Consider the following 46,993-nt stretch of genomic DNA (forward strand, 5'->3'; position numbering starts at 1 on the left):
TACGCCGAGGTGCTCAAGAAATCCGTCGCCGGTCCGAGCACCCTTCAATAGCGTTGCACTTGGAACTTGAGACCGCCGAGGCTCCCTTTCGACAAGAGTGGTGGCGTGGTGGCCATACAGCGCCGCCTGCTGACTTCTAGCGCATACATAGGGCTGTCACCCCAGGCAAAGGCACTGCTCCACCTGATGCACGTCCATTGGAGCGCCAACCACCCCGTAGGCTACGGTGTCCGCGAGGCTGAACAGAAGATTCCCTGTTCTCGGCGCCTTGCTATGCGTGCCTTCAAGGAGCTTCAGAAAGCCGGATTCATCGTCATGGTGGAAGAAAGTCTGTTCTGCTCGCGCACTCAATCGAAAACGCGGACTTGGCGCTTGACCTGGATGCCGTGCTGGAGGAACCGCCCGCCGAGCAACGAGTGGGAAGTTCAGCACCATGCCTAAAATTTCTACGGGTGCATATTCGCTACCTGTGACCACCCTACAGGTAGCGTTTTTGCACCATAGAGAAGTTTTCAGTGTCACGCAGGTAGCGTTTTAGATACCCGTAGAGCTGTTTTCCATCTTCTACAGGTACCGATTCTGCACCACTCCTACATTAGCCACCCACTACCGCCATCTACACCAACCTCCACAGAGAAAGGAGACACGAACATCAGCTCATGCTTCCCACCGCTTACAGAATGGAGCAGGCCACTCGAGGGCCCTGTAAAGTGCTTTCCGTGGAGCACTTCAGATCGAAGCTGAAGGCAACAAGGCATGGTCTAAGGTTTGTGTTCCCGTTGGCCACCTCGTCATCCATTTTTCTCGTGATGAGAACCGCAGTGATGATGATGGCGAGCCCAATTATCCAGAACTCCATAGTCATAATGCCCTCCTTGGCTAACTCTTAGTGTATGTCGATAATCGTAGACGACTCTTAGACCCCCTCCACCTCGATACCATGCCGGGCGAGCCATCCCTTGCGCTGCTCATAGTCAGGCATGGATCGCTCCATCAGGCGCCAGAAGGCGGGAGTGTGGTGGGGCTCCATCAGATGGACCAGCTCGTGGACGACGACGTACTCGGCGATATGGCGCGGTAGCAGGATGGTCTTCCAGTGGAAGTAGACTCGGTTGCCTTTGCCACAGGAGCCCCAGCGATAGCCGAGGTCCTGCACGGTGACGCCAGCGGGCTCGACCTGCAGGCGTCTGGCGTGCTCCTTCACCTTGGTGGTGAGCCAGTCACTGGCGCGGTCGGTATACCAGCGGATGAAGTGTGCTCTGGCATCGGTTAGTGCGTCTTCGCGAAGCTGGAAGCGGCCGGCGACCAGCTTGAGTGGGGCCTCCTGATCATCTGATGCGATCCGCTTGAGTCGGTAGCTGCGCCCTAGGTAGAGGAATCCCTCGCCGTTGACGAACTCCTTGCGCGGCAGTCGCCGTTGGCTCTCGGCCTTCTGCGCTAGCTTCTGGTAGATCCAGTAGCGTTTCTCGGCCACGAAATCGTGCAGTAGCTGCTCATCAGTGCCCTTCGGGGCGGCGATGATCAGTTCCCCGTCACGGTCCACGGTAATCTCCAGCGTCTTGCGCCGGGCGCTCTCACGGACTTCGAGAGTCAAGTCGTCCACCACTAGCCGGTTCATGCGTTCACCAGCCTCTCGTGGTTGCTGCGGGCCAGGTCGAAGAGACGATGCGCGAGGGCTTCAACCTCGGGAATCGGCACCAGGTTTTTGGTGAACAGCTCTTCGAATAGCCGCCCCTTCAGCGCCTCCTGGTCGGCGACATGAGAGGGCTTCCAGAAGTCGGGAATGGCGATCTCCTGTTGGACAAGGCCGACCACCTCCTCGGTCGCCTCTAGCAGTTTCTTGGCGGTATCAGCATCCACCTGATCGGCCTCCAGGCCGCTGCTGGCCACCAGCTCGCGCCAGAAGGGCTCAGCGTGGGCCGGCATGTCGGGGATCGCCTCGCCCCCCACGTTGGCGCCGTCTCGCAGCTGCTGGATTAGCTCTCTGAGCGCTTCGACCTGTTCATCCCACTGGCCATCGAGCTTCTGGAGCAGTTCTTCCAGGCGCTCACTAAGACGACTGTACTTCACCGGGTCTTCGTCCAGGTGCTTTCGTACATGGGAGCGGATGGCATGCTCCATTTCGGAGGCCTTGGCCCGTTCGCCCACCTGGCGGTCCATGTGCTCATCGAAGTCGGCATCGGTGAGCTGTATCGGCGGGATGCGCGGGTCGATCCCCAGCGAAATTACATAGTCGTCGATGAGCTTTCGCACCTTGCTGCCGGTGTCCTTGCCCAGGTTGAGGGGATCCTTATAGCGATTGCGGGCCAGGGCGTGGATGTAGGCGAGCTGCTTGGCGTCGTTGACGAATTCCAGCCCCTCCGGGCGGGGCAGTACATCATCCAGGGTCTGGTTGAATTCCTTGAGCTTGACCACGAACTCGGCTCGCAGTCGCTCGTCGGCCAGCACCTTCACCGCCTCTTCGCTGTCGGCCAGGCTGTCTATCCCCTGGCTACGCAGCACGTCGATGACCCGCAAATGGCGGTCACGCAGCAGTGGAATCTCGTCCTTGAGGCTTCGTAGCGCGCCGTCGATGTCTTCCTCGCTGTAAGCGGCCAGCGCCTCCTTGAGGTGGTTGGCCACGCCGAAGTAGTCCACCACCATGCCGTGCGTCTTGCCGTGTCCGGTGCGGTTCACGCGCGCGATGGCCTGCAGTAGCTCTGCCTCGCGGATCGAGCGATCCAGGTACATCACGCCCTCGATGGGGGCATCGAAGCCGGTGAGCAGCATCGACTTGACGATGAGAAAGGCCAGCGGGTCGGCCTTCTGCGGATCTTCATGAGTGAGCGGCTTCTTGAAGCGCTTGATATGGCTCTCGACGGCACCGCGATCACTCCACTTGGCCCAGGCAGAATCATCATTATTGCCGCTGCTGAACACCACGGCGAACTCCAGCTGCTGCAGCACATCGCGATAGCGCCAGGCCTGAATGGCGGCCTTGACCCGCGGCGGGCGCGTCAGCAGCTGGGTATCATCGAGCGCCTTGTCTTCGGGAGAAAGCGCCTCGGCTTCCGCGAGCAGCGCCGTCTTGGCTGACTCGAGGGCCTCGAAGTAACGGATGGCCGCTCGGCGGCTATAGGCCACCAGCTGCGCCTTGTAGCCATTGGGCAGGATGTGGGTGACGTAGTGGTGGAGGATGTCCTGCGCCTTCTCCTTGATGAGCTGCGGGGCTTCGAATATCTGCCCCTTGGTGGCGTACTTCTTCCTGATGGCCTCCAGCTCGTCCTTGGTGTGCTCGCGGAACAGGTCCTCGAAGAGGCCATCGAGGCTGGCGCCCTCCTTAATGGCTCCCTTGGCGGTGCGGCCTTCATAGAGGATCGGCACCGTGGCACCATCCTGCTCCGCTTCCTTAATGGTGTAGCGGTCGATGTACTCGCCGAAGATGTCGTGGGTGCGTTTCTTGTCACCCATGATGATGGGCGTGCCGGTGAAACCGATGCGGGCGGCGTTGGGTAGGGCGCGGAGCATGTTGGCGTGCAGGTCGCCAGCCTGGGTGCGATGCGCTTCGTCCACCAGGATCAGGATGTCCTCACTGGTGTTGAGCACCTCGAAAGGCGCACTCAGGCTCGGCTTCTTCGGCGTCTTGTCCTGGCGATCAGGCTCGGCTGCATCGCGCCGGCCGCTGTCCAGTTCATGCTCCTTGCCGTGATACTCGTCTGTCGTTGTCTCTTCGCGCTTGCCGGCGGGTTCGTCGGTATCTGGGTCGCGGTATTTCTGGATAGTGCCAAAGACCAGGCCAGGACCTTCCCGCGCCAGCAGCTTCTTCAGGCTTGCGGTGTGGCTCGCCTTCTCGACGCTTTCGCCGGTCAATTCTGCGGTGGCCGACAGCTGGGCCTGGAGGTCCTTGCGGTCGGTGATGACCACTACCTTGAAGCGACGCAGTTCGGGATCGGTACGCAGCTTGCGTACCAGGAATACCATGGAGAGGCTCTTGCCGCTGCCCTGAGTATGCCAGACGATGCCGCCACGACGATCGGCCTCGCCGTCCTCGTGGCGCGTCTTGCCGGTTTTCAGCCGTTCGATGGCGCGTGTCACGCCGCGAAACTGCGGGTAGCGGCAGACCAGCTTGATGTCCTGGCCGCCAGGGTTCATGAACAGGGTGTAGTGACGCACGATGTCGAGCAGGTTGGCCTGGGTGAGCATGCCGGCCACCAGGCGTTGCTGTGCCGAGAGATCCGCCACGCCCAGATCGATGGCCAGCTCGGCTTCCCTTCTCGGGGCCACGGTCTTCCAGCTCAGGTAGTGGGAGAAGCCGGCACCGATGGTGCCGACGCGGGCCTCATCGAAGTTGCTGGCCACCAGGAACTGGCTGGTCGCGAATAGAGCCGGGGCGCCCTCATGCTCTTCCACCTCGAAATCCAGATGGCGCTGGTCATGGTAGCGACGCAGCTGATCCACCGCCTCGGGTATGCCCTCGGGCACGGTGCGGCTCTTGCACTCCACCACCACCAGCGGGATGCCGTTGACGAATAACACCAGGTCAGGGATCACATGGCCCTTGGCCGAGTCGTGGCCCGGTGGGCACTTCACCTTGAACTGGTTGACCACCGTGAAGGTGTTGTTGGTCGGCGTGTCCCAATCGATGAACCGCAGTGTCTGGCCGCGGCCCCCGTCCCAGCCCTCCAGGCCTTCGACGGTCAGGCCACCGATCAGCAGCTCGGTGGCCAGCTTGTTGGCCTCCATGACCTTGCTGGCCGGCAGGCGCGTGATGGCTGATACCGCCTGATCCAGGCGCTTTTCGTCCAGCCAGGGCTCGCCATGGTGTAGGTTGATGTCGCGGAGCCGCTCGCGCAGGATCGGCTCCATCACGACCTGAGCGAAGCTCTCGCGATGAGTCACCGCCGGGTCATCCAGTGAACCGGTGATGTACTCCCAACCCTGACCAACCAGCTGGTCGATGAAGGGCTTCTCGACGTCCGTGTACTCGGGACCTGCCATACCGTGATTCCCTAATTACCTGATCATGGCCTTCAGCCGGGGCCGGAAAGCGTTTACGAAGTGGTTGAGCTGCTGTGCCAGCCAGTTCCGGCAGTCGTCATCCGTCGCAAACTCACTGAGTCGAGCGTAGCTGGCGAACCCTGGGCGGTCGGGGTCGTGTTGCTGGCGCTCGTTAGTGCCGTGAGGCAACTCTCCGAGAATTTGCTCCCGCTCTTCATTGAGGGCATCGAGTACCTGCGGGATTTCCGATTTCTTGCCGGTAAGAAAAACGCCACAGCCCCCTTCGCCCATAGAGCGGAAGGCCGTGATCCAGATGCCGGGGTAGGGCAGTGGCACGCGGATGTGGTTGCGGTGCCGGTAGAGCGGTGATTCCTGCTCCGGGTCATCGAAGCTGATGCGGGCGAGGGGTTCCCACCAGGCACGCTCGTTGGCTACCGCGACGGACTCGCCACCACGCTCAGTTTCGCCTTCGTCGCTGATGTCGCGCAGCGAGCCGCTGTCACCTGATTGAACATGAACGAATGTGCGCTCGATGGTCTCCGTCTTGGCAACGACACGAGGCTGTACCACCAGGCCTTGCTCACCAAACTCGTAGAGCGCCACCTCTACCAGCCCAAAGCTGAAGCCGAGGGCAGCATTGCGAGTGACCAGCTCGGCCATGCCACTGAGGCCTTCGCGGATACCGTCGCCGGCGATTAGCAGGAGGAAGCGCCCTTCACGTAGGGCTCTGGCCGTGGCGTCCACGAAGGCGGCTTCATCCAGGTCCGGTTGTAGCTCGCGGGCGGCCTCGAACGGCACATTGCCTTTGAGTCCGGTTGCTGAGGCGACCTGCCGTTGCAGGTCGGCGTAGCTCCAGCGTGAAACGGCTCGGGCATAGTCGAGAATCTGGGCAATCACCTTGCGCCGGGCTTCCGGATTTCGCCAAAGCTTGCATTCCACTAGCGTCAGCCGCCCCGTAGGACTGATGAAGGCCGCATCCACCGGCCCGGCTTCGGTCTGTAGCTCGGTGCAGAGGGGGACCAGGGGCGCGAAGGAGGGATCGACTTCTTCGATCGGCAGCAGGTCGGGGTGCCCGGCGAGAAGATCGCGAAGCCAGGCCTCGTTGCGCCCATCGGTGAAACCCAGCGGCGCCCGCCGAGCGGTGGTGAAGGCGCCGTTCTCGTCCTGTTTGAGAAAGATATTTCCGTAGGTTGGCATCGGCTCTTCCGCGTCTGTTACTGACTAGACAGCTCTTTGGCTTTTTCAGCCAACTCAGCCTGATGAGCCACCATGTCCTCGATCAGTGTCCGACGTACCTCGTCGTCCAGCAGGCCTACGGCAGCAGTATTGAATGAGTCAAAATTGATGATCTTCTCGGCATCGCCTGCCTTCGGGTTGAAGTAGTAACAGGCCAGCCAGTCGGCATCTTTATCAGCAACAGCATTGCCTGTGCCCCATTTCTCTCGGAAGGTGTCTCTCAAGCTCTGGGCTGCGATAACAGCGCCAGACTCATCTTCCACCCTGAGGCCATAATGAACGGCATGGTAGAGGTTGGTGTACAGGTAGATCGCTTTTCCATCGAGCTGGCAGACGGGGAACTTGAGCCTAATATGCTTGTTACTGCGGTTTTTGGAGTAGTAGTCCTTTGACATGGACGCGATAGTGGAGGCGTTGTAGACGGTCGGTGTGACGCCAAATTCATCCGTCAGGGCGTCGCTCAGCTCTTTCCAGAACACTTCCTGAACCGAGGCCTTGGCCTTGGGCAGGGACTTCTCGACCTCCAGGGCTTCCTGGAAACGCTCCATGTCACCTTTCAACTCGCCAGCTACCAAATCGTTCATCGTTCCTCCCTTCCCTGTCAGGTTACGAATCAGTTGTAGATACTGCTGGATGGCATGCGCCAGTTCCGGCTTGTGCTGGCTTTGATCGATGCATTTCTGCAGCCAGCCTGTGATGTGATGCGCGAACGACAGGCAGACCACGTCGTCTTCGCTCAATTCCTTGAGGCTCATGGTCGATGGCCGCTTTCCACCCAGGGTCAGGTACGCCAGGGTGACGGTCTTCTGGCCCTCCGCACGACGTTGCAGCTCGTGATAATAGTCATGCAGCTGGGCCTTCTGGTCTGCCGCATCGACCTTGAGCTCGACCCCGATAATGTCGGTCGGTGACTCGATCACCATATCGACTCGGCGCTTTTCCTCTGTGGGCAGCTCACGGCGCACCCGAAAGTGTTGCCCGCCTTGGCTTGAGATGCCCAGCACCCCATCGAGGAACAGGTCCAGGAAAGCGCTTCCTTCGCCGTGACGGCCTCGTGGGTTCAGTAGCTCATGCAGAAAGCGTGAGTGGGTTTCGGCTTCGTCACGATGCACCTTGAGAATGGAGAAGATATTGAAGCGCTCTCCCTTCTGGTTCGCTCGTTCGCGAGCCTGGCCGACCACGTCCATGAGGTCATCGCTTATCAGCGTGTCATCAAGCATCTGTTTCTCCCTTTATCCAGGCGTGTGAACGCCTTGCAAGCTCCGTTGCACTGGTCTGCAAGACTGACTCCAGATCTATCGAGTCCAAGTGTTGCTGCGCATGATCGTGAGTAATGATGGTGGCCCCGGTGGCCTCCAGTTCCTTCAAGGCAGACAAGGCCTCTTCTCGTCGTTCAGATTCGAGCCGAAAGGGCAGGGTCACGGCGATGAGCGGCTCCAGCCCTCGCTGGATGGCCTCATTGGCCACGATGCTCAAGGCGCCTGTGCCCGCGCCACCGCCCAACCCTGCCATCAGCACGACCTTCCCGCTGTCAGGAAGACGCGCCCTGATGTCTGAAAGCGACTCCTCGGCGGCCAGGCGTCCCCGAGCCGGTGACGATGCACCCTTGCCGCCGCAGCACTGTGGGCCAATAACCAGCTGCTGACCTGGTGGCAGTGAGGCCAGAGGCTCCTGATCGGTATTGATGGCCAGGAAAACACCGCCCACTAGCCTCTGTGCTTGCCAGGCTAGCTGAAGGCCTGCGCCACCGATCCCGATGACTGTACATTCACTCATCCTTGACTCCCTCTAGGCGTGTAGGGGGCAGCACCACCTTCAGCCGAGTCGCTGTGGTTAGGTGCCGCCCACAAGCAAGCGCTGGCAACACTCAGGCCGTCTGGGCCTCGCTCTCGGCAGTGTCTGGTGCCTCATCATCCGCACCCGCCAATGACTTCTTGCCCATGGCCTTTTCGATGATCTCGAGCAGGCGGCTCTTGCGCTGCTGGTAGAAGGTATTGAAGTCATCGGCGCGCAGGGCGTCTGAGGGGATGCGGTGACCTTCGAGGATGGTGTTCATCGCGTCGTCGCCAAGCTGAACCTGCTTGTGATCCTGAAGGCGGGCCAGGTACTCAGACGGCGCATCACCCCCGATCATGCGGTTGGTGCGGGCGGAGATCGGTGTCTTGTTGATGATGGCGTCGTAGACGCGATAGGACAGCCCCTGAGCCTCGCACCAGGCACGCGGGAAGATGTGGTGAATATCGAGCGCGACGCCTTGTTGGTCGAGCGCCTGAATGTCGCCCTTCCAGAAGAAGTCGTTGGCCCCTTCGCGCAGGATCAGCACGTTGATGCCCTTGTAGGCGGCGCTGTTGCGGCTGCGCAGGGTCTCGAGACGCGAGGGGTCGAAGGAGGCATCGATCACGGTGCGCGGCAGCTCGGTGTCGTGCTTGAACCAGCGCATCAGCTCTTCCAGGTCCAGGGCGATGCGGGTCTCCACGGCGCCGCCGTAGAGTTCACCCAGCACACCGCTCCAGAACCAACGAGTGAGCTTGGCGTGGATGCGCGGCTCGCGCCAGCGATCGCCCAGCAGGGTCATTACCGCGGCCAGTGGCACCAGCTGGGTGGCGTAGGGCATCTCGCGGCGGCTGTAGAAGCATTCCCCCTTCAGGAAGTAGGCCGCCTCGATGAAGCCCTTCTCCACGGCGTCGGCCCAGCGCTGGTATGCCTCGAGAGGCAGATCGAGCACCGAGGCTCGCTTGGCGCTGACCGGCCGTACCTGTTTGCCAGTCTTGCCGGCTGCGAGATCCTCCTGCTTGCGTTCATGGGTATGCAGCAGGGTGATGGCCTGGAGCAAGTCAGTGCTCTCCACATCCGCCAGCAGCTCGTGGTTCTCGAAGCGGGCCTTGCGCGAGGGCACCTTGCGGATGTCGGAGCCGAACCAGTCGTCGCGCAGGTTGTAGCCCTCGGCGGCGTAGCTTGCAGTGATCAGCTCGAACACCGAGAGCTGGACGCCGCCGGTATTGACCTTCTCGAACACCAGGCAGACCGCTTCCTTGGAGGTCTCCTTCTTCAGCTCGATCACCGGCAGCTGATAGGCGGAGAAGGCGCCGAGGATCTTCTTCTGGAAGTCCAGGAACTCCCCCATGGCGCCCTGGTTGTAACGGAACAGATCCTGCAGCCAATCGGAGGGATCGAGGATCTTGTCGCAGGGGAAGAGCAGCTGCTCGCATTCGAGCTGGCGGGTGGAGAGGTCGAGATCCACTTCACGGCCGAAGTTCTTGTGAGTCTGGCGGTTCTCGTCCACCGCCACCACGGCATCCTCCAGGTGGTCTTCGCCTTCCAGTGCCATGCGAATATCGAAGTAGTAGTGGCGCCGGATCTTCTTGCCCTTGGCGGTGCGGGTATCCACCGGGGCATCCAGACCGACCGCCTGGGTCAGGCTGGTGAGGCGTTGCTGGCCGTCGAGGATCAGGTGGTCCGGGTCCTTGGTCACGGTGTTCGGGTCGATGCCCTCTACCGGGCGCGTCTGGAAGCGCACCTCTCCGCCGGTTTCCATCAGCATCACCGCCCCCACGGGGAAGGAGCGGGCGATGCTGACCAGCAGGCTCTTGACGTGATCGTCGTCCCAGACCCAGCCGCGCTGGAAGTCGGGCAGCTGGATCTTGCCGGTGGTGATGTCCTTGAGCAGCTCGGGGAGCGAGCGCTTGGTGCTGTCGAAGGTGGTCATGGCAGTTCCCTTTGCGATGTGATCCTGGTGTTGTGATGTTGTTGTAAGTGCCCCGGTCTATGCCGGGGTAGTGGCCTGGGCCTGGTCGAGCAGCGGGGTGACGCGGACGCGGCCGGTCAGGAGGTCGTCCATTAGGCCTGATTTTTGTTTTGTTAATTTTTTTAGTTGGCGCGCTTCCGAAGATCGCCTTCTTTCATGCTCTGCAATGGTTTTCGATATGGCAATGAATTCATGCTCAGCTTTAGGACACGCCACAGGGATATGGAGAAGTTGCTGGCGACTAATCCCAGGGATTGCTCCACCTTCTGCAATTTTGTTGATCATGTTCTCATGTAATGAAAAAAAAGCGCGCCAGAAACCTTTCTCAGCTTCCGTGAATACGAATGCCATCAGCTGTCTGCTTATACATGCATCAGTTGATGCTATAGCTGTTTTTCCACAGCCAGATCCTTTTACCGTTACTAGAAGATCGCCCATTGAACACATAGCTTGCGGAAACTCAGTATAACTGCTTATAACAGTCTCTCCTGAATAAAAGTCAGCGGGCCCTGTAAAGTATGGAACTCCCCTTCCATCTCTATTACTAAGCTCGCCTGGTATATGCTGCCCAGAAATCAACTGACCGAAGTCTTTCAGCTGGCCGTATTGCCACTCCTTCGGAATCAACCCCAGCGGTGACTCCTTGTAGAGCTCCGGGGCCTGCTCGGGACTGGGGCGCAGCTGGCCTTTCTCGTCGATGCCGCGGGTCAACAGGTCGTTGAGTAGCCCCTCCTTGACCTTCTCCAGCTTGCTGATCAGCGCCTCGGTCTTCTGGATCTGGGTGTCGAGGTGGCGGCCAATGGACGAGATAACCTCCTGCTCCTCTTTTGGAGGTATCCGTATTGATGTTTGTAGCAGAGCCGAATTTGCGAAGTTAACTTGAGACTCAGCCATGCCGGTCGTTCTATGGTCTAAGTGCTTCTGCGGGGCTCGCGTAGACAGTAAGCCGGCAAGCACATCAGGAAGGCATATATCGGACTTAACCCGGAGGCCGATCATTTTTCCTGAAACAATCAGCTGGGGAATTGTTTTGTCCACATAGGCTACTACGCCAACCCTGTGTCTAGGGCCTGCCTTAGTGACAATTATATCGCCAGCCTTGACCTCAAGTTCTCCTTGGTCCCAGTGATTTTCAGGAAGAACTTTGTGGGCCATTTCATTCCAACCACTCCATGTTACGGAAGTGGTTTTTAGGACACCCCACTCGTGTTCACTTTGGATGTTCCGTTCTTCGCACGTAGGGCTAGGGCCGCTAAACGACCTCTCCACTAGCTCACCGAGCTGTACTGACTCCCAATCCTCACACATACCCCAGCCCCCCTAGATACTGCTGCAACTCCTTGGCAGCGGCATCGCGCTCTACCTCAATGTCGGTCAGCGTCACTCGGTACTTGTCCCACCAGGTCTCGAAGGCGGCGATCACCTGCTGGCGCTGTTGGCGGATATAACGCTCGAGAATGCCCTTAAGATCGTTGTGCAGAATGTCACCCACCAGTTCGGCGGCGGCGGGTTCGTCTAGGGTGTCCACGGCTTGGTTCAGGCGTGACTCGAAGTTCGCTACCTTGGCCTTGTGCGCTTTGCGCACCTGGGTGCGTTCCTTCTTCCAGGCCTTGATCTGCTCCGGCGTCGGGGCGTCGTCGTCCTCGTCGCTCTGGGCTTCCGCCTCGTCGCTGTCGTCGCTCTCCGGTTTGGCCTCGGCGGCCTTGATCCGGGCGTCCAGCTCCGCCTTGCGGGCGGCCAGTTCCTCCAGCTCGGCGACGTAGTCTTCGAGCAGGAAGTGGACCAGGCGGTGATCCAGCGGGTTGGCCTTGCTCTGCTCGTCTTCCAGCAGGCTCACGATGGAGGTGCGCCAGGCGTCTACTACGCCCAGGCAGCCGCGGGCCTGCAGGGTGCGGAATTCGTTCTTGTTGTCGAACCAGAAGCCGGCGATGATGCCGCGCACCGCGAAGCGGTCGAGCATGGCCAGCGGTTCGAGGGCCGCGGTGAAGCTGCCCAGCAGTTCGTCGCGTAGCTGGGTCAGGCGGCCCCCATTGCCGGAGAGGGTGGTGATGCTGGCGCCGTGGTCGGCCCACCAGGCCTCGAAGGCGGCCATCACGCGGGCTTCTTTGGTGGTGAGGCCGGCATCCTGCTCGATGGCGGGCTTGAGGTCGCGCTTCTCTCCAAGCCGCTCGGCGAAGTCCACGTAGGCGTTGTCGGGCTTTTCATAAGAGCCGCGTGAGGTAAACAGCCCCATGGGGTCGAGGCCCTGGGCATCGAACAGCGCCCGCTTGGCGTCGATCTCGGCCACCGGCACGCCGCCCTTGAGGTGGGCACGCACGTCCTGAGGCTCCGGCGGCGGAGTGTTGTCGGCGTAGCGACGGATGTTGAGGTTGTAGTCGTTCTCGCGCAGCTCCTCGAGGGGCACGGCGCGAGCGAAGCCGGGGACCTCCGTGAAGGATTCGAAGGTGCTGGCGATCTTCTCGATATGCTCCGGCAGCAGGTGGTTCTGGGCGCGGCCCTCGTGGTATTCGCGGTCGGCATTGATGAACAGCACCTGGCCCTGGCGCTCGGCGGGCTTGGCGCCCTTAGCACGCAGTACCAGGATGCTGGCCGGGATGCCGGTGCCGTAGAAGAGGTTCGGCGCCAGGCCGATCACCGCCTCCACCAGGTCGTCTTCCAGCAGGCCGGCGCGGATGCGCTTCTCGTCGCCGCCGCGGAACAGCACGCCGTGGGGCATGACGGTGGCCAGCATGCCATCGGCCTTGAGGCTCGCGACCATGTGCTGCAGGAACATCAGGTCGGCCTTCTTGGCGCCCTCCGGCACGCTGCCGTAGTGGAAGCGCTCCGGGAACTGCTGGCTCGGGGTGAAGCCGATGGAGAAGGGCGGGTTGGTGAGGATGCGATCGAAGCGCCTCAGCTCGCCGCCCTCGACATGCTGCGGGTCGGTCAGGGTGTCGTCGTTGCGCAGATCGGCGCTGCTGATGCCGTGGAGCAGCATGTTCATCTTGGCGATGGCCCACACCGAGCCGGAGGCCTCCTGGCCGAACACCGAGAGCCGGCGCGGGTCGCCGCCTTGCTCTTCCAGGTATTCCTTGGCGTGGATCAGCATACCGCCCGAGCCCATGCAGGGGTCGTAGACACTGTGGCCTTCATCGGGCGCCATCAGCCGCACCATCATGCGGACCACCGGGCGCGGGGTGTAGAACTCGCCACCTTTCTTGCCGGCGGAATCGGCGAAGTCGCGGATCAGGTACTCGTAGGCGGCACCCAGCAGGTCGGGGAACTCGAAGTCCTCGTTGCGTAGCCGGTATTCGCTGAAGTGGACGATCAAATCGCGCAGCTTCTTGTCCGGCAGGGTGGTGGAGCCCACCTTACGGGTGAAGTCGATGTGCTCGAGCACCCCGGCGAGGCTGGGGTTGTGCTCTTCCAAACCGGCCAGCGCCTTGTTCAGCGCATTGCCAACGCCCTGGTGGGCTTCCTTGAGCAGGTACGACCAGCGCGCCTGTTCCGGCACGTAGAAGGTGGCCTTGTACCAGCTCGTCATCTCGATGACGTGAGCGATGTCTACCTCGCTCTTGCCGGCCTGGCGCAGTTGCTCGCGGACTTCTTCCTGACGCTCCTCGAAGACATCCGAGCAGCGCTTCAGGAACAGCATGCCGAAGATGTATTCCTTGAACTCCGAGGCGTCCATGCGGCCACGCAGGATGTCGGCCGCCTTGAACAGGTGCCGTTCCAGCTGGTTGAGGGTAAGGATCATGTACTGCGGTTCCCTGTGTGCGATGAGCCGACCGCATCATGCAGCCGTAGTGATATGCCTCCATCTCATCAAACTTGAGCAGGGAAGGCCATGGCTGATTGTGGGTAGCCCTGCTGTAGCTGAAGGCGGCGGTACACGATGGACAGAAAACGGACAAACCGGACGGGGCGGACAGCCGGTTCGGGACTGGCCGGTACCTGGCTCAGCCGGATGCCGACAGCTGCTACCTATTTGCTACCTAGGAAGCACGCAACGAAAAACGGCCACCGCTCTGCTGAGCTAAGTAGCCGTTTTATAAAATTTTTCTGGTGCCGATGAGTGGGTTCGAACCACCGACCTGCGCATGACGAATGCGCCGACATCGTGACAGTGCTGATGTGGTGGCGCTTTGCAGAGGGGAGTGGCGATGCTCACCAGGGCTTTGGCGTTGTGTCAGTTCCGTCAGTGCTCCATCTGGCGGCGGTGCTGCTGCCGTTCAAGCAGAGTCGTACCTCAACAACGAAGCCCCTCCGCCAGCGAAAGTGAGTTAGCAATAATGAGTAAGCAATAGTAAGTATTTGGAGACGAGGTGAGAGGCTACTGAGCCTTGATTCGGATGTCAGAGGCTGGTGTGAGCAAGCGATAACAAGTATTTCGCAGTTGTGATGGTAGGTGACGGCGGCTGCGGTAGGGGGCTGCAGCTATGAGGGGCTAGAGGAGGTGATGGCGGCCAACACCCCGTGCCCCAAAGTGATTCTGCCGAGTGTCACCTATATGTCACCTAGTGCTGACGCCAACGAAAAACGGCCACTGCTCGGATGAGCTAAGTGGCCGTTTTTACTGAATTCTTTGGTCGGAGTAGCAGGATTCGAACCTACGACCTCTGCCTCCCGAAGGCAGCGCTCTACCAAGCTGAGCTATACTCCGATGTCCACCGTAACTGCTGGCGACGGATCGGCATTATACGCAAACCGCGCCGGGGTGCAAGCCCCCGCGGCGGCTTTGTGCGATGCCCGTCGTTCAGCTCTGGCGATCCACCGCCAGTCGGGCAAGGTGGGCCATGCTGTCTCGGTAGGGGCTGTCGGGCAGGGCGTCGAGCTGTGCCAGCGCCTTGTCGGCCATCTCCTCGGCGCGAGCCCGGGTGTACTCCAGCGCGCCGGTGTCGTGCACGATCGCCAGCACCTCATCCAGGTGGTCGAGGCCGCCCTGGCGAATCGCACGCCGGATCAGCGTGCGCTGCTCCGGCGTGCCGGTCGCCATGGCCTGGATCAGCGGTAGGGTCGGCTTGCCCTCGGCCAGGTCGTCGCCGACGTTCTTGCCCATGGCCTCGGCGTCGCCCTGGTAGTCGAGCAGGTCGTCGATCAGCTGGAAGGCCAGGCCCAAGTAGCGGCCGTAATGCTGCAGGGCGACCTCCTGCTCCGGGGTGGCGTCGGCGAGGATGGCGCCGCTGTGGGAGGCCGCCTCGAAGAGCATGGCGGTCTTGCCCTGGATCGTCTCGAAGTAGGCGGCCTCGTTGGTGTCGGGGTTGCCGACGTTGGTCAGCTGCTGTACCTCGCCCTCGGCGATGGTGCAGGTGGCCTGGGAGAGCACCTCCATGATGCGCATGGAGCCGACCTCGACCATCATCTGGAACGAGCGCGAATAGAGGAAGTCACCCACCAGTACCGAGGGGGCGTTGCCCCAGGAGTCGTTAGCCGTGGCCTTGCCGCGCCGCATGTGCGATTCGTCGACCACGTCGTCGTGCAGCAGGGTTGAGGTGTGCATGAACTCGACCAGGGTGGCGAGCGTCACGTGCCGGTCGCCCGCGTAGCCCAGCGAGCGCGCCGCCAGCAGCACCAGCAGCGGGCGCAGCCGTTTGCCCCCACTCTCGATGATGTACTGGCCGATGGTCTCCACCAGCGGGATGCGCGAAGCGAGCTGGTCCAGGATGGTCCGGTTCACGGCGGCGAAGTCGTCGGCAACGACCGCATGAAGCGACGAGTTGGCGGTGGCGCTGGGCGACTGGGGCGGGGCGTTGGCTGGCATGGAGGCGGTATCGACGAGTAGGTGGGGCCGGGGCGAGATAGCCCTGGTGGCCTTGGGTTGCCGGTCATGCTATGGGCCCCCCATGGGGGCGTCAAGGCGCGGCGGCGGCGGGGCCTGAGCGGGCCGCGGCGGCGTTTAGAGGCGCGCGCGGTGCGGGTTGTGTGCGATCTCGCGCGCGGTTATAATCCGCGGCCCCACTCATCATGCTCCCTGTCAGATGGCTGCCAAGAGCGGCGCCACTCGCAGCAGGTCGATGAAGAGCCAACACCCGATGAGTCCTGGAGAGTAAAGCATGTACGCAGTGATCAAGAGCGGTGGCAAGCAGTACCGCGTTCAGGAAGGCCAGACTCTCAAGCTCGAGAAGCTGGAAGTGCCGACCGGCGACACCATCGAGTTCGATGAGGTCCTGCTGGTGGGCAACGACGAGGACGTCACGATCGGCGCTCCGCTGGTCGAGGGCGCCAAGGTGGCGGCCGAGATCGTGTCTCACGGCCGTGGTGACAAGGTGACCATCATCAAGTTCCGTCGCCGTAAGCACAGCATGAAGCGTCAGGGCCACCGTCAGTGGTTCACTGAAGTCAAGATCACCGGGATCTCCGCGTAAGCGGCTGACCCCCTGAACGAGCGAGGTATTTGCAATGGCTCATAAGAAGGCAGCGGGCTCCACACGTAACGGTCGCGATTCCGAATCCAAACGCCTTGGCGTGAAGCTCTTCGGCGGCCAGGTCGTCAACCCGGGCAACATCATCGTGCGCCAGCGTGGCACCAAGTTCCACGCCGGCACCGGCGTCGGTATCGGCAAGGACCATACCCTGTTCGCCCTGGACGAAGGCGTGGTCAAGTTCGAGACCAAGGGCCCGAAGAACCGCAAGTTCGTCAGTATCGTCTCTGCCTGAGACCACCGGCACTTGCAGCGAGAAGGCCCCGCCCAGGCGGGGCCTTCTTGTATCATGGCGGCACAGGCCGCCTGGAGAGTGACAGATGCAGTTCGTCGACGAAGCCTCGATCATCGTGGAAGCCGGCAATGGCGGCAATGGTTGCCTGAGCTTCCGCCGCGAGAAGTACGTCCCCAAGGGTGGCCCCGACGGGGGCGATGGCGGTCATGGCGGCAACGTCTACCTGATCGGTGACGATGCCCTCAATACCCTCATCGACTTCAAGTACCAGCGCTTCTACAAGGCGCAGAACGGTCAGCCCGGCCGGGGTCGGCAGATGAGCGGGCGCGCCGGCGAGGACCTGCACGTCAAGGTGCCGGTGGGCACCACGGTGATCGACGAGGATACCCTCGAGGTGATCGCCGACGTCACCGAGATCGGCCAGGTGGTGATGGTGGCCCAGGCGGGACGCCGCGGGCTCGGCAACATCCACTTCAAGTCCTCCACCAATCGCGCGCCGCGGCGGACCACGCCGGGCACCGAGGGGGAGCGGCGCAACCTGCGCCTGGAGATGAAGGTGATGGCCGACGTGGGCCTGTTGGGTCTACCCAATGCCGGCAAGTCGACGCTGATCCGCTCGGTGTCGGCGGCCAAGCCCAAGGTCGCCAACTACCCCTTCACCACCCTGGTGCCCAACCTCGGCGTGGTGAAGCTCGGCCTGCACGAGCACTTCGTGATGGCCGACGTGCCTGGCCTGATCGAGGGCGCCTCCGGCGGCGCTGGCCTCGGGCTGCGTTTCCTCAAGCACCTGACCCGCACCCGGCTGCTCTTCCACGTAGTGGACGTCGCGCCGTTCGACGAGTCTGACCCGGTGCAGGCCGCCGAGGCGATCATCCACGAGCTGGGCGAGTTCTCGCCGGCGCTGGCCGAGCTGCCGCGCTGGCTGGTGCTCAACAAGCTCGACCTGCTGCCGGTCGAGGAGCGCGAGGCGACGGTCGACGAGATCGTGCGCCGGCTCGGCTGGCAGGGTCCGGTGTTTCGTATCTCGGCGATCGGAAGCGACGGTACCGATGTCCTGGTGCAGACCGCCTACCGCTGGCTCACCGAGCAGCGCCGGCTGGAGCACGAGGACGAGGAGGCCGCCGAGCGGGTTCGCGAGATGCGCTCGCGCATGGAGGAAGAGGCCGTGGCGCGCACCGAGGCCCGCCTGGGTCGCAAGCGCCCGCACGTTGACGATGACGACGACTTCGATGACGACGACGATCACGACGTCGAGATCGAATACGCTCCCTGAGGCAGCATGCAGGCCGAGCGCCTGTCGACGGTGAACCGAGGGTCGGATGGAAGACAACGAGCAGGTGATCGGTCGCGAGGCGCTAAAGCGCGCCCGCCGGGTGGTGGTGAAGATCGGCAGCGCGCTGCTGACCAACGACGGTCGCGGCCTCGATGAGGCAGCCATTGGCGGCTGGGTCGACCAGATCGCCGAGCTCCACCGCCGCGGCATCGAGGTGGTGCTGGTCTCCTCAGGAGCCGTGGCGGCCGGCATGGTGCGCCTGGGCTGGCAGGTGCGCCCCTCGGCGGTCCATGAACTGCAGGCCGCGGCGGCGGTGGGGCAGAACGGCCTCACCGAGTGCTATGAAGGCCACTTCGCGCGCCACGACCTGCTGACCGCCCAGGTGCTGCTGACCCACGACGACCTCTCCAACCGCAAGCGCTACCTCAACGCCCGCTCGGCGCTGCGCACCCTGGTCGGCCTGCGGGTGGTGCCGGTGGTCAACGAGAACGACACCGTGGTCACCGACGAGATCCGCTTCGGCGACAACGACACCCTCGGTGCCCTGGTCGCCAACCTGCTCGAGGCCGATGCCCTGGTGATCCTCACCGATCAGGAGGGGCTGTTTGATGCCGATCCGCGCAGCAACCCCGCGGCGACGCTGATCGCCGAGGGGCGCGCCGACGATCCGAGCCTGGCCGCGGTGGCCGGCGGCGGTGGCGCGCTGGGGCGCGGCGGCATGGCTACCAAGGTGCGGGCCGCTCGGCTGGCGGCCCGTTCCGGGGCGGTCACGGCGATCGCCAGCGGGCGCCAGCCGGCGGTGCTCACGCGGCTGGCCGAGGGCGAGCGGCTGGGTACCCTGCTGCTGCCGGAGCAGGCGCCGATGGCGGCGCGCAAGCGCTGGCTGGCGGGGCAGCTGCAGGTGCGCGGCAGTCTGATCCTGGATGCCGGGGCGGTGAAGGTGCTCAAGGGCAGCGGCTCCAGCCTGCTGGCGGTGGGCGTGACCGGCGTCAGCGGCGAGTTTCGCCGCGGCGACATGGTGCTCTGCGTCGATGAGCACGGTCAGCGCGTGGCCAAGGGGCTGGTCAACTACGGCGTCGATGAGGCCCGCCTGCTGGTCGGCAAGCCGAGCCACCAGATCGAGGCCATCCTCGGCTACATGGAAGCGCCGGAGCTGATCCACCGCGACAACCTGGTGGTGCTCTAGGCCGCTTCAGGGCGCCGCCGGGTGATCCGGCGCTCCGCTCGGGCCGCGCGCGGTGCGGGCTGGTGGCGCCCGGGCTGCCGGTGTTCAGGGCTGGCAAGCCCTGGGGGCGCGTGATAGGATACGCCATCCTCTCAGACACGGCCCGTAGACGATGGCGCTCACTCGCGCCGTCGGGAAAGATGGCCAGGCCGGCGGGGATTTTTTTATTTCCCTGTTGGATCAAAACGTTATCAAATGCCACCCGTAGTTGGTGGCAACAACTTTCTCCAAGGAGACAGTCAGTGGCTAACAGCAAGCAAGCCCGCAAGCGTGCCCGTCAGGCAGAAGGTCGTCGTGTACTGAAGGCGAGCCAGCGCAGCATGGTTCGTACCTACGTCAAGCGCGTCATCAAGGCCATCCAGAGCGGTGACCACGCCGAGGCGATGGGTGCCTTCAAGGCGGCGCAGCCGGTCATCGACCGCATCGCCGACAAGGACGTGATGTCCAAGCGCAAGGCTGCTCGCATGAAGAGCCGCCTGAACAAGCGCGTCAAGGCTCTCGCGGCGTAAGCCAGCCGAGCGCCAGCAGAAAAACCGGCTGCGGCCGGTTTTTTTGTGTCCGCTATTCTTGCCGAGCGCGCCGCACGAGGAGCAGACGGTGATGGATCACGAGCAGCCCCCTGAGTCCAGGGACGACAAGCCCACCGCGCCCGACGCTGCGCCAGTGGTCGCAGACGACGATCGTGCCGTGGCGCCCAAGGCGGGCGGCCTGATGCGCTCCGGCCTGGTGGTCAGCGTGATGACCATGCTTTCGCGGGTCATGGGACTGGTGCGCGATGTGGTGATCGCGACCCTCTTCGGGGCCGGCGACGGCGCCGATGCCTTCTTCGTTGCCTTCAAGATCCCCAACTTCCTGCGCCGGCTGTTCGCCGAGGGTGCCTTCAACCAGGCCTTTGTGCCGGTGCTCTCGGAGGTCGCCACCCGGGGCAGCAAGCGTGAGGTGAAGGAGCTGCTCGATGCAGTGGCCGGCAGCCTCACGGCGGTGCTGGCGCTGATCACGGCGCTGGCGATGCTGGCGGCCCCCTGGCTGGTGTGGGCCTTTGCGCCGGGTTTCGGTCGCGACCCGGAAAAGCTGGCGCTGACCGCCGACATGCTGCGCCTGACCTTTCCCTACCTGCTGCTGATCTCGCTGACTGCCTTCGCCGGCAGCACGCTCAATACCTGGAACCGCTTCGCCGTGCCGGCCTTCACGCCGGTGCTGCTCAACCTGTCGCTGATCGGGGCCGCGCTACTGCTGACGCCGCTGTTCGCCGAGCCGGCCATGGCGCTGGCCTGGGGTGTGCTGATCGCCGGCGGCGCCCAGCTGGCCTTCCAGGTGCCGTTTCTGGCGCGACTGGGGCTGCTGCCGCGGCCCTGGCCCGACTTCGCCCACAGCGGGGTGCGGCGCATCCTCCGGCTGATGGCGCCGGCGCTGTTCGGGGTCTCGGTGTCGCAGATCAACCTGCTGCTCGACACCGTGCTGGCCTCGCTGCTGGCCGCGGGCAGCGTCTCCTGGCTCTACTACTCCGATCGCCTGGTGGAGCTGCCGCTGGGGGTGTTTGGCATTGCCATCGGCACGGTGATCCTGCCGGCGCTCTCGCGGCGCCACGCCGAACAGTCCGGCGAGCACTTCGCGGCGATGCTCGACTGGGCGCTGCGCACCGTGCTGCTGCTCGGCCTGCCCGCCGCCGTGGCGCTATCCGTGCTGGCCGAGCCGCTGTTGATCTCGCTGTTCCACTACGGCGCCATGACCGAACGCGACATCACCATGGCCGCCATGAGCCTGCGCGCCTATGCCGTCGGGCTGGTGGCGTTCATGCTGATCAAGGTGCTGGCGCCTGGCTTCTTCGCCCGCCAGGACACCAAGACGCCGGTCAAGGTCGGCATCATCGCCATGGTCGCCAACATGGTCTTCAACCTGATCCTGATCTGGCCGCTGGCCCACGCCGGCCTGGCGCTGGCCACGGCGCTCTCGGCCTTCCTCAACGCCGGGCTGCTCGGCTGGCTGCTCAGCAAGCAGGGCGTGCTGGTCTTCCAGCCGGGCTGGGGGCGCTACGCCGTGCAGCTGCTCGGCGGCTGCGCGGTGATGGGGGGCGGGCTCTGGTGGCTCGCACCGGACTGGCAGGCCTGGCTTGCGTGGAGCGTCTGGATGCGCGCCGCCTGGATGGCGGGGCTGGTGGCGGCCGGCGCGACGGTCTACTTCGCCTGGCTGGCGGCCTTCGGCCTGCGGCTTCGCCACTTCCGGATGCGGGGGTAACGGGCCGCGTTCGGCGCCGCCACGAGGTCGCGGGGAAAGACCAAGCCGCGCCGGCTGTCAAGGGGCCCTCGGTCCGTTATAATCGAACACTTTATTTCCCAGCGTGATGACGCCCATGCGAGTGATTCGAGGTCTGCACAACCTGCGCGACGAGGATCGCGGCTGCGTGGCCACCATCGGCAACTTCGATGGCGTGCACCGCGGGCATCAGGCGATCCTCGAGCAGTGTCGCGAGCAGGCCGCCCGGCTCGGCCTGCCGGTGACCGTGGTGGTCTTCGAGCCCCAGCCGCGCGAGTTCTTCGCCGGCGGCCAGGCGCCGCCCCGGCTGACCCGTCTGCGCGACAAGGTGGCGCTGCTCGGCGAGTGCGGCGTCGATCGCATCCTCTGCCTGCCCTTCAACGATGCCCTGCGCAGCCTCACCGCCGGTGAATTCATCGACCGCGTGATGATCGACGGGCTCGGCGTGCGCCACCTGGTGGTGGGGGATGATTTCCGCTTTGGCTGCGATCGGCGCGGCGACTTCCACCTGCTGACCGAGGTGGGGCTGGAGAGGGGCTTCGGCGTCGAGCACACCCGCACCTTCACCAGCGCCGACGAGCGCGTCTCCAGCACCCGGGTGCGCACCCTGCTGGCCAGCGGCAACTTCGCCGCCGCCGCGCGCCTGCTGGGCCGTCCCTACCGGCTGGGCGGCCGGGTGGTGCCGGACCGTCAGCTCGGCCGCACCATCGGCGTGCCCACCGCCAACCTGCCACAGCCGACCCACTCGCTGGCCCTGCAGGGCGTCTATGCGGTGGTGACCGAGCTGCCCGACGGTCGCCGATTGAACGGCGTGGCCAATATCGGCTGGCGTCCCACGGTGGGAAGCACTCGGCCGGTGCTCGAGGTGCACCTGTTCGACTTCGATGGCGACCTCTACGGCGAGCGCCTGACGGTGCTGCCCTGCGCCAAGCTGCGCGGCGAGGTGAAGTTCGCGCACTTCGAGGCGCTGAAGGCGCAGATCCGCAGCGATCTGGCGCGGGCTCGGGACTATTTTCAACGGCACCCCGCCGCCGGTGCGGACGGTCTACAGCACCCCGCTTCCGGTGCCGATGTTCGACAGCACCCCGCTGACGGTTTGGACGGTCTACAGCACCCCGGTGCCGGTTTGGCGGCCGACGCGTCCTCGAATGGCGCAGTGGGCGATACGCACGACGATTCTCTTCCTCTGGCATCGGCGCCGCTGGCGCGCGAGGCCGTGACTTCCGATTCCTCGGCGGGTGAGCCCGCCGACCACGACGACGGCTGACCCCCAGGATATGAGCGACTACAAGCACACTCTGAACCTGCCAGAAACCGACTTCCCCATGCGCGGCATGCTGCCCAAGCGCGAACCCGCCCGGGTGGAACAGTGGAAGGAGATGGATCTCTACCATCGCCTGCGCGAGGAGCGCCAGGGCAGGGAACTCTTCGTGCTCCACGATGGCCCTCCCTACGCCAACGGCAGCATTCACCTGGGGCATGCGCTCAACAAGATCCTCAAGGACATCATCGTCAAGTCGAAGAACCTGGCCGGCTTCGATGCTCCCTACGTGCCCGGCTGGGACTGCCACGGCCTGCCCATCGAGCACAAGGTCGAGACCACTCACGGCAAGCATCTCGAGCCCGAGCAGGCCCGCGCGCTGTGCCGCGAGTACGCCGCCGAGCAGATCGAGGATCAGCGCGCGGGCTTCATCCGCCTGGGCGTGATCGGCGACTGGGACAACCCCTATCGCTCCATGGACTTCGTCAACGAGGCGGGCGAGATCAGGGCGCTGGCCGACATGGTCGAGGCGGGCTACGTCTTCAAGGGCCTGAAGCCGGTCAACTGGTGCTTCGACTGCGGCTCGGCACTCGCCGAGGCCGAGGTGGAGTATCAGGACAAGAAGTCCGACGCCATCGACGTGGCCTTCCCGATCGAGGACGCCGACCGCCTGGCCGCCACCTTCGGCCTGGAGACGCTGCCCAAGGCCGCGGCCGTGGTCATCTGGACCACCACCCCCTGGACCATTCCCGCCAACCAGGCGCTGAACATGCACCCGGACTTCACCTACGCCCTGGTGGATACCGGCGAGCGGCTGCTGGTGCTGGCCGAGGAGCTGGTCGAGTCATGCCTGTCGCGCTACGGCCTCGAAGGTGAGGTGATCGCCACGGCCAAGGGCGAGGCCTTCGACGGCATCCGCTTTCGTCACCCCTTCTATGACCGCCTGTCGCCGGTCTACCTGGCCGACTACGTGGAGTCCGAAGTGGGCAGCACCGGCATCGTCCACTCGGCCCCGGCCTATGGCGTCGACGACTTCGTCACCTGCCGCGCCCACGGCATGAGCTTCGACGAGATCGAGAGCCCGGTGCAGGGCAACGGCGTCTACGCCGATGACCTGCCGTTCTTCGGTGGCCAGATGATCTGGAAGGCCAACCCGCAGATCGTCGCCAAGCTCGAGGAGGTCGGCGCGCTGATGGTCCATACGCCGATCACCCACAGCTACATGCACTGCTGGCGCCACAAGACGCCGGTGATCTATCGCGCCACCGCCCAGTGGTTCGTGGGCATGGACGTAAAGGGCAAGGACGGCCGCACCCTGCGCGAGCGGGCGCTGGACGGCATCGAGTCCACCGCCTTCACCCCCGCCTGGGGCAAGGCGCGCCTGCACAGCATGATCGCCAACCGCCCGGACTGGTGCATCTCGCGCCAGCGTAACTGGGGCGTGCCGATCCCCTTCTTCCTGCACAAGGCCACCGGCGAGCTGCACCCGCGCACCGTCGAGCTGATGGAAGAGGCCGCCAAGCGCGTCGAGGCCGAGGGCATCGACGCCTGGTTCCGCCTCGACCCCGCCGAGCTGCTGGGCGAGGAGGCCGCCGACTACGACAAGGTCACCGATACCCTGGACGTCTGGTTCGACTCCGGTACCACCCATCGCCACGTGCTGCGCGGCTCGCACCCCCACGGCCACGCCGAGGGGCCGATCGCCGATCTCTACCTCGAGGGCTCCGACCAGCACCGCGGCTGGTTCCACTCCTCGCTGCTCACCGGCGCCGCCATCGACGGCCACGCGCCGTACCGGCAGCTGCTGACCCACGGCTTCACCGTGGACGAGAAGGGCCGCAAGCAGTCCAAGTCGCTCGGCAACGTGGTGGCGCCACAGGCGGTGATGGACAAGCTCGGCGCCGACATCCTGCGCCTGTGGGTCGCCTCTACCGACTACTCCGGCGAGATGGCGGTCTCCGACGAGATCTTGAAGCGCACCGCCGACGTCTACCGGCGCATCCGCAACACCTCGCGCTTCCTGCTGGCCAACCTGAATGGCTTCGCGCCCGAGCGCGACGTGCTGCCCTTCGACGAGATGCTGGCCCTGGACCAGTGGGTGGTCGATCGCGCCGCCCAGCTGCAGGCGCGCATCGAGGTCGCCTATAAGGAATACCGCTTCCTCGACGTCTACCAGCAGGTGCACGGCTTCTGCGCCCGGGAGCTCGGCGGCTTCTATCTGGACGTGATCAAGGATCGCCAGTACACCACCCAGGCCGACTCCGTGGCCCGTCGCAGCGCCCAGACCGCGCTCTATCACGTGGTCGAGGCGCTGGTGCGCTGGGTGGCCCCGATCCTCTCCTTCACCGCCGAGGAGATCTACGAGAACATCCCCGGCAAGCGTGGCGACAGCGTGCTGCTCGAGGAGTATTACACCGGGCTCGACACCCTGGCGGACGACGCCGCCATGGGGCGCGACTTCTGGGAGCGGGTGCTCGAGGTCAAGCAGGCCGTCAACAAGTGCCTGGAAGACGCCCGCAACGCCAAGGCGATCAAGGGCAGCCTGGCCGCCGAGGTCACTCTGTACGTCGACGATGAGCTGCGCCAGACCCTGGCTAGGCTGGGCGACGAGCTGCGCTTCGTGATGCTGACCAGCGAAGTGCGCCTGGCGCCCCTGTCTAATAGCGAAAAGCCCGAAGCAAGCGAGGCGGCCGTGGCCACTGAGCTCGAAGGGCTGAAGGTGGCCGTGGCCGAGAGCGCTAACGGCAAGTGCGAGCGCTGCTGGCACCATCGCAAGGATGTGGGCGCTCATGCCGAGCACCCTGACCTGTGCGGGCGCTGCATCAGCAACCTGCCGGACGGTCCCGGCGAGACGCGCCGGTTTGCCTAAGGTCCATTCAGGAGACGTTCGATGTCCCAGCAAGGCGAGGCGCCCATGAGCGAACGGCAGTCAGGCCAGGATCACACGGCGCCCATGCGCCAGCCACTGCGCTGGCTGTGGCTGGCCCTGGCGGTGATCGTGCTGGATCTCGGCACCAAGTATCTCGCCAGCGGGCTGCTCGACTATGCCCGGCCGGTGGAGGTGCTGCCGTTCTTCAACCTGACGCTGCTGCACAACACCGGTGCGGCCTTCAGCTTCCTCGCCGGCCATCCCGGCTGGCAGCGCTGGCTGTTCGCCGCCATCGCCGTGGGGGCGAGCATCGGCCTGACGGTGTGGATGCGCCGCCTCAAGGCCGACGAGACGCTGCTCGGCGTCTCGCTCGGGCTGATCATCGGCGGGGCGCTGGGCAACCTCTACGACCGGCTGGTGCACGGCTACGTGGTGGACTTCCTCTCCTTCCATGCGGCTGGCTGGTACTACCCGGCCTTCAACGTGGCGGATATCGGCATCACCCTCGGCGCCATCGGCCTGATCTGGGAGTCGCTCTTCGCCGAGCGCCGCCGGGCCCGGCGGCGCGGTTGAGAATCCGGCCCGGCGCCCCGATATCCGGATCATCGACATCGAGACGATCGCGACCTTTCGCGCACGCACCCATCGCACGCACTGATTGAGAGACACGCCATGAGCCATCAGGAATCCCAGGAACTCCGTATCGACGAGGGCATGGAAGTGACCCTTCACTTCACCCTCAGCCTGGAAGACGGCACCGTGGTGGATTCCACCCGTGACAAGGCGGCCGCGACGTTCAAGGTGGGCGATGGCAACCTGCCGCCCGGCTTCGAGCATCCGCTCAAGGGGCTTTCCACCGGCGAGAGCGGCACCTTCGAGATCACTCCGGAGCACGCCTTCGGTCAGCACAACCCGCAGAACATCCAGATGCTCAAGCGTGACGACTTCGAGAGCGACGAGCCGGAAGTGGGCATGGTAATGTCCTTCGCCGACGCCGCCGGCGGCGAACTGCCCGGCGTGATCAAGAGCATCGAGGGTGAGCAGGTTGAGGTGGACTTCAATCATCCGCTGGCGGGGCGTACCCTGACCTTCGAAGTGGAAGTGCTGGATGTGAAGCCCGCCACTACCCACTAGAACGCTGTTCCAGAGCTTATCGGGAGGTGGGGCGCCGCGGGATAGCCCCACCCGCCGACATCTCCCATGACGTGATGCCCAGGCATCGAGGCAAGGCCCACATGCAACGCAATCCCACCCAGATCAAGCTGGCCAATCCGCGCGGCTTCTGCGCTGGCGTCGATCGCGCCATCGATATCGTCAACGGCGCGCTGGACGTCTTCGGCCCTCCGATCTACGTGCGCCACGAGGTGGTGCACAACCGCTTCGTGGTGGACAGCCTGCGCGAGCGGGGCGCGATCTTCGTCGAGGAACTTCACGAGGTGCCCGACGATGTCATAGTGATCTTCTCGGCCCACGGTGTCTCCCGTGCCGTGCAGCAGGAGGCCGAAGAGCGCGGCCTCAAGGTGTTCGACGCCACCTGCCCGCTGGTCACCAAGGTACACATGGAGGTGCTGCGCTACGCCCGCCGCGGCCAGGAGTGCATCCTGATCGGCCACGAGGGTCATCCCGAGGTGGAAGGCACCATGGGCCGCTATGACACGTCTCATGGCGGCCAGATCTACCTGGTCGAGGACGAGGCGGACGTTGCCAAGCTCGAGGTCAAGGACCCGAGCCGGATTGCCTTCGTCACCCAGACCACGCTCTCCATGGACGATACCGCGCGGGTCATCGACGCCCTGCGCGCCAAGTTCCCCGAGATCGAGGGGCCGCGCAAGGACGACATCTGCTACGCCACCCAGAACCGTCAAGACGCCGTGCGCGAGCTGGCCGCCGGCAGCGACCTGGTGCTGGTGGTGGGCAGCCCCAACAGCTCCAATTCCAACCGTCTGCGTGAGCTCTCGGAGCGGGTCGGCACTCCGGCCTACCTGATCGACAGCGCCGATCAGGTCGACTCTGCCTGGCTCGAGGGGGTTGGCGCCATCGGCGTGACCGCGGGTGCCAGCGCCCCGGAGGTGCTGGTCAAGGGTGTGATAGAGCGGTTGCAGGCGCTGGGCGCCACGGCCCCCGAGGAGCTCGCCGGCCGCGAGGAGACCATTACCTTCTCCATGCCGCGGGAGTTGCGCGAGCGGGTCATCGCCAGCGAGTAGCGAACCCTTTCTCGTGCCGAGGTAGAAGCGCCGCTGTCAGGAACCTGACGGCGGCGTTTCTGCATCCCAGGGTAGGGGGCCGCGACACCATCGCGAGGAGAGCTAGCCTAGCGGCGCTGCAACGCCACCCCGTTGACGCATTCGCGTAGGGCAATACTCATGTACGACGCATGACGTTTTTGATCGTGTACCCTATCAGAGCGCTAAGTCTTGATACATACTGAAACAAATGCCTTGACTCCCAAGGAGACGCACGGCGTGACCTTCTCAGAGCCCCGACCCAAGCCTCAGAGCCCCACAGGCAGCCCCCGGCGCAGCGCCGGCTTTACGTTGATCGAACTGATGATTGCGGTCGCCATCATCGGCATTCTGGCGTCGATTGCGTATCCGAGTTATCAGGGGTATGTGGAGCGGTCTCTCCGGGCGGATGCTCATGCAGGGCTGAATATTGCGGCAGGAGAACTAGAACGCTGTTATACGAAGCATTATTCCTATTCTTCCAGTAACTGCTCAATTACATCCCCGTCGCCAGATAAAAATTATACAATATCATACAAAGAAGATGGCTCGGTTGGCTATATAATAACTGCGTCTACCAGTCGTGATGATGGCTGTGATGAAGATATAACACTCAGTGGTCAAGGTGTTAGAGGGCCTTCGGATTCATGTTGGTAACTCCATGAGAAATAGTGGGTTTACATTAATTGAGCTCATCGTAACTATCGCCGTTACTATCATTCTGGTGACGGTCGCGGTTCCGGGTTTTCAGCGCATGATGGCAGTGAGTCGTGTTGCCTCGGATTATAATGAGGTGCTTTCTGGTGTCAGGTATGCTCGAAGCGAGGCCATAAAGAAGCGCGAGAATGTGACCTTCTCAGTAACTCAGCCGGAGTCGGGGCCATGGGTGTATAAAGTGTCAGATGGTGGTCAGCTTCGTGTTCGTAGTGGAAGAGATGGACGTACCTCGCTGACCGATAAGTTTGAGGTTACCTTTGGCTCCCTTGGTAAACGGGTGAGCTGCTCTTCTGGATGTACTCTGACACTGAGCAATACGTACTCGGGAGTGGGCGATCGTACTATCAAGATTAGCCCCATGGGGCGAGCGGGAGGTGGTTCATGATGGGCCTTGCTTCCACCAAGCAGCGTGGTTTTACTTTGATTGAGGCACTTGTTGCCCTGCTGGTACTGTCCATTGGCATGCTGGGTGTGGCAGCCATGCAGCTGAAATCCCTACAAGGCGCGCATGCTGCCTACCAGCGTTCCATCGCCAGTTTGGCGGCGCAGGATGCGCAGGAGAGGTTGTGGGCTCAGCTGGCAGGTGATGGTTCTTGTCCGAGTTGGGATAATGCGGAAGATGCATCTTGGAAAGGGGCTTGGGCGGTATATTTGCGGGATTCTGACAGCGTTAGCGAGGTACCAGTCTCTGGTGGTTCAGTGAGTGCAACCGCCAATGACTGTGAATTCAGCATTACAGTATCGTGGAGCGAGAGTCGTTTCGCCGGTGAGGGAGACCCTGGCTTTTCCTATACCGTCAGGCTTCCTGGAGAGGTGGCACCATGAAAAGAAACAGTGGCTTCTCTCTTGTCGAGCTGATGGTGGCCATGGTGATTGGCTTGATCATCATCCTGGGTGCCGGGCAGCTTTTTCTGACGGTTTTCCAGACAAATCGCCAGGTTGATACGCTTAGTGAAAAGCAAGCGGCTGTCAGTTTCGCCGTTGAGACCCTACTTAGGGATATTAGGCGCGCAGATTGGAGTAAAACTTCTCCTGCGCAAGGTGATGCTAGCGCTGGTGAACTTCAGGTTGCCGTGCCCAATCGCGGTGACTGTTCAACTGGGGATAAAGTGACAAAAACGTACGGCCTTGGTGCCCGAACGGTTGATGGTGAAATTAAATATTACCTTGAAGTTGACCTCAGCTGTAATAGCGGTGGCCCTCAAGAGCTGGTGGGAGGATTTTCCCAAAATGGGTTCGAAGTCACCCCCGAAGGTGACCACGGAATGTTAGTCACTTTGGGGCTTGTTCCTACCGATAGCAGTGGCACTGATGATGACTTGATGTTTTATGCTGTGAATCGTACTGCTGCACTGGGTGGTAGCGGTGGTAGCGGTGGTAGCGGTGGTAGCGGTGGTAGCGGTGGTAGCGGTGGTAGCGGTGGTAGCGGTGGTAGCGGTGATGAGGGAAAAACTCCCAATCCCAATAAGCCCGGCTTTAATACAGATGGATCAAAAATGTATGGTCCAGGTTGTTATAAAGGTAAAGGCGGGAAAACATACAAAGGAGATGACAAGTGCGGAGAAGCATAGGCAGACAAAAAGGCGCTGCGCTAATAGTGGTTCTCTCGCTGCTCACCATCTCGCTGATGGTCGGTCTGTCCAGCATGCAGTCCTCGCAGATTGATGAGCGTCTGTCGGGGAATTACCGTATGTATACGCATGCTCAACAGAGTGCCGAGTCCTTAGCGGCAGAAATGGTGACATTTGCCATAGACAACAATATGCAAGCTGGCGATGACGTGGTGCTTGGAGGCTGTCCGAGCTTCAGCGAGCTGCAAGCCATTTCTTCCAGCACCTCATATTGTTTAACTGAAGAAAGAAATGTTGGGGGAGAGGTGAGCGATGAGGAGGAATCAGGTGCCAAGATTTCAGGGGTGGCATGTTTTCTGGATGTTTCTGCTAGTGTCTGCGGTGTTTCTGATTCATCCAGCTACATACTTTCTAAAGGTGCGGTTATTGACTCTGGTTCCATGCTCGCTGAAAGTGAAGTAATTGCCGTAGAGGTTGGAGGTGGTTATAGATTTGATGATGCTGTAACTGGGTGTAAAAGTGTAGACTTGCGTGGTGGTGCAGGTGTTGAAGGAGGTGTTGTATCTGGTGGTGATGTTGATATCAGTGGCGGAGTATATCCGCCGGATAGTGTGGCCGCACAAGGGGAGGTTGATTATCCAAGTTGGTGGAACGGCAATAACGAGTACTCTGATTTAACGAGTAATTTTATCGAAGATGTGCCGTTTCCGTCATGCGACCCGTTTGACATAATTGCAAAATCACAGGATTTTTTTACTCTGCCCTCCAATGGAGATATATCCGTGGGTGGCTATCCCTTCGTAAATTCTTTAATTACACCAGATGGCCTGTCCACTTTTGATGAAACATGGAACGTACAAGATAACGTTGTGCTTGCATCTGCTACTGATATGGTACTTCCTGATTTGCCTAGTTTTGCGGATAAGCAGAATGGTGCATATTCGGTCATCAAGACGGGAGATTTTACACAGAGAAACGGGTCACTCACAGTGTCGGGTGGTGACGTTGTCTTATATGTTGATGGTGATCTTACGCTTGGGGCCGGCGGCAACGAGGGGGTGATCATAGAATCGGGCAGCACGTTGACGGTTATTGTCACCGGCGAGACCAAGCTCAAAAGCTCTCTACAAACATCTTCGGCTCCGCTGGTCACCAATAATAAGCCGACGTTTGCGTTGTACTCCCTTCATGAGGATTCAGGTGATAATGCCGTCCCTGGTCAATCGGGGATTGTGGTCGATGGAAGCGCCAAGGTGCTTGCTAATATCTATTCCCCCAAATCCAATATCGCTGTGGTGGGTAGCGGCGGCATCAAAGGTACGGTAAGAGGAAAGAATGTGCGTGTTGTCGGTGCTGGCTTCATATCTAATAAGGATGCTTCCACGGAGAATGCTGGCGAAATGAAAATAGAGTCTTGGAGATGAAGTTCATTTTCTTTACTCTCAGCGCTAAGTGCTGGATGGGTGTCGGGGCCGTGCGATCAACCATCCGCTTGGGACATAAGTACCTAGGTCGAACAATGAGGGGCGGACCCTGGGGTATCCCCACGTTTTTCCTATTTATGGGATATCGCCATGCTGTGCCTTTACCTCTATGCGTAGCAGTCTCACCAACTCATTCGATCGGCAATGGATGCGCGAGACATCTTTCGGTGCTCTGATGAGCGCCGGGGAGCCCGACGTTGGGATAGGGGTTACAACCCCCATTATAAGGAGTAGATGACAATAAAAATGAGAAACAGGTCCTTTGTTCTCCAGGCTCAGCTGGTCTGAACCTACTATCAGTCTTCCTACGACTCGTCCAGCGGCCCCCAAGGGCCATCCCCCTTGCCGGCCCCTTTCGGAGCGCTTGCGCCGCTCTCTCACTTCCTTGATCGCTGCCCGGATGTCTTGCAGAGGTTCCTTCATGGCATTGTCGGGGCGAAAGACGACTTCGCCCGGCCGTGCGCCGTAGCGGTTGATGTGCTGGCCGATGCGCGAGACATCTTCCGTGCTGATCGGCGCCGGGGAATCCGCCATCGGATTCTTCTGAGTAACCAGGCAGCCGTCGTAGCTCCAGCAGCGCTGCGGCACTTGAAAAACGGTCCAGCTATGCCCTTGCCACTCCGCCTTCCAGCCGCCCTTTATCAGCCTGAGCCAATGAAGCGGCACCACGGCGGAAATGCGACAGGTGTTGAGCACGATGCCCGTATCGCCCATGCGCACGCCGCCTTGATATTTCTCGAGCCCGAGGTCCTTACTGGTGGGTATCAGCGCGTTCTGACCGCACAGATGCAGGATGTTGTTGTCGATCTGCTTGAACTGAGCCATACCCTGAGGGGAGCCGAGATCATCCGGGGGCTCCTTGGTGAGTGCCGATGGCGATATATTGCACTTTAGCACTCGGCCGGGCGATACGACGTCACGCGCACTCGGCCGACATTGTTGACGATTACGCTGGCGCCTTCCTCCTGACGTCCACAGAGTCGGAAGGTGCCGTTGTAGCCCGTCGATCGCCCCAGTGATTTATAACGCACTGGTCGATCATCGTTACGGTAGGTGAGGGAGGGCAGCTGGCTCTTGCCGACGGTGCGCAGTAGCGGGTCGCCCGGCTCGCCGTCACCCTCAAAAATGGCCAGAGTCTCCAGCCAGGCTTTTCCGTCGGCGTTGTTGCTGATCTGACACTGGGTCATATCGGCGGAGGGGCAGAGGGTGACGGTGGAGCGGCGGGTAATGGCCGCGCTGCGAGTCAGCGTCAGCGCAGTTTTGAGCCGCATCACCTCGGCTGCCACCTCGTTGCGGGCGCTGAACTGCTGAAAGTTCGGCAGACCGATCGTCGCGATGATGGCGAGTACGGCGATAGTGACGAGCAGTTCGATCAGCGTCAGGCCACGCTGGCGGTTAGGGGAGGGGCGACGAAAAGCAGTGCGTAAAGCAGGGCGCATGAGGCTCTCCCGGCGATGGCCTGAATGGCGGGGCATTCTTCAGGCTAGCCGGGCGGGCCATTTCCGCCGTAGGCGATATCGTACAGACGCTGTGCGCCAGGAGGACGTGGAGGGCGGCGTTTTCCTCTATGGATGAGGCTCTTGTCGTCGCTGTGAGGGCGGCCGGTCGTGATGGAAAGCGAGGGTCAGCGACCGGCCTGGCTTGTCCCTAGTCGTCCTTGTTCTGTTCTTCCGTCTGCTCCGACAGGTACTTGTCCCGGTGGTCGCCGGAGCAGAACCAGTCGCCCTTTTCGCGCAGCGCATCGTCCTCGGGCAGGTGCACCTGACACCAGCGGCAGCGCACCATGCGGTTGCCCGCCTCGTCGCCTTCCTGCTGCGGGCCGTCCCGGTCCAGTTTCCATTCCCGGTACATGCGGTAGAGCTTGAGGCCGGCGAAGAACAGCACGGCGAAGATGATCAGGCGAATCAGCAACAGGTTCATTCCTTGTGGGTCTCCCAGAGAGAGGTGGCCGGCTTTGCCACTCGGCCGCCCTTGCGGGACAATGGCGACTATCCATCGATTCTCGAGAGATTTCCAAGCCCATGCAAGACCTGACCCTGGTGATGGCTCAGTTCGACCCGCTGGTCGGTGATGTTCCCGGCAACGCCGACCGCGCCATCGAGACGGTACGCGAGGCACGCATCGAGCATGGTGCCGACATCGTGGTGCTGCCCGAGCTCTTCCTGACCGGCTATCCGCCGGAGGACCTGCTGCTGCGCCCCTCCATGGAGACCCGCCTGCGCCACGCTCGCGCCCGCATGGCCGAGAAGATGGCCCGCGATGTCATGGTCATCGTCGGCTACCCGGGGCGCCGGGAGGGGCAGAACTGGAACCTGGCCGGGGTGCTCTACAACGGTGAGTGGCTGGGCGAGTACGCCAAGCAGGCACTGCCCAACTACGAGGTGTTCGACGAGCAGCGCTACTTCGCCACCGGCAGCCAGCCGCTGGTGATCGAGCACAAGGGCGCCAAGTTCGGCATCCTGATCTGCGAGGACATCTGGAGCGAAACGCCGGTGCGCCAGGCGCGCGATGCCGGCGCCGAGATCCTCGTCACCCTGAACGCCTCGCCGTTCCACCAGGACAAGCCCGCCGAACGCCTGGCGCTGCTCGAGGCGCGTGCCCGCGAGGTGGCGCTGCCCATCGTCTACGTCAACCAGATCGGCGGGCAGGATGAGCTGGTCTTCGACGGCGGCTCGGCCTGCGTGAACGCCGACGGCGAGCTGATGGTGCAGGCACCCCACTGGGCGGTGGGCCTGATGCCGGTGCAGTTCGTGCGCGAGCAGCAGCGCTGGGTGCCGCGCGCCGGCGAGACCGAGCCCGAGGTGGCGCCGGAGGAGAACCTCTACTGCGCGCTGGTCACCGGCCTTCGCGACTACGTCAACAAGAGTGGCTTTGGGGGCGTGGTGCTGGGACTCTCCGGCGGCATCGACTCGGCGCTGTCGCTGGCCATCGCGGTCGATGCCCTGGGGCCGCAGCGCGTCCATGCGGTGATGATGCCCTACCACTACACGGCGGATATCTCCAAGCAGGACGCCGCCGAGCAGGCAGAGATGCTGGGAGTCGACTACGAGGTGCTGCCCATCGAGTCGATGGTCGAGGCTTTCATGGAGACCCTCTCCGAGAGCTTCGCCGGCACCGAGCGCGACACCACCGAGGAGAACCTGCAGTCGCGCTGTCGCGGCGTGCTGCTGATGGCGCTCTCCAACAAGAAGGGCCTGATGGTGCTGACCACCGGCAACAAGAGCGAGATGGCGGTCGGTTACGCCACCCTCTATGGCGACATGGTCGGCGGCTACAATGCCATCAAGGACGTCTACAAGACCTGGGTCTATCGCCTGGCCCGCTGGCGCAACACCGAGTCGCCGGCTATCCCTGAGCGGGTCATCGAGCGGCCGCCTTCCGCCGAACTGGCCCCCGATCAAAAGGACAGCGACAGCCTGCCAGACTACGACGTGCTCGATGCCATCCTGGTGCGCTACATCGAGGGTGACATGAGCGCCGAGGCGATCATCGCGGCGGGCTTCGATCGCGAGGATGTCTACCGGGTGGTCCAGCTGGTCGACCGCTGCGAGTACAAGCGCCGCCAGGCGCCGGTGGGCGTGCGCGTCACCCGCCGCGGCTTCGGCCGCGACCGCCGCTATCCCATCGTCAACGGCTGGCAGCCCGGCGAATAGCCATCACGGCCTCTCAATTCGTATAACGGCCCGCCCAAAACAACGCCACCACCCGAGAGGGTGGTGGCGTTGTGGTTTCCGGCGGTCGTCAGCGGCCTACAGCGTTCTGCGCTTCAGTTTCAGGCCGACAGCGACTCGGCCTTGACGTGCTGCGGCCGGAAGGTGCGACCGCGCAGCCGGTCGTGGTTCGGGGCGTTGTCGATCAGCACCTGCAGGGTCTCGCCGGCCCGGTCGCGCATGCCCAGGCCCAGGTAGCCCTCGACCATCGTCGCCAGGGCGTCGCGGCTGGCTTGTGTCTGCGGGTAGTTCTCCAGCACCCAGCGACCACGCTCCACGGCGGCGAGGTAGGCGCCCTTGCGCAGGTAGAAATCGGCTACGTGCAGCTCATGACGGGCCAGCACGTTGCGCAGATAGACGATGCGCTGCTTGGCGTCCGGGGCGTACTGGCTGCTTGGATAGCGCTGGATCAGCTCGCTGAAGTCGGCGTAGGCGTCGCGGGTGGCGCCCAGGTCGCGCTTGGAGATATCGATGACCCGCAGGCGCTCCAGGCTGAAACGGCCCGCCTGCCAGGCGGCCAGGCCGCGCATGTAGTAGGCGTAGTCGACCTGGGGGTGGTCTGGGTGCAGGCGGATGAAGCGGCTCGCCGCGGCGCGGGCGCTCTCCCAGTCGTCGGTCTGGTGGTAGGCGTAGATCAGCTCGAGCTGGGCCTGCTCGGCATGCTCGCCGAAGGGATAGCGGGTGTCGATGGCCTCGAGCCGGTTGATCGCCGTGGTGTAGCTGCTCTCTTCGAGGGCCTCGCGTCCCTCCTCGTAGAGCTGGCGTTCGGCGACGCCGTCGAGCTCCTCTTCCTCGGGGGTGCCGGCACAGCCGGCCAGCAGTGTGCCGGCCAGCATCAGAACGGCCAGGCGAGCGGGGGAGGTGATAACGCGCATCGTGATCCTCGTGTCTAACAACCCGGGCGGCCGTGATAGAATCGGCCGGTATCTGCCCACTATAAAGCACCTTGCGGCGAAACGCAGTCATCGCACCCGGTGCGCACGGAGCCCCGTTCCGACCCATGTCCCAGACCCTCGAAGCCCAGCATCGTGTTCCCGAACGCATGGCGGGCCAACGCCTCGACCAGGCCGCCGCCGAGCTCTTCGCCGATTTTTCCCGGGAGCGGCTCAAGTCCTGGATCAAGAGCGGCGCCCTGACCCTCGACGGCCAGCCGGCCAAGCCCAAGGACAAGGTCTACGGCGGCGAGGCCCTGGTGCTCGCCGCCGAGATCGCCGACGACACCCGCTTCGAGCCCGAGGACATCCCGCTGACGGTGGTCTACGAGGACGACGAGGTGCTGGTGATCGACAAACCGCCGGGCCTGGTGGTCCACCCCGCGGCCGGTAATCCCGACGGCACCCTGCTCAATGCGCTGCTGCATCACGACCCCCAGTTGGCGACGATCCCCCGGGCGGGCATCGTGCATCGCCTGGACAAGGACACCAGCGGCCTGATGGTGGTGGCCAAGACCTTGGCCGCCCAGACGGCGCTGGTCGAACAGCTGCAGGCACGCAGCGTGTCGCGGGAGTACGATGCCGTGGTGGTCGGCGTGATGACCGCCGGCGGCACCGTGGATGCCCCCATTGGGCGCCATCCGCGTGATCGCAAGCGCCAGGCGGTGAATGCCTCGGGCAAGCCGGCGGTGACCCACTACCGGGTGGTCGAGCGCTTTCGCGCCCACACCCACGTGCGCTGCAAGCTAGAGACCGGCCGTACTCACCAGATCCGCGTGCACATGGCGCATGTGCGCTATCCGCTGATCGGCGATCCGGTCTACGGCGGGCGCCTCAAGATGCCGGCCGGTGCGGACGACCAGCTCAAGGAGATCCTGCGTGAATTTCCGCGTCAGGCGCTGCATGCCCGCAAGCTGGCCTTCGTGCACCCGGAAAGCGGCGAGCGGATGGCCTTTCGCGCGGCGTTGCCTGACGACCTGCTGATGCTGCTCGACTTCCTGCGCGAAGACGGCGAGACCATGCGCTAAGGCTCCGTGCCAAGGACCCCGTGATGAGCGATACCTTCGACCTGCGCCCGACGCCGATCCTGCCCGACTGGCCCGCCCCGGAAAACGTGGGAGCCTTCGTCACCACCCGAGAAACCGGCCCCAGCCAGGGCGCCTTCGCCGCCTTCAATGCGGCCGATCACGTGGGCGACAACCCGGACCACGTGGCGCTGTGCCGTCGTCAGCTGGAGAAGGAGGTCGGCGGCGACCGTCCGCTCTTGTGGCTCGACCAGGTGCACGGCGCCCGGGTGCAGCAGGGCTTCTCCGCTGCCAGGCCCGAGGCGGACGCCGCCGTGGCCATGAGCCCCGACTATGCCTGCGTGGTGCTCACCGCCGATTGCCTGCCGATCTTTCTCTGCGACCGCCACGGCACCCGCGTGGCGGCCATCCACGCGGGCTGGCGCGGGCTCGCCGGCGGCGTGATCGAGGCGACGGTAGGGGCGATGGGCCTGGCGCCGGAGGCGCTGATGGCCTGGCTGGGCCCGGCGATCTCCAACGCCCAGTTCGAGGTCGGGCCCGAGGTACAGCAGGCCTTCGTCGGCGTGCACCCCGAGGCCGAGGCGGCCTTCGATCCGAGCCCCTACCGGCTCGGTCACTACATGGCCGACCTCTACAAGCTCGCCCGCCTGCGCCTGGAGCGCCTCGGCGTATCGCATATCAGCGGCGGCCACTTCTGCACCGCCTGCGAGCCGCGCTTCTACTCCCACCGCCGCGACGACGGCGTCACCGGCCGCATGGCCAGCGTGATCTGGTTGAGGTAGAAGAACCCCGCTGGTTTGCTCCCTGCGCTTTTGAGCCATCCTGGCTGCTTGGCCCTTGATGCGCGTCAACTCCCTGCGGCCTTTCCCTGGCCGGTGACTTGAAAGCCGACCATGCTGACTCCATTGAAGCCCTCAAGACACATTGACAGGGCCACGCGGCGCGTCCAAACGCGCCGCTACCCCGATGGAGGAATTCCCATGCGATTCGACAAGTTCACTGCCAAGCTGCAGAACGCCGTGGCCGACGCCCAGTCCCTGGCCGTGGGCCGCGGTCACAACCAGCTGGAGCCCGGTCACCTGCTGCTGGCGCTGCTGGAGGCCACCGATACCGGCGTCAAGGCGCTGGTGCAGAAGGCCGGCGCCGATGCCGCGCGGCTGCGCGACGGCCTGGTGGGCCATCTCGACGACCTGCCCAAGGTTGCCAACTTCGACGGTGAGGTGCAGCCCTCCCGCGATCTGATCAAGCTCTTCAACCTCACCGACCGTGAGGCCCAGAAGCGCGGCGATCAGTACATCGCGAGCGAGCTGGTGCTGCTCGCCGCGCTGGAGATGGGCGGCGCGCTGACCAAGCTGCTGACCCAGGCCGGACTGACCCGCAAGGCGCTGGAGACCGCCGTCGACAGCGTGCGCGGCGGCGAAACGGTGGATGATCCCAACGCCGAGGATCAGCGCGAGGCGCTGGCCAAGTACACCCTGGATCTCAACGAGCGCGCCGCCAGCGGCAAGATCGACCCGGTGATCGGCCGCGACGATGAGATTCGGCGCACCATTCAGGTGCTGCAGCGGCGTACCAAGAACAACCCGGTGCTGATCGGCGAGCCCGGCGTCGGTAAGACCGCCATCGTCGAGGGGCTCGCGCAGCGCATCGTCGACGGCGAGGTGCCGGAGGGCCTCAAGAACAAGCGCGTGCTGTCGCTGGACATGGGCGCTCTGCTGGCCGGCGCCAAGTTTCGCGGCGAGTTCGAGGAGCGCCTGAAGTCGGTGCTCAAGGAGCTGTCCCAGGAAGAGGGGCGGGTGATCCTGTTCATCGACGAACTGCACACCATGGTCGGTGCTGGCAAGGCCGAGGGTTCCATGGACGCCGGCAACATGCTCAAGCCGGCCCTGGCCCGCGGTGAGCTGCACTGCGTGGGTGCCACTACCCTCGACGAGTACCGCAATTACATCGAGAAGGATGCGGCCCTGGAGCGTCGCTTCCAGAAGGTGCTGGTCGACGAGCCCTCCGAGGAGGATACCGTGGCGATCCTGCGCGGCCTCAAGGAGCGCTACGAGGTGCACCACGGCGTCGATATCACCGACGGGGCGATCATCGCTGCAGCCAAGCTCTCGACCCGCTACATCACCGATCGCCAGCTGCCCGACAAGGCCATCGACCTGATCGACGAGGCCTCCTCGCGGATTCGTATGGAGCTCGACTCCAAGCCCGAGGAGATGGACCGTCTCGATCGCCGGCTGATCCAGCTGAAGATGGAGCGTGAGCACCTCAAGAAGGAGACCGATGAGGCCTCGAAGAAGCGCCTCGAGGGGCTGGAGGGGCAGATCGAGGAGCTCGAGCGCGAGTACGCCGACCTCGACGAGATCTGGAAGGCCGAGAAGGCCAGCATCCAGGGGGCGGCGCAGTTCAAGGACGAGCTCGATCGCGCGCGCATCGACCTGGAGCAGGCCCGCCGCCAGGGTGACCTGGCGCGCATGTCCGAGATCCAGTACGGGGTGATTCCCGGCCTGGAGAAGAAGATCGCCGAGAGCGTGGAGGCCGAGGCCGACACCAGCACCGCCAAGCATCAGCTGCTGCGTTCCAACGTCACCGAGGAGGAGATCGCCGAAGTGGTCTCCCGCTGGACCGGCATCCCGGTGGCCAAGATGCTCGAGGGCGAGCGCGACAAGCTGCTGCGCATGGAGGAGGCGCTGCATGAGCGGGTGATCGGCCAGGATGAGGCGGTCACCGCCGTGGCCAACGCGGTGCGCCGTTCACGCGCCGGGCTCGCCGATCCCAATCGCCCCAACGGCTCCTTCCTGTTCCTCGGCCCGACCGGGGTGGGTAAGACGGAGCTGTGCAAGTCGCTGGCGAACTTCCTGTTCGACACCGAGGAGGCGATGGTGCGCATCGACATGTCGGAGTTCATGGAAAAGCACTCCGTGGCCCGGCTGATCGGCGCGCCTCCCGGCTACGTCGGCTATGAGGAGGGCGGCTACCTGACCGAGGCGGTGCGCCGCAAGCCCTACTCGGTGCTGCTGCTCGACGAGGTGGAGAAGGCGCATGCCGATGTCTTCAATATCCTGCTGCAGGTGCTGGAGGACGGTCGTCTCACCGACGGTCAGGGGCGCACCGTGGATTTCCGCAACACCGTGATCGTGATGACCTCCAACATGGGCTCGGACATCATCCAGCGCATGGGCGGCGATGACAGCGGCGATGCGGAGAGCAACTACGCGCAGATGAAGGAGATGGTGATGGCGGTGGTGGGTGACCACTTCCGTCCGGAGCTGATCAATCGCATCGACGAGGTGGTGGTGTTCCACGCCCTCGGCCAGGCGCAGATCCAGGCCATCGCCGGCATCCAGCTCGAGCGGCTGCGCGCCCGGCTCGTTGAGCACGAGCTGTCGCTCGAGGTCAGCGACGCGGCCCTGGCGCAGCTGGCCGTGGCCGGCTTCGATCCGGTGTTCGGCGCGCGACCGCTCAAGCGGGCGATCCAGAGCCGCATCGAGAACCCGCTGGCTCAGGATCTGCTGGCCGGCAAGTTCTCGCCCGGCGACGTCATCCGCGTCGAGGCGGAGGGTGACCGGCTGGTGTTCCAGAGCTGAGGGCCTGGTCTGGAGCCCGTCGCGTCGGGCCCACAAAGCGCCACAAACCGCCACAAAGCGTTACCGTTGTCGCCCGACGCCCGGGCGACAACGGACTAGACTGAATTTCAGGTTGCGTCCTGTAACCCCCATTGCCCGTCGCTCCCCCGTGAGCCGACGGGCTCTTTTTTGGGCGCCATGCATTGGGCGCCATGCTGGCTCGGCGTGATCGTCCAGACTTGCCGAATCGCCCTCCATGGGCTACCCACGTGGTTTCCGCGGTTGACACGCCAACAACGCTAATGGAATCTTGAGCCTTCCTGATAACGGGCGCGGATGCCAGCGGGCAATCCCCCATCCCCGCGCGAAGGGTAGGCCGAGTGCCTCTACCCGCCGAAGGACTTCCGGGTCCGGGCCAACCGCCCGGCCTGGCCAACGCCCCGACGCGGCAACCCGCCGTGATGAGAGTGCAGGCCCCAACAGGGCCCTTACTGCCAGGGTTTGGCATCAGGTGCCGGCACGGCCGGCAGCGGCATACCGCCGCACTCGACTTCGTGTCCCCACGGTGGGCGCGGAGCGCACTCGAGACCTCCAGGGGAGATACATCTGTGGAACTGCTTTCCGGCGCAGACATGATTGCCCGCTTCCTCCAGGATGAGGGCGTCGAATATATCTATGGGTATCCCGGCGGGGCGGCGCTGCACATCTACGACGCGCTGTTTCGTCAGGACAAGGTCAAGCACATTCTGGTGCGCCACGAACAGGCCGCCACGCACGCCGCCGACGGCTATGCCCGGGCCTCCGGCAAGCCCGGCACGGTGCTGGTGACCTCCGGACCCGGGGCGACCAACGCCGTCACCGGCATCGCCACCGCCTACATGGACTCGATTCCCATGGTGGTGTTGTGCGGTCAGGTGATGAGTCACCTGATCGGCGACGACGCCTTCCAGGAGACCGACATCGTCGGCGTGACCCGGCCGATCGTTAAGCACAGCTTTTCTATCCGGCATCCGTCCGAGATTCCCGAAGTCCTCAAGAAGGCCTACTACCTGGCCGCGACCGGGCGCCCCGGTCCGGTGGTGGTGGACATTCCCAAGGACATGACCGCGCCCACCGAACGCTACGAGTACGTCTACCCCAAGAAGGTCAAGATGCGCTCGTACAACCCGGTCACTCGCGGCCACACCGGCCAGATCAAGAAGGCCGTGGAGCTGATGCTCAAGGCCCGGCGCCCGGTGTTCTACACCGGCGGCGGTGTGGTCACCGGCAACGCCTGCGAGGGGTTGACCGACCTGGTGCGGCGGCTGGGCTATCCGATCACCACCACGCTGATGGGTATCGGCGCCTATCCGCAGAGCGATCGGCAGTGCCTGGGGTGGCTGGGCATGCACGGCTCCTATGAGTCGAACATGGCCATGCACCATGCCGACCTGATCATCGCCATCGGTGCGCGCTTCGATGATCGCGTCACCAACAACACCTCCAAGTTCTGCCCCACCGCCAAGATCATCCACGTCGACATCGATCCGAGTTCCGTCTCCAAGACGGTGCGCGCCGACGTGCCCATCGTCGGCCCGGCGAGCAGCGTGATCAATGAGATGATCAGCCTGGTGCAGGGCCAGGAGATCGCTCACCCGGAGGAGCTGGCCGACTGGTGGACGCAGATCGATGGCTGGCGCGAGGAGCGCCAGGGTCGACTCTACGAGCCGTCGAAATCCGACGAGCCGATCAAGCCCCAGGAGGTCATCGAGGCACTGTGCCGGGCGACCCGGGGCGAGGCCTACGTGACCACCGACGTGGGCCAGCACCAGATGTTCGCGGCCCAGTACTACAAGTTCGACAAGCCCAACCGCTTCATCACCTCGGGCGGGCTCGGCACCATGGGCTTCGGCTTCCCGGCGGCCATGGGCATCAAGCACAACTTCCCCGAGGAGCAGGTGATCTGCGTGACCGGGGAGGGCAGCTTCCAGATGATGATGCAGGAGCTGTCGACCTGTAAGCAGTTCGGGGGCGGCGTGAAGATCGTCAACCTCAATAACGCTTCGCTTGGCATGGTGCGCCAGTGGCAGGACCTGAACTACAAGTCCCGCCATGCGCACTCCTACATGGAGTCGCTGCCCAACTTTCAGCAGTTGATCGAAGCATATGGCTTCACCGCGCTGCGGGTGGAGACACTGGCGGATCTCGAGCCGGCACTGGAAAGGACCTTTGCCGACAAGCACGAGCTGGTGTTTCTCGATGTCCTCGTCGACCCGCACGAGCACGTCTATCCGATGCATGTGCCCCTGGGCTCCATGCGTGACATGCTGCTTTCCAAGACGGAGCGGACCTGATGCGCCATATCATCTCGATTCTGATGGAAAACGAACCGGGCGCCCTGTCTCGCGTGGTGGGGCTGTTCTCGCAGCGCAACTTCAACATCGAAACGCTGAACGTGGCGCCCACCGAGGACCCCAGCCTGTCGCGGCTGACCGTGACTACCGTCGGGGACGACCGGGTGATCGAGCAGATCACCAAGCACCTCAACAAGCTGATCGACGTGGTCAAGCTGGTGGACCTGACCGAGGGCAACCACATCGAGCGCGAGCTGATGCTGGTCAAGGTCAAGGCCCTGGGCGCGGCCCGTGACGAGGTGAAGCGCACCGTGGACATCTTCCGCGCGCAGATCGTCGACGTGACGCCGAGCCTCTACACGGTGCAGATCACCGGCGATGCGGGCAAGCTGGATGCCTTCCTGCAGGCCATGGCGCCGGTGGGCCTGCTCGAGGTGGCGCGCACCGGCGTCTCGGGAATTGCCCGGGGCGACAAGGTGCTCTCCCTCTAGCGCCTGCACGACCGCGAGTCGGGTGGCTCTCGCCACAAGCTCGACGCCTACAGCGCCGCCCTTCGGGGCGGCGCTTTTGTATGTGGGGAGTCAGGTGCCGTGTGCAACGGTCAGGCACGATGCCCGGCCGATCAGAAGCGCTCGGCGACCTCGTCCCAGAGCGCGGCGATCAGCGGACTCTTCAGTCGCCGCTCGAGCACGCACAGGCCGACGTCGTAGTGGGGCAGCTCCGGCTTGACCGGCAGGATCCGCACGCGCTCCGCCAGCGGGCTGGTATCGAGCACGATCCGCGGCACCACGCCGAGGCCGAAGCCCAGCCCCACCATGCTGACGATGGCCTCGTGACCCGCCACCTGGGCGTAGATGCGCGGCGCCACGCCCAGTGCCCGGAACCAGGTGTCGCTGTACTGGCGAGAGAGCCCCGCCTCGGAGAGGATCATCGGCACCTCGCGCCACTGTTCGGCAGACGGCGACTCGGGCGTGGTCGGGATCCAGTCGTGGGCCTCGTGGGGCGCGATGAACACCAGCGGCGAGCGGGTCAGCGACTTGAAGCCCAGCGCGTCGGGCGACTGGCGGGGGCGCGGGGTGATCGCCATGTCCTCGTTGCCGGCCAGCACCCGCTGGATCGACTGGGCCGGATCGCCGGTGTGCAGCTTGAGCTCGATGCCCGGGTAGCGGGTACGGAATTCGCTCAGCAGCTCATAGAGGAAGCTGTAGCTCGCGGTCACCGAGCAGTAGATGCTGATCTCGCCGGTCAGGGTGCGCGCCTCGCTCATCAGCGACTGGCGCAGCCGCTCCCACTCCTCCAGGGCCTCTCGGGCATAGGCCAGGAAGGTGCGGCCCTGGCGGGTCAGCGCTACATGGCGGTTGTCACGCTCGAAGAGAGGTACGCCCAGGCTCTCCTCGAGCTGGCGGATCGTGCGGGAGAGGGTCGAGGAGCTGACGTGGCAAGCCTCGCTGGCGCGACCGAAATGCAGGGTCTCGGCCAGGGCGAGGAAGTGCTTGAGGGGGCGCATGTCCATGGGGATTATTATTGCACAAATCGGGATATTGCATTGCAAATATAGCGTTTTACGCAACGCTGGCGCTGGCGTAAGGTGAACTCATCGGCTGCATCGAATCCCAGTGCTGCGACAGACGGCACGGGTGGCCATCAACGCTGAACGCCAACTTTGAACATCGATCGACACCATTTTCCGTTTCAGGAGCACGTCATGCGCGTTTACTACGATAAGGATTGCGACCTCTCCCTCATCCAGGGCAAGAAAGTCGCCATCGTGGGCTACGGTTCACAGGGTCATGCCCACGCCAACAACCTCAAGGAGTCCGGGGTCGACGTCACCGTCGCCCTGCGCGCAGGCTCTTCCTCCGCCGCCAAGGCCGAGGCCGCCGGCCTCAAGGTCGCCTCCGTCGAGGACGCCAGCAAGAGCGCCGACGTGGTGATGCTCCTGGCACCGGACGAAAACCAGAAGGCGATCTATGAGACCCAGGTCGAGCCGAACCTGAAGCAGGGCGCCACCCTGGCCTTCGCTCACGGCTTTAATATCCACTACAACCAGATCGAGCCGCGCAAGGATCTGGACGTGGTAATGATCGCACCCAAGGCCCCGGGCCACACCGTGCGTTCCGAGTTCGTGCGCGGCGGCGGCATTCCGGACCTGATCGCCATCCACCAGGATGCCACCGGCAGCGCCAAGGAGCTCTCGCTTTCCTACGCCGCAGCCATCGGCGGCGGGCGCAGCGGCATCATCGAGACCTCCTTCAAGGATGAGACCGAGACCGATCTGTTCGGCGAGCAGGCCGTGCTGTGCGGCGGCGCCGTGGAACTGGTCAAGGCCGGCTTCGAGACTCTGACCGAGGCGGGCTACGAGCCGGAGATGGCCTACTTCGAGTGCCTGCACGAGCTCAAGCTGATCGTCGACCTGATGTACGAGGGCGGCATCGCCAACATGAACTACTCCATCTCCAATAACGCGGAGTATGGCGAGTATGTGACCGGCACCGAGGTGATCAACGAGCAGTCTCGCGAGGCCATGCGCAATGCGCTCAAGCGCATCCAGACCGGCGAGTACGCCAAGATGTTCATCAACGAGGGCAACACCAACTACCCCTCGATGACCGCGCGTCGTCGCCTCAACGCCGAGCACCCGATCGAGCAGGTCGGCGAGAAGCTGCGCGGCATGATGCCGTGGATCGCCGCCAACCAGCTGGTCGACAAGTCGAAGAACTGATCTGAGGATCCGTTTCAACGACTCGAGGGCGCGGACATCCGCGCCCTTTCTGCGTTCGGGGCCCGGGAAAGTGCCAGGAAAGGCGTAGGGAGTGCCAGGAAGTACGTCGAGAGTGTTGCCCTCGTGAGTGTTTCGTCACGGTGTGTGTAGAATGGAACGACACCCAAGGCGATGGAAGAGACAGATGAGTCGGGATCCGCACAGCAGCGAGCATGAGCCAGGCCATTCGGGCGAGGAGGACCTGGCAACGACCTTCGTGCGCGAGTCGGAGGTCATCGAGGAGGCCGAGGAGGGCGGCAAGAAGATTCGCCGCAAGGGGATCTATCTGCTGCCCAACCTGTTCACCACCTCGGCGCTGTTCTCGGGTTTCTTCGCCATGGTGGCCGCCGTCAACGGCGACTTCACCATGGCCTCCATCGCCATCTTCATCGCCATGGTGCTGGATGGCCTGGACGGCCGGGTGGCCCGAATGACGAACACCCAGAGCGACTTCGGCGCCGAATACGACTCCCTCTCCGACATGCTCTCCTTCGGCGTGGCGCCGGGTCTGGTGGCCTTCATCTGGATCCTGCAGGACATCGGCAAGACCGGCTGGGTGGTCGCCTTTCTCTATGTGGCCTGCGCCGCCCTGCGCCTGGCGCGCTTCAACGTGCAGATCGGCAGCGTCGACAAGAAGTGGTTCATCGGCCTGCCGAGCCCTTCGGCGGCTGCCCTGGTAGCGGCCAGCGTCTGGACCTTCCACAGCTTCGATGCCGAGGCCTTCGGCTTCAAGCTGCTGATGCTCTTCGTGGTGGCAGCCGCCGGGGTGCTGATGGTCAGCAACATCCGCTATTACAGCTTCAAGGACGTGGATCTCAAGGGGCCGGTGCCCTTCGTCTTCCTGCTGGCCATCGTGCTGGGCTTCGTGGTGATCTCCATCGAGCCCTCGGTGATGCTGCTGCTGCTGTTCGGTGCCTACGTGGCCTCCGGGCCGGCGATGGCGCTGATGCGCAAGCTGAAGCACTCGCCCTCCGCCAGCTGAGTCGTTAGACTCGCCCCGCCACGAACGCCCGCCTCGCGCGGGCGTTCGTGTCTCCGGAGGGCGGAAAACCATCCACACCCGGTCGTCGCGCCGCGAGCTCGAAGGCGTTGTGGATAAGCTTTCGGTCACCGCCTCGTCACGGCCGCGACACGCGCCTGACATTTTTCTTCATCGAGGCCTTGCGCGGTGCCGGGGAAATCCGTAAAGTACGCATCCGC

Annotated in this window: 38 protein-coding genes and 1 tRNA gene; 24 read left to right on the plus strand and 15 right to left on the minus strand. The window is 63.4% G+C overall.

Going from position 1 to position 46,993, the window contains the following annotated elements; genetic code table 11:
- Positions 1 to 916: 916 nt before the first annotated feature.
- From RSO68_RS15685 to ispB, 10 genes are all read right to left on the minus strand, one after another.
- A complete protein-coding gene (locus tag RSO68_RS15685) occupies positions 917 to 1,618 on the minus strand; it encodes a M48 family metallopeptidase (protein ID WP_315587244.1) in 702 nt (233 codons plus the stop codon).
- Positions 1,615 to 4,977 carry a type I restriction endonuclease subunit R gene (locus tag RSO68_RS15690; RefSeq protein WP_315587245.1) on the minus strand — a complete coding sequence of 1,121 codons (3,363 nt, stop codon included), beginning with the start codon at positions 4,975 to 4,977 and terminating at the stop codon, positions 1,615 to 1,617. Before RSO68_RS15690 ends, RSO68_RS15685 begins: the two co-directional genes overlap by 4 nt.
- A gap of 15 nt (positions 4,978 to 4,992) precedes the next feature.
- Entirely contained in the window at positions 4,993 to 6,174 is a 1,182-nt protein-coding gene (locus RSO68_RS15695; protein ID WP_315587246.1) for a hypothetical protein, read from the minus strand.
- Positions 6,175 to 6,191: 17 nt separating this feature from the next.
- Complete coding sequence (locus RSO68_RS15700; RefSeq protein ID WP_315587247.1) at positions 6,192 to 7,433, minus strand: PDDEXK-like family protein; 1,242 nt, start codon at positions 7,431 to 7,433, stop codon at positions 6,192 to 6,194.
- A complete protein-coding gene (locus RSO68_RS15705; RefSeq protein WP_315587248.1) occupies positions 7,426 to 7,989 on the minus strand; it encodes a hypothetical protein in 564 nt (187 codons plus the stop codon). The genes RSO68_RS15700 and RSO68_RS15705 overlap by 8 nt, the downstream gene beginning before the upstream one ends.
- Positions 7,990 to 8,080: 91 nt before the next feature.
- Positions 8,081 to 9,919 (minus strand): GmrSD restriction endonuclease domain-containing protein, encoded by a 1,839-nt coding sequence (locus RSO68_RS15710; RefSeq protein WP_315587249.1) that lies wholly within the window; start codon positions 9,917 to 9,919, stop codon positions 8,081 to 8,083.
- 57 nt (positions 9,920 to 9,976) lie between these two features.
- Entirely contained in the window at positions 9,977 to 11,266 is a 1,290-nt protein-coding gene (locus RSO68_RS15715) for a restriction endonuclease subunit S (RefSeq protein WP_315587250.1), read from the minus strand.
- Positions 11,259 to 13,694, minus strand: coding sequence for a type I restriction-modification system subunit M (locus tag RSO68_RS15720; RefSeq protein ID WP_315587251.1), 2,436 nt, complete (start codon positions 13,692 to 13,694; stop codon positions 11,259 to 11,261). The genes RSO68_RS15715 and RSO68_RS15720 overlap by 8 nt, the downstream gene beginning before the upstream one ends.
- 829 nt (positions 13,695 to 14,523) lie before the next feature.
- A tRNA-Pro gene (locus tag RSO68_RS15725) sits at positions 14,524 to 14,600 on the minus strand.
- 93 nt (positions 14,601 to 14,693) lie between these two features.
- The gene (gene ispB / locus RSO68_RS15730) at positions 14,694 to 15,698 is read right to left on the minus strand and encodes an octaprenyl diphosphate synthase (protein WP_315587252.1); all 1,005 of its coding nucleotides are present in this window, start codon (positions 15,696 to 15,698) and stop codon (positions 14,694 to 14,696) included.
- Between the two features lie 292 nt (positions 15,699 to 15,990).
- Here ispB and rplU point away from each other — a divergent pair, with 292 nt between their 5' ends.
- From rplU to RSO68_RS15805, 16 genes are all read left to right on the plus strand, one after another.
- The gene (gene rplU / locus RSO68_RS15735) at positions 15,991 to 16,302 is read left to right on the plus strand and encodes a 50S ribosomal protein L21 (protein ID WP_089848152.1); all 312 of its coding nucleotides are present in this window, start codon (positions 15,991 to 15,993) and stop codon (positions 16,300 to 16,302) included.
- A 34-nt stretch (positions 16,303 to 16,336) separates the two neighbouring features.
- Positions 16,337 to 16,594 carry a 50S ribosomal protein L27 gene (gene rpmA / locus RSO68_RS15740; protein ID WP_089714316.1) on the plus strand — a complete coding sequence of 86 codons (258 nt, stop codon included), beginning with the start codon at positions 16,337 to 16,339 and terminating at the stop codon, positions 16,592 to 16,594.
- A gap of 85 nt (positions 16,595 to 16,679) precedes the next feature.
- The gene (gene cgtA / locus RSO68_RS15745; RefSeq protein WP_315587253.1) at positions 16,680 to 17,867 is read left to right on the plus strand and encodes an Obg family GTPase CgtA; all 1,188 of its coding nucleotides are present in this window, start codon (positions 16,680 to 16,682) and stop codon (positions 17,865 to 17,867) included.
- A 46-nt stretch (positions 17,868 to 17,913) separates the two neighbouring features.
- A complete protein-coding gene (gene proB, locus RSO68_RS15750) occupies positions 17,914 to 19,053 on the plus strand; it encodes a glutamate 5-kinase (protein WP_315587254.1) in 1,140 nt (379 codons plus the stop codon).
- A gap of 281 nt (positions 19,054 to 19,334) precedes the next feature.
- Positions 19,335 to 19,601, plus strand: coding sequence for a 30S ribosomal protein S20 (gene rpsT / locus RSO68_RS15755; protein ID WP_315587255.1), 267 nt, complete (start codon positions 19,335 to 19,337; stop codon positions 19,599 to 19,601).
- 202 nt (positions 19,602 to 19,803) lie between these two features.
- Positions 19,804 to 21,327: a murein biosynthesis integral membrane protein MurJ gene (gene murJ, locus RSO68_RS15760; protein ID WP_315587269.1), complete on the plus strand. Its 1,524-nt coding sequence runs from the start codon at positions 19,804 to 19,806 to the stop codon at positions 21,325 to 21,327.
- A 115-nt stretch (positions 21,328 to 21,442) separates the two neighbouring features.
- Positions 21,443 to 22,612: a bifunctional riboflavin kinase/FAD synthetase gene (gene ribF, locus RSO68_RS15765; protein ID WP_315587256.1), complete on the plus strand. Its 1,170-nt coding sequence runs from the start codon at positions 21,443 to 21,445 to the stop codon at positions 22,610 to 22,612.
- A 10-nt stretch (positions 22,613 to 22,622) separates the two neighbouring features.
- Entirely contained in the window at positions 22,623 to 25,475 is a 2,853-nt protein-coding gene (ileS, locus tag RSO68_RS15770) for an isoleucine--tRNA ligase (protein WP_315587257.1), read from the plus strand.
- 84 nt (positions 25,476 to 25,559) lie between these two features.
- Positions 25,560 to 26,048 carry a signal peptidase II gene (gene lspA / locus RSO68_RS15775; RefSeq protein ID WP_315587270.1) on the plus strand — a complete coding sequence of 163 codons (489 nt, stop codon included), beginning with the start codon at positions 25,560 to 25,562 and terminating at the stop codon, positions 26,046 to 26,048.
- A 99-nt stretch (positions 26,049 to 26,147) separates the two neighbouring features.
- Positions 26,148 to 26,609 (plus strand): FKBP-type peptidyl-prolyl cis-trans isomerase, encoded by a 462-nt coding sequence (fkpB, locus tag RSO68_RS15780; RefSeq protein WP_315587258.1) that lies wholly within the window; start codon positions 26,148 to 26,150, stop codon positions 26,607 to 26,609.
- Positions 26,610 to 26,710: 101 nt separating this feature from the next.
- The gene (gene ispH, locus RSO68_RS15785) at positions 26,711 to 27,679 is read left to right on the plus strand and encodes a 4-hydroxy-3-methylbut-2-enyl diphosphate reductase (protein WP_315587259.1); all 969 of its coding nucleotides are present in this window, start codon (positions 26,711 to 26,713) and stop codon (positions 27,677 to 27,679) included.
- 258 nt (positions 27,680 to 27,937) lie between these two features.
- The gene (locus RSO68_RS15790; RefSeq protein WP_315587260.1) at positions 27,938 to 28,354 is read left to right on the plus strand and encodes a type IV pilin protein; all 417 of its coding nucleotides are present in this window, start codon (positions 27,938 to 27,940) and stop codon (positions 28,352 to 28,354) included.
- Positions 28,355 to 28,358: 4 nt separating this feature from the next.
- Positions 28,359 to 28,799 carry a GspH/FimT family pseudopilin gene (locus RSO68_RS15910; RefSeq protein WP_390882425.1) on the plus strand — a complete coding sequence of 147 codons (441 nt, stop codon included), beginning with the start codon at positions 28,359 to 28,361 and terminating at the stop codon, positions 28,797 to 28,799.
- Positions 28,796 to 29,239: a type IV pilus modification protein PilV gene (gene pilV, locus RSO68_RS15795; RefSeq protein WP_315587261.1), complete on the plus strand. Its 444-nt coding sequence runs from the start codon at positions 28,796 to 28,798 to the stop codon at positions 29,237 to 29,239. Before RSO68_RS15910 ends, pilV begins: the two co-directional genes overlap by 4 nt.
- Entirely contained in the window at positions 29,236 to 29,985 is a 750-nt protein-coding gene (locus RSO68_RS15800; protein WP_315587262.1) for a PilW family protein, read from the plus strand. The genes pilV and RSO68_RS15800 overlap by 4 nt, the downstream gene beginning before the upstream one ends.
- Complete coding sequence (locus RSO68_RS15805; protein ID WP_315587263.1) at positions 29,970 to 31,409, plus strand: pilus assembly PilX family protein; 1,440 nt, start codon at positions 29,970 to 29,972, stop codon at positions 31,407 to 31,409. Before RSO68_RS15800 ends, RSO68_RS15805 begins: the two co-directional genes overlap by 16 nt.
- A gap of 135 nt (positions 31,410 to 31,544) precedes the next feature.
- On the opposite strand, the gene RSO68_RS15810 is transcribed toward RSO68_RS15805, so the two are convergent.
- The 3 genes from RSO68_RS15810 to RSO68_RS15820 all read right to left on the minus strand — a co-directional run bounded on the left by RSO68_RS15810 (position 31,545) and on the right by RSO68_RS15820 (position 33,389).
- Positions 31,545 to 32,294, minus strand: coding sequence for a hypothetical protein (locus tag RSO68_RS15810; RefSeq protein WP_315587264.1), 750 nt, complete (start codon positions 32,292 to 32,294; stop codon positions 31,545 to 31,547).
- Between the two features lie 65 nt (positions 32,295 to 32,359).
- Positions 32,360 to 32,908, minus strand: coding sequence for a GspH/FimT family pseudopilin (locus RSO68_RS15815; RefSeq protein WP_315587265.1), 549 nt, complete (start codon positions 32,906 to 32,908; stop codon positions 32,360 to 32,362).
- Positions 32,909 to 33,116: 208 nt separating this feature from the next.
- A complete protein-coding gene (locus tag RSO68_RS15820; RefSeq protein ID WP_089852104.1) occupies positions 33,117 to 33,389 on the minus strand; it encodes a PP0621 family protein in 273 nt (90 codons plus the stop codon).
- 101 nt (positions 33,390 to 33,490) lie between these two features.
- Between RSO68_RS15820 and RSO68_RS15825 the strand changes: the two genes are divergently transcribed.
- Positions 33,491 to 35,122 (plus strand): NAD+ synthase, encoded by a 1,632-nt coding sequence (locus RSO68_RS15825; RefSeq protein ID WP_315587266.1) that lies wholly within the window; start codon positions 33,491 to 33,493, stop codon positions 35,120 to 35,122.
- Between the two features lie 119 nt (positions 35,123 to 35,241).
- On the opposite strand, the gene RSO68_RS15830 is transcribed toward RSO68_RS15825, so the two are convergent.
- Positions 35,242 to 36,054: an outer membrane protein assembly factor BamD gene (locus RSO68_RS15830; protein ID WP_315587267.1), complete on the minus strand. Its 813-nt coding sequence runs from the start codon at positions 36,052 to 36,054 to the stop codon at positions 35,242 to 35,244.
- A gap of 125 nt (positions 36,055 to 36,179) precedes the next feature.
- Here RSO68_RS15830 and rluD point away from each other — a divergent pair, with 125 nt between their 5' ends.
- From rluD to ilvN, 5 genes are all read left to right on the plus strand, one after another.
- Complete coding sequence (gene rluD / locus RSO68_RS15835; RefSeq protein WP_089852098.1) at positions 36,180 to 37,139, plus strand: 23S rRNA pseudouridine(1911/1915/1917) synthase RluD; 960 nt, start codon at positions 36,180 to 36,182, stop codon at positions 37,137 to 37,139.
- Between the two features lie 23 nt (positions 37,140 to 37,162).
- On the plus strand, positions 37,163 to 37,918 hold the full coding sequence (pgeF, locus tag RSO68_RS15840; RefSeq protein ID WP_089852096.1) for a peptidoglycan editing factor PgeF: 756 nt from the start codon (positions 37,163 to 37,165) through the stop codon (positions 37,916 to 37,918).
- 198 nt (positions 37,919 to 38,116) lie between these two features.
- Positions 38,117 to 40,720, plus strand: a complete 2,604-nt coding sequence (gene clpB / locus RSO68_RS15845) for an ATP-dependent chaperone ClpB (RefSeq protein ID WP_315587268.1) — start codon at positions 38,117 to 38,119, stop codon at positions 40,718 to 40,720.
- 587 nt (positions 40,721 to 41,307) lie between these two features.
- Positions 41,308 to 43,032, plus strand: coding sequence for an acetolactate synthase 3 large subunit (locus RSO68_RS15850; protein WP_089852092.1), 1,725 nt, complete (start codon positions 41,308 to 41,310; stop codon positions 43,030 to 43,032).
- Positions 43,032 to 43,523 (plus strand): acetolactate synthase small subunit, encoded by a 492-nt coding sequence (gene ilvN / locus RSO68_RS15855; RefSeq protein ID WP_089852090.1) that lies wholly within the window; start codon positions 43,032 to 43,034, stop codon positions 43,521 to 43,523. The genes RSO68_RS15850 and ilvN overlap by 1 nt, the downstream gene beginning before the upstream one ends.
- Before the next feature lie 131 nt (positions 43,524 to 43,654).
- Here the strand turns inward: ilvN and ilvY are convergent, their stop codons facing one another.
- Positions 43,655 to 44,545: an HTH-type transcriptional activator IlvY gene (gene ilvY / locus RSO68_RS15860; protein WP_089852088.1), complete on the minus strand. Its 891-nt coding sequence runs from the start codon at positions 44,543 to 44,545 to the stop codon at positions 43,655 to 43,657.
- Between the two features lie 156 nt (positions 44,546 to 44,701).
- Between ilvY and ilvC the strand changes: the two genes are divergently transcribed.
- The gene (ilvC, locus tag RSO68_RS15865) at positions 44,702 to 45,754 is read left to right on the plus strand and encodes a ketol-acid reductoisomerase (protein WP_281245233.1); all 1,053 of its coding nucleotides are present in this window, start codon (positions 44,702 to 44,704) and stop codon (positions 45,752 to 45,754) included.
- A gap of 184 nt (positions 45,755 to 45,938) precedes the next feature.
- On the plus strand, positions 45,939 to 46,775 hold the full coding sequence (gene pssA, locus RSO68_RS15870; protein ID WP_089852084.1) for a CDP-diacylglycerol--serine O-phosphatidyltransferase: 837 nt from the start codon (positions 45,939 to 45,941) through the stop codon (positions 46,773 to 46,775).
- The last annotated feature ends 218 nt before the right edge of the window (positions 46,776 to 46,993 follow it).

It is taken from the genome of Halomonas saccharevitans, from assembly GCF_032333995.1.
Lineage (GTDB): Bacteria > Pseudomonadota > Gammaproteobacteria > Pseudomonadales > Halomonadaceae > Halomonas > Halomonas saccharevitans.

Excerpts from the sequence above, each read along its gene's own strand:
- RSO68_RS15715 (WP_315587250.1), bottom strand. The coding sequence starts at position 11,266 with ATGTGTGAGGATTGGGAGTCAGTACAGCTCGGTGAGCTAGTGGAGAGG.
- proB (WP_315587254.1), top strand. The coding sequence starts at position 17,914 with ATGGAAGACAACGAGCAGGTGATCGGTCGCGAGGCGCTAAAGCGCGCC.
- RSO68_RS15830 (WP_315587267.1), bottom strand. The coding sequence starts at position 36,054 with ATGCGCGTTATCACCTCCCCCGCTCGCCTGGCCGTTCTGATGCTGGCC.
- cgtA (WP_315587253.1), top strand. The coding sequence starts at position 16,680 with ATGCAGTTCGTCGACGAAGCCTCGATCATCGTGGAAGCCGGCAATGGC.
- lspA (WP_315587270.1), top strand. The coding sequence starts at position 25,560 with ATGCGCCAGCCACTGCGCTGGCTGTGGCTGGCCCTGGCGGTGATCGTG.
- ribF (WP_315587256.1), top strand. The coding sequence starts at position 21,443 with ATGCGAGTGATTCGAGGTCTGCACAACCTGCGCGACGAGGATCGCGGC.
- rpmA (WP_089714316.1), top strand. The coding sequence starts at position 16,337 with ATGGCTCATAAGAAGGCAGCGGGCTCCACACGTAACGGTCGCGATTCC.
- pgeF (WP_089852096.1), top strand. The coding sequence starts at position 37,163 with ATGAGCGATACCTTCGACCTGCGCCCGACGCCGATCCTGCCCGACTGG.
- RSO68_RS15695 (WP_315587246.1), bottom strand. The coding sequence starts at position 6,174 with ATGCCAACCTACGGAAATATCTTTCTCAAACAGGACGAGAACGGCGCC.
- rplU (WP_089848152.1), top strand. The coding sequence starts at position 15,991 with ATGTACGCAGTGATCAAGAGCGGTGGCAAGCAGTACCGCGTTCAGGAA.
- pilV (WP_315587261.1), top strand. The coding sequence starts at position 28,796 with ATGATGGGCCTTGCTTCCACCAAGCAGCGTGGTTTTACTTTGATTGAG.
- murJ (WP_315587269.1), top strand. The coding sequence starts at position 19,804 with ATGCGCTCCGGCCTGGTGGTCAGCGTGATGACCATGCTTTCGCGGGTC.
- RSO68_RS15705 (WP_315587248.1), bottom strand. The coding sequence starts at position 7,989 with ATGAGTGAATGTACAGTCATCGGGATCGGTGGCGCAGGCCTTCAGCTA.
- fkpB (WP_315587258.1), top strand. The coding sequence starts at position 26,148 with ATGAGCCATCAGGAATCCCAGGAACTCCGTATCGACGAGGGCATGGAA.
- ileS (WP_315587257.1), top strand. The coding sequence starts at position 22,623 with ATGAGCGACTACAAGCACACTCTGAACCTGCCAGAAACCGACTTCCCC.
- RSO68_RS15825 (WP_315587266.1), top strand. The coding sequence starts at position 33,491 with ATGCAAGACCTGACCCTGGTGATGGCTCAGTTCGACCCGCTGGTCGGT.
- RSO68_RS15810 (WP_315587264.1), bottom strand. The coding sequence starts at position 32,294 with ATGGCTCAGTTCAAGCAGATCGACAACAACATCCTGCATCTGTGCGGT.
- ispH (WP_315587259.1), top strand. The coding sequence starts at position 26,711 with ATGCAACGCAATCCCACCCAGATCAAGCTGGCCAATCCGCGCGGCTTC.
- RSO68_RS15700 (WP_315587247.1), bottom strand. The coding sequence starts at position 7,433 with ATGCTTGATGACACGCTGATAAGCGATGACCTCATGGACGTGGTCGGC.
- RSO68_RS15910 (WP_390882425.1), top strand. The coding sequence starts at position 28,359 with ATGAGAAATAGTGGGTTTACATTAATTGAGCTCATCGTAACTATCGCC.
- RSO68_RS15690 (WP_315587245.1), bottom strand. The coding sequence starts at position 4,977 with ATGGCAGGTCCCGAGTACACGGACGTCGAGAAGCCCTTCATCGACCAG.
- RSO68_RS15710 (WP_315587249.1), bottom strand. The coding sequence starts at position 9,919 with ATGACCACCTTCGACAGCACCAAGCGCTCGCTCCCCGAGCTGCTCAAG.
- pssA (WP_089852084.1), top strand. The coding sequence starts at position 45,939 with ATGAGTCGGGATCCGCACAGCAGCGAGCATGAGCCAGGCCATTCGGGC.
- RSO68_RS15685 (WP_315587244.1), bottom strand. The coding sequence starts at position 1,618 with ATGAACCGGCTAGTGGTGGACGACTTGACTCTCGAAGTCCGTGAGAGC.
- rluD (WP_089852098.1), top strand. The coding sequence starts at position 36,180 with ATGTCCCAGACCCTCGAAGCCCAGCATCGTGTTCCCGAACGCATGGCG.
- clpB (WP_315587268.1), top strand. The coding sequence starts at position 38,117 with ATGCGATTCGACAAGTTCACTGCCAAGCTGCAGAACGCCGTGGCCGAC.
- RSO68_RS15815 (WP_315587265.1), bottom strand. The coding sequence starts at position 32,908 with ATGCGCCCTGCTTTACGCACTGCTTTTCGTCGCCCCTCCCCTAACCGC.
- ilvN (WP_089852090.1), top strand. The coding sequence starts at position 43,032 with ATGCGCCATATCATCTCGATTCTGATGGAAAACGAACCGGGCGCCCTG.
- ilvY (WP_089852088.1), bottom strand. The coding sequence starts at position 44,545 with ATGGACATGCGCCCCCTCAAGCACTTCCTCGCCCTGGCCGAGACCCTG.
- RSO68_RS15820 (WP_089852104.1), bottom strand. The coding sequence starts at position 33,389 with ATGAACCTGTTGCTGATTCGCCTGATCATCTTCGCCGTGCTGTTCTTC.
- ispB (WP_315587252.1), bottom strand. The coding sequence starts at position 15,698 with ATGCCAGCCAACGCCCCGCCCCAGTCGCCCAGCGCCACCGCCAACTCG.
- RSO68_RS15800 (WP_315587262.1), top strand. The coding sequence starts at position 29,236 with ATGAAAAGAAACAGTGGCTTCTCTCTTGTCGAGCTGATGGTGGCCATG.
- RSO68_RS15720 (WP_315587251.1), bottom strand. The coding sequence starts at position 13,694 with ATGATCCTTACCCTCAACCAGCTGGAACGGCACCTGTTCAAGGCGGCC.